This is a genomic window from Rosenbergiella epipactidis (assembly GCF_018494055.1).
GTDB classification, from domain to species: domain Bacteria; phylum Pseudomonadota; class Gammaproteobacteria; order Enterobacterales; family Enterobacteriaceae; genus Rosenbergiella; species Rosenbergiella epipactidis.
Genome location: NZ_JABBFQ010000001.1, coordinates 402,602 through 459,808, shown reverse-complemented (window position 1 = coordinate 459,808; position 57,207 = coordinate 402,602). Strand labels below are relative to the sequence as shown.

The window sequence follows — 57,207 nt, the reverse complement described above, 5'->3', positions numbered from 1 at the left end:
GTCTGCAGAGTCAAATGGCTATGCTTGTGAAAATCGCCATCGATTTGACCGAGCAAAAGAGGGTTATGTCAATCTACTGCCCGTCCAGCATAAAGGGTCTAAAGACCCTGGCGACAGCCCAGAGATGATCCAAGCACGTCGGCAATTTCTCGAGGAAGGTCATTACCAGCCTTTACGTGACCAAGTGGCTGAATTACTGGACCACTACTTACTCGTCACCTCTGCACCGAATATTGTGGATTTAGGCTGTGGTGAAGGTTATTACACCTCTGCATGGGTCAAGTCCGATCGCCAGGTGTATGGTGTGGATGTCTCCAAGTTCGCGATAAAATCAGCCGCTAAGCGCTATCCGCATATTCAGTTCAGCGTTGCATCGGGCTACCGTCTGCCATTTGCTGCGGCCTCTTTAGCGGCGATAATTCGTATTTATGCACCGAGCAAAGGTGAAGAGTTAATGAGGGCCTTATGCCCGGGCGGTATCCTTATTACAGTCACTCCCGCAGCGCGTCATCTTTATCAATTCAAAGCATTGATCTACCAAGACGTGCAATTGCATGAAGAGAAAGAAGAGGCGCTTGAAGGATTTGAGTATTTACTCGAGAAAAGATTGCATTATCCCTTAACCCTTTCGGCCTCCAGTGCAACGCAGCTTCTGCAGATGACCCCCTTTGCATGGCGAGCCAGTGAGCAGGTTTGGCAAACGCTAGCGGAATGCGACAGTTTTGCGTGCGAAACAGATTTTAAAATTACGGTGTGGCGAAGAACTGAAGGGTAAGGCGATTCGTTAAAATGTAAATGTAAGCAAACATTTTGACGAATAGATTGCACCTGATAAAGTACAGTTTATTACTACAACTAGGAGTATAGGGTTAATCCCACATTATGGATCGTCACCGAGGTCTTTTTCTATTTCCCACACCGCAGTTACTACTCTGCACTCACCCTTTATCTCATCAAGAGCTTAACACTCTTCTGGTTATTGCAAGCGAGAGGAAAGCCTAATGGAATTTTTGCTGGACCCTTCGATATTGGTTGGTTTGCTTGCCTTAATCGTTTTAGAGATTGTTTTAGGCATTGATAACCTAGTCTTTGTAGCGATTTTATCGGATAAATTGCCACCCGCTCAGCGGGACAAAGCCCGTATCATTGGGCTAAGTTTGGCATTAATTATGCGTTTATTGCTGCTCTCAGTGATGTCTTGGCTGGTCACATTGACGAAACCGCTGTTTCACGTTGCGCAATTTGCATTCTCTGCGCGTGATCTGATTATGTTGGTGGGGGGAATATTTCTACTCTTCAAAGCCACCACTGAATTGCATGAGCGGCTAGAAAGCTCGGGAGAAGTAGAGCAAGAGAGTAAGGGGTATGCAGGGTTCTGGGCGGTTGTGATCCAAATAGTCATCCTCGATGCCGTTTTTTCTCTGGATGCGGTGGTCACGGCGGTCGGGATGGTCAGCCATCTGTGGGTAATGATGACGGCTGTCGTTATTGCGATGATTTTGATGCTTATCGCTTCAAAACCTCTGACTCGTTTTGTTAATGCCCACCCAACGGTGGTAGTGCTCTGCCTCAGCTTCTTATTAATGATTGGCTTGAGCTTAGTGGCGGAAGGATTTGGTTTCCATATTCCTAAAGGCTATCTGTACGCCGCGATTGGCTTCTCGATTATTATTGAATTTTTCAACCAAATTGCGCGCCGTAATTTTCTTAAATCCGAAGCGAGACGTCCTATGCGCGAACGGACTGCCGACGCTATTTTACGGTTGATGGGAAGTCGCTATCGTACCGCCAGCCCAGAAGTCGTGGGAGAAACGACGGAAGAGAATGCGCATGCCTCACGGACGTTTAAAGACGAAGAACGCTTCATGATTAATGGGGTGCTGACACTGGCTTCCCGCTCGATTCGTAGTCTTATGACACCGCGCAATCAAATCTCATGGGTGGATGCAGAAGCATCGGTCGATGATATTCGCGTGCAGTTATTAGATACGCCTCACAGCTTGTTCCCTGTGGCGCGCGGTGAGTTAGATGAAATTGTAGGCGTCGTTAGGGCGAAAGAGCTATTGATCGCTCTAGACCATGAACTGGATGTTGCCACCTTTGCTGCCCGCACGCCTGCGATGATTGTTCCAGAAACCTTGGACCCTATCAATCTTCTGGCCGTACTCCGTCGCGCTAAAGGCAGTATCGTGATGGTCACCAATGAATTTGGTGTCGTGCAAGGCTTAGTCACCCCTCTAGACGTTCTCGAAGCTATCGCTGGAGAATTTCCGGACGAAGACGAAACCCCAGATATTGTGGCGGAAGGTGAAGCTTGGCTAGTGAAGGGCGGTACCGATCTTCACTCCCTAGAGCAGCACTTGAATGTCTATGACTTAGTTGACGAGTCGCATTCACATGCATCGCTAGCGGGACTGTTAATTGGCCAAGCTGGGCAGTTACCGGTAGAGGGTGAAGTGATCAGTATCGGTGAACTAGACTTCACCATTCTGAAAGTCAAAGATTACCGCGTGGAGCTTGTCCGGGCCAGTAAGCGGCAGGCTGGCACTGAGAGCGAAGACGTTCTCTAAAAGGGTAACAAAAAAGAGGCCGATTAAATCGGCCTCTTTTTTGTTAGTCACACTGTACTTTTATCGCGAGCCCACCCCGAGAGGTCTCTCGATATTTAGCATTCATATCCTTGCCCGTTTCGTACATCGTCTCGATAACTTTATCCAGTGAGACGCGAGCTTGGCTGGTACGACGCAGCGCCATTCTGGCAGCATTGATCGCTTTAACCGCTGCAATGGCGTTACGCTCGATACAGGGCACCTGTACCTGTCCGGCGACAGGATCACAGGTTAAGCCCAGATTATGTTCCATACCAATCTCTGCGGCCACGCAGACCTGCTCTGGACTAGCACCTAACAGTTCGGCCAGTCCGGCCGCAGCCATCGAACACGCCACGCCAACTTCGCCTTGGCAACCGACTTCCGCACCAGAAATCGAAGCATTCATCTTGTAAAGAATCCCGATTGCCCCCGAGGCTAAGAAATAGTGGCGGGCAATATCGGGTGTGACAGGTTCTACAAATTGATCGTAATACGCCAGCACCGCTGGGACGATACCGCACGCTCCATTTGTCGGTGCAGTGACCACGCGTCCGCCTGCCGCGTTTTCTTCATTGACGGCTAAGGCGAACATATTTACCCAGTCAATAACATTCATCGGATCATTATTATGGCGATGATTAGCTACCAATAGGCGGCGTAGCGGGGCGGCTCTGCGCGGTACTCTGAGCGGCCCCGGTAACACGCCTTCAGTATTGAGTCCACGATCGATGCAAGCTTGCATCGCGGCCCAGATAGCGGAAAAGTACTCATTGATTTCCTGCTTCGAATGCAGCGCTAGCTCGTTTTTCATCACCAACCCGGATAAGGAAAGCCCGGTCTGATGGCAAGCGTCTAACATCTCTAAAGCGGAGTGGAAAGGATAGGGAACGGTAACGGTGTTCAACACCGGCTGGCCGAATTGTGATTCTTCGACAATAAAACCGCCGCCAATGGAATAATAGGTCTGAGAGACCAACAGTTTGTCTTCTTGCCAAGCCGTAAAGGTTAATCCATTTTCGTGCAATGATAGCGCCGTCGAATGGAATAACAGGTCTTCCTGTTCATCAAACGCAATCTCATGTTCACCGAGCGCTAAAATAAGTCGCTGGCGCGCGCGTGCATCGGCGAGGAACGTCGGAATGGTATCGATATTAACTGTATCCGGTGATTCCCCCGCCAATCCCATAATAATGGCGGTATCGGTGTGGTGGCCTTTTCCAGTTAGGGAGAGAGAACCGTAAATATCGACAGTGACGCGGGTTGTCTGACTCAATAGCTGTTGGGCACTTAACATGTCGACAAAAAACTTTCCGGCTTTCATGGGACCGACAGTATGAGAGCTCGACGGACCAATACCGATTTTAAACATATCAAAAACACTAATCACGTGGCGTTACCTTGCATCGACGAAAGCTAAATACCCTACAACTAGGGCTAAACAGCGGTGATTATACCATTGCTAGAGTAAAAAGAGAGTGAAACGCCTCGCACTCACAAAAATATCATTAATATTTATCGTGTGGTGCACAAGGCCATTAAGGGGCGGCTTTACCCGTCAGATGAAGGAGGATATTGGCTGTCATTCCCCAAATCAGGTGTGAACCATAAGGAAGAAAATGAACTTGCCGTGGGCCGAAAGGTAAGCTGATATAATGATTTGGCTCGACCAAGTGCAGTAGAGGAACCTCGAAGACCTCTGCGACCTCATCGCGATTAAGGTTAAGACGAAAACCGGGTTGCACTAAGGCGAGAAAGGGTTTCACACAATGACCCGTGCGGCTATTTACCGTGGGGAGTTCACCCACTTTTTCGATAAACTGAGGAGCAATACCGACCTCCTCATAGGTTTCACGTAGCGCGGTCTGATACAAAGAGTGGTCTGTCTGGTCGCGTTTTCCCCCCGGAAAAGCCACTTGCCCAGGATGGTGGCGCAGCTGGCGGCTGCGTCGAGTAAAGAGTAAGGTGGGACCTTGCGGATGGTTAATGATGGGCACCAATACCGCCGCTGAATGAGATGTCTTACTCAGGGAGTCCTGTAGCATTGGCGTCAGCAGGTAATGGCTTAAAAAGCGAGACAAGCTATTATTCATTTTCATGCCCCAATGCCGAGAGAAGAGGCAATATTTTACTGACTTTGTGGAAGGTTTCCTGATATTCCTCTTGCCATTCGCTGTCAGCCACCACACCGCCGCCAGCTGAACAGTAAAGCTGTTGATTTTCTGCTACCAAGGTACGAATAGTGATACTGGTATCCATGTTTCCGCAGCGGCTGATATAGCCAATACTGCCACACCATGCATTACGCCGATGAGGCTCTAGTTCGTCTATGATCGCCATTGCCCGAATCTTTGGCGCTCCCGTTATGGAACCGCCCGGAAAACAGGCGCGTAATAAGTCTGTGGGGGAGACAGTGTTGGGAAGGGTGCCCGTTACCGTACTAACCAAGTGATGCACGGCAGGAAAAGATTCAATTGCGAAGAGTGAAGGCACCTCAACACTTCCCGGTAACGCAATACGTCCTATATCGTTGCGTAATAGATCGACAATCATAAGATTCTCGGCACGATTCTTAGTGGATTGCGCCAACCACTGTTGTTGGGCAAGATCACGCTGAGGATCAGAGTTACGCGCAACCGTCCCTTTAATCGGTTTAGTTTCAATCCGGCTTCCCTCGACGCGGATAAAGCGCTCAGGCGACAGAGAAATCAGCGTCGATTTGGGTAAACGGACGAACGCACTAAACGGAGCACGGTTAGCGTCGCTGAGCGCCTGATAAGCCTGCCATTCGCAACCTTGATAGCTAGCGCTGAAGCGTTGCGCTAAATTTACCTGATAGCAATCTCCCGCCAAGATATAGGCTTGCACCTGTTCGAATTTTTGCCGGTAAAGGGACGCATCCATATTGCTTTGCCAGTCACTGGTCAGTGTGAAGGGTGCAACTGGCGTAGCCGTCTGTGCAGTCAGCCAAGCGAGCCGTTGTTGCGCGTCAGTCAGGCTCACCAAGGTTAAGCGCTGCGCGGAATGATCGGCAATTAACGCCCAATCATAAATACCCACCGCCATATCCGGGCAATTCAGATCGGAATCGGCTTGTGAGGGTAGCGCTTCAAAGCGTCGGCCAAGATCGTAGCCCCACAGACCTAGCGCACCGCCGCAGAAAGGCAGGTTTTGTCGAGAGACTTCAGGCAAACGCATTAACGCTTGCTCAACCAGTAATAACGGATCAGCTAAAGAACTGCGTGTATGGCCATCTTCTTCAATCACTGTTTCTTGCCCCCAGGTCGAGAGTGTGACCAGAGGGTCGGCGGTGAGGATATCAAACTGAGCATCGGTGTGAGGCGATTGGGCTGAGCTAAGAAGCATCGCCCACGGTAATTGCGCGAGGTTGGAAAACCATGTCTCCGCGGCAGCTTGATGATAAGATAGCGAGATACATTCAGGTGATTTAAGCGTCATAACTCAAGAGGTTCTTAATGTTCAACGGATTACCGGCATTATCGCATCAACAACAGCAACAAGCGGTCGAGCGAATTCAGCAATTAATGTCTGAAGGTCTATCAAGTGGTCAAGCGATTTCTCAAGTTGCACAAGAAATTCGTGAAAATTACCAAGGCGAGCCGCAACTGGCCCGCTTTGAAGAAGATGATGATGAATAAGTTATCGGTTATAAAGCGGCGATAATTTTTATCTCAACTTTATAACGGGGATCGACCAGCCCAGCCAATACGGTACAGCGCACAGGGGCATTGCCAGGCGAGACCCATGCATCCCATGCTTGGTTCATCGCTGCAAAGTCAGCATGGTCAGTGAGAAAAATGGTCGCGTCGAGGACTTTTGATTTATCACTGCCCACCCGAGCCAAGATTCTGTCGATAACCGCTAATGCATTTTCAGTTTGAGCAAACGCATCAGCGTCAAGATTTTCCGGTACACTGGTGTAATAGACAGTTTGATTATAGATTACGGCTTCGGACATACGATGTTCAGGATCGAGGCGTTGAATAGTCATGAGTGTCTCCTTTTTTGGGGTCAGCCTGACATAAGCGAGTAAAAATGTCATCTCTAATCCTCAATCCCATCAGGACAGCCTCGTCGAAGGAGTTAGTTTGACCGACGATTTTTCACAAGAGGGCAATTTAGCGCAGGCTATCCCCGGATTTCGCGCGCGTCACGCGCAGCAGATTATGGCTAAGGCGATCAGTGATGCCGTACAAGATAACTCGACGTTATTAGTTGAAGCCGGTACGGGGACAGGGAAAACCTATGCTTATTTGGTTCCCGCGCTGCGCTCGGGAAAGAAGGCCATCATATCCACTGGCTCGCGAGCGCTTCAGGATCAACTTTATCATCGTGACCTGCCGACCATCGTTAATGCGCTGAAGTTTCGTGGTAAAACCGCCATCCTCAAAGGGCGCAGTAATTACCTTTGCCTAGAACGGCTCGACGCCCAAAATAGCGCGGGGGGGGATCTTCCGGTTCAACAGCTCTCTGAACTGGTCAATGTGCGAGCATGGGCCAGCATGACGCAAGAGGGCGACACCAGCCAGTGTGCGGCAGTGCCTGAAGATAGCCCATTATGGCCGCTGGTGACGAGTACTAACGATAACTGTTTAGGTAGCGACTGCCCGCAATATGAGCAGTGCTATGTGGTGAAGGCGCGTAAACGCGCGCTAGATGCGGATATTGTCGTCGTTAACCACCATCTTTTTTTAGCGGATCTTGTGGTGAAAGAGGGGGGATTTGGCGAACTGATCCCTGAGGCTGACGTTATGGTATTCGATGAAGCCCATCAGCTACCCGATATCGCCAGTCAGTATTTCGGACAGCAGCTGACGAGTCGGCAATTACAAGATTTAGCACGTGATATTACCATCGCTTACCGCACCGAAGTGCGGGAGGTCACCCAGTTACAAAAGGCGGCCGATCGATTGGCCCAAGCCACTCAAGACTTTCGGCTCGTTTTAGGGGAGCCGGGATTTAGGGGAAACCTACGTACATTACTCGCGGATCCCTCGCAACAGCGGATGCTACGCCTTCTCGATGATGCTTTGGAGTTATGTTATGACGTTAGTAAGCTTAACCTTGGACGCAGTGCACTACTTGATGCAGCCTTTGATCGTGCCGGGCAATATCGCAATCGTCTAAAGCGGCTGAATAATACCCAAGAGCCGGGTTTTAGCTATTGGTATGAATGCAGCCGTTACCACTTTACGCTAGCCTTGACCCCCTTGAGCGTGGCTGAACGGTTTCAAGAGATCATTAAGGCCCGTAAGACCAGTTGGGTATTCACTTCGGCGACACTGGCCGTTAATGGTGAGATGAATCACTTCGCTGAACGGTTAGGGGTACAACAAGCCCAACAGCTAATGTTGGAAAGCCCGTTCAATTACGCGCAGCAAACGTTATTGTGCGTACCGCGCTACTTGGCCGAAACGCGTCAGTCACGCACTGCCCAGCAATTAGTATCACGCTTAACACCGCTGATAGAAGCGAACGATGGACGATGCTTCTTTTTGTGTACCTCATACCAGATGATGCGTGAGCTGGCTGTCCTTTTTCGCGAAACTATTGAACGCCCGGTACTGCTCCAAGGAGAAACCAGCAAAGGCCAGCTACTTGAACAGTTTCTGGCCGCGGGTAATGCGTTATTGATTGCTACCAGTAGTTTTTGGGAAGGGGTGGATGTACGGGGCGAGGCGCTCTCCATGGTGATCATCGATAAGTTACCTTTTGCATCGCCTGAAGATCCCTTATTAAAGGCCCGAATGGAAGACGCACAGCTTAAAGGTAATGATCCCTTTTACCATGTGCAACTTCCCGATGCCGTCATCGCCCTAAAACAGGGGGTGGGTCGGTTGATCCGTGATGAGCAGGATCGAGGGGTACTGATTATCTGTGACAGTCGCTTAGTCACGCGGCCTTATGGTGAGGTTTTTGTGAAAAGTCTGCCGGAATGTCCCCGCACCCGTGATCTTGATGTGGTACTCGATTTTATCCAGCGGCAGTAAGCTGGCTTTCACTCTCCGCCAACTCTGTGTACACTTGCGGCCAAGAAATACGGTATATGATGAAGACAACTTTAATGACTGATTATTCTCTCGACACTCGACTTTTAGCCTTGGACACGGCCACTGAAGCCTGCTCAGTCGCTTTACTAAATCAGGGGCAGATCGAGGCCCAATTTGCGCTAACGCCTCGTGAGCATACCCAGCGTATTCTCCCCATGGTCGAACACGCACTGCGAGACCAGCAACTCACTTTGCAGCAGTTGGATGCTCTGGTCTGTTGCCTAGGACCCGGTAGCTTTACCGGCGTGCGGATTGGAATTGGTATTGCCCAAGGTTTAGCCTATGGTGCGCAACTATCGCTGATCGGTATTTCTAGCCTTGAAGCGCTAGCCGAGGGGGCTTGGCGTCGGCATCAAGCAGAGAAAGTCTTGGTTGCAATTGATGCGCGAATGGGGGAAGTCTACTGGGCTATCTACCAACGGGATGAGCAAGGGGTTTGGCAAGGTAAAGAGACTGAACAGGTGCTTTCGCCTCAGGTTGCAGTGGAGAAAATGCACAGCCTAACAGGTGAATGGATGACGGCGGGAACCGGTTGGCAGGCTTACCCTGAGTTACGCGCGGGACATACGCTGGCGTTACAGGAGAGTGAGAGCCTGCTACCTCAAGCGGAAGATATGCTACCCTTAGCTTATCGTCAGTTACAAGCGGGTCACCTTATCCATCCCGCGGAAATTGAGCCTATATATCTGCGTAATGAAGTGACGTGGAAAAAGTTACCTGGGCGTTGAGTTGTTTTGGAAACTATTTAGCCATCAATCTGTCTATTGTCTCAGTCTGATTGGGAGTGCGTTATGAAATATTATCACCGTGCTGTATTGGCTTGTCTTTTGCCCCTCGTTTTCTTAACGGGTTGCGTCTCTATTCCAAAATCGATTCAAGGTAACGCACCGTTACCGCAACAAGATTTTACACGCGTAATGAATGCACCAAGCCTTTATATGGGCCAAGAATCGCGCTTTGGCGGCAAAGTCGTTAAGGTGACCAATCATGATAATGTCACCCGTGTCGAGTTGATGGTACAACCGCTCGACGATGGCGCTCGGCCAATACTTGGGGCAGCGTCTCTGGGGCGTTTATATGCTGATATCCCCAGTTTCGTCGATCCGGCAGAGCTTTCTAATCAATACGTGACCGTTCTTGGAAACATACAGCGCGTCACTCCCGGTAAAATTGGTGATCAAAGCTATACCTTTTTGGTTATCAGCGTGTCGGGTTACCAACGATGGCACCTCACTCAGCAAGTCATGACGCCACCGATGCCGATGGATCCATGGCTGTGGTACGGTCCGCGCTATGGCCGCCGGGGGTTCATTGACCCGTGGTGGGGCTACTCAATGCAGGGGCCAATGCCTGTGCAAACTTTCCTGTCCGAATAGGATATACTGTGTCAGCCGGTCGCCGAAGGTGGCCGGTTTTTTTATGGAAGAATGGTGAGGGCTGAAGGTAACTTCACCGAGCTTAACAATAAGGAGTTTCATTTTTGATGAATAGTCAGCAGTCTCCAGCAGTAAGTCGAGGAATGGCTTCACCCCGAGGCGTTTCTCGACTTAATGCTGAAAACACTTTTACTCAGCGTTACGATTCACTCCTGGATATGTTCGAGACGGCGGTCGCGCGTTATCCCGAGCACACAGCTTTCATTAACCTTGGGGCGTCGTTAAGCTATCGCGAGCTGGATAAGCGGAGCAGGGCATTAGCTGCCTACTTTCAACATCAGGTCGGGGTTGTTGCGGGTCAACGAATCGGCCTCATGTTACCTAATTGTTTGCAATATCCTATCGCGCTATTCGCCATCATCCGTTGTGGTGCCATTGTGGTGAATATCAATCCTCTCTATACCGCGCGTGAGTTACGCCATCAACTGCACGATAGTGGCATCGATACCCTCGTTATTCTCAGTAATTTTGCACACACCGTGCAGCAAGTGATGACAGACAGCCCGGTTAAGCATGTTATTGTCAGTGAGCTGGGCGATGAGCACTCGCCACTACGGCGTAAGGTGATTCATTTTACGCTGCACTACATCAAGAAAAAGGTACCGAAGTGGCAGATCGCCCATCAATCCTATCGTGATTGTCTGACACAGGGTCAAGACCTGCCTTATCAACGCCCGGTTATCGGTTTGAACGATATCGCCCTTCTGCAATATACCGGCGGTACCACGGGTGTAGCAAAAGGCGCGATGCTGACTCATGGGAATCTACTCGCCAACATTGAGCAGATTAAATCGGTATACGGCGACTTATTGGTACCCGGCCAAGAGAAAATTGTTAGCGTTCTGCCGCTGTACCATATTTTTGCGTTGATGATTAACTGCTTATTATTTGTCGAACAGGGAGCAAGTAATCTATTAATTACCAATCCTCTTGATATGGATAGCTGGGTAGCCTCGCTGAAAAAGATAAACTTTTCGGTGCTCTCCGGGGTCAATACGCTGTATGCGCGGTTACTGAATCACTCGGGCTTTCGCCAATTGGATTTCTCTGCACTGAAGATCAGTGTGGCCGGAGGTATGCCGATTCAGAGTCATGTTGCCGAGCAGTGGCAGAGTTTGACGGGTGTCCCGATTATTGAAGGGTATGGGCTAACCGAATGCTCGCCGCTGGTGGCGGTCAACCCGCTATCAATACAGCAACACACCGGCACCATCGGATTACCTATCGCTTCGACCGAGATCGTCCTCCTTGATGAACAGGGGTCTCCGGTACCCGTGGGGCAACCGGGGGAGCTTTGTGTCAAGGGGCCGCAGGTGATGAAAGGTTATTGGCGGCATTCGCAGGAGACGTCTTCGGTTATCGATACCGAGGGATGGTTCCATACCGGTGATATCGCCCTCATTACCGAGCAAGGTCTACTGAAACTGGTGGATCGAAAGAAAGATATTATTATTGTTTCGGGATTCAACGTTTACCCCAGTGAAATCGAAGCTGTGCTTGACGAACATCCCCTTATTAGCGAAGCGGTAGCGGTGGGGGTTACTAGCGAAGTCAGTGGCGAAGCGGTGAAAGTATTTGTGGTACGTAAGGAAGTAAGTTTGACCGAGGCCCAGATTATTCGTCACTGCCGTGAGCAGCTGACAGGGTATAAAGTCCCTAAAATTATTGAATTTCGCGATACGTTACCTAAGAACCCTTTAGGTAAAGTTTTACGCCATGCGCTCACCACAGTCGTACAGCCTGAGAAATGACAGCTGGCGACGGTGGAACCCTGTAACAGAGAGAAATTATGCTAAGTTATCGTTATATAGAGACCGATCGTCAATTGAGTGACTGTTGCGAAGAGGCACGTAAAGTCGATGCGATCGCTTTGGACACTGAATTTGTCCGTACACGTACTTATTTCCCATTACTGGGATTAATTCAGCTTTATGATGGTCAGCACGTAAGTTTAATAGATCCGTTGCAGATTACTGATTGGCAACCCTTTGTAGAGGTGCTAACCGATAAAAATGTGACCAAATACCTGCATGCTGGCGGTGAAGATCTTGAGGTGTTTTTAAACCGCTTCGGGGTGGTGCCAACACCTATGCTCGACACACAAATTATGGCAGCCTTTCTGGGTAATCCTTCATCTTGGGGCTTCGCCGCAATGGTTGCACAGTATACCGGGATCCAGCTGGATAAGAGTGAATCGAGAACGGATTGGTTAGCCCGTCCGTTAACCGAAAAACAGTGTCAATATGCGGCAGCAGACGTCGAGTATTTATTGCCTATCGCCCAACAGCTCCATCAACGAGCGGTGGCAGAAGGGCAACTCGCCTATATTGAAAGCGAGTGCGCATTACAAATTCTTAGACGTCAGATTACCGTTGAGCCACGCTTAGCCTATATAGATATTTCACAAGCTTGGCAATTAACGCCTCGGCAGCTAGCCATACTGCAATATTTAGCTGAATGGCGATTAGGCTATGCGCGGCAGCATAATATGGCGGTGAACTTCGTGGTGAAAGAAGAGCTACTGTGGAAGACGGCGCGCTTTAGCCCATCATCTTTAGCAGAGCTAAGGGAGCTAGGGGCGATAGGGCCTGAAATACGTTTTCACGGCGATACTTTATTAAAGTTGGTCAAGCAAGGTGAAGCCGTTGACGAGAAAGACTTGCCTCGACCAGTAAAAAATATTATTGAAATCCCCCATTATCGCCAGCTTTTTGCACAGTTAAAAGAGGCGGTAAAGCAGGTCAGCGTAAGCAGTGGGTATAGCCAAGAGATGTTAGCTTCCCGTCGTCAGATCAATCAATTGATTAGCGCTCATTGGAAATTAAAGCCAAGCGATACGCAACCGGAATTACTTTATGGATGGCGTGGGGAGTTATTAACGACCCCCCTTAAGAAGATATTAGCGCAATATTAAGTGAGGAAGAGCGGTGAATAACCGCTCTTTCTTAACCACTATTTTTCCGCTTCTTCCGCTTCAGGTAAGGTGACATTAAGCTCGAGAATGGAGATATCTTCTCCTTTCTGATCGAGTTGTACCGTTACCATATCAGGATCGATCTTCACGTATTTACAGATAACTTCTAAAATATCGCGCTTCAACTGTGGCAGATAATGCGGTTCGCTATCTCCACGGCGACGTTCAGCAACGATGATTTGTAAGCGTTCTTTCGCGATATTCGCGGTATTTTTTTTTCGGGATAAAAAGAAATCTAACAGCGCCATGGTTTATCCCCCAAACAGGCGTTTTAGGAAACCCTTCTTCTCTTCTTCAATAAAGCGGAAGGGACGTTCTTCGCCGAGCAAGCGTTCGACCGTATCACTGTATGCACGACCCGCATCAGACTCTTCATCAAGAATCACTGGCTCACCTTGGTTAGAGGCACGCAGTACAGATTGGTCTTCCGGGATCACGCCGACCAGAGGAATATGTAAAATCTCTAATACATCTTCCATGCTTAACATGTCGCCGCGGTTAACTCGGCCCGCGTTATAACGGGTTAATAACAGATGTTCTTTGACAGGTGTTTCACCTTTCTCAGCACGGCGAGACTTGGAAGCAATGATGCCCAAGATACGGTCTGAGTCACGTACAGAGGATACTTCAGGGTTAGTCGTAATGATCGCTTCGTCAGCGAAATACAACGCCATTAAGGCCCCCGTCTCAATCCCTGCTGGCGAATCGCAGACGATAAAGTCAAAGTTCATTTTCTTTAATTCATTCAGAACTTTTTCAACGCCTTCGTAGTTTAAAGCGTCTTTATCGCGCGTTTGTGAAGCGGGGAGGATATACAATGTCTCAGTGCGCTTATCTTTGATAAGTGCTTGATTCAAGGTTGCATCACCTTGAATAACATTGACGAAATCATAGACCACACGGCGTTCACAGCCCATGATAAGGTCAAGATTACGAAGACCGATATCGAAATCGATAACGACTGTTTTTTTTCCTTTACGGGCGAGACCCGTTGCGATGGCTGCGCTTGACGTGGTTTTGCCAACGCCCCCTTTACCTGATGTAACTACAATTATGCGTGCCATATTTCTTGATTTCCTTAACTTAAGAAAAGGGGTCTAATTTAGAGATTCAATAGCCAGTGTACCTTCACGTAAGGCTAAACGAGCTGCTTTGGTAAAAAATTCACTAGGAATCTGATCCATGATCCAATATTCACCCGCGATGGATACCAGCTCCGCCGCGAGATGAGTACAAAATATTTGTGCTTGCTGATCACCACTGGCACCCGCCAGCGCACGCCCACGCATATTGCCATAGATATGAATATTGCCATCTGCCACCAGTTCAGCCCCAGCGCTAACGCTACTGGTCACGATAAGGTCGGCATTGCGGGCATAAATCTGTTGGCCTGAGCGAATAGGGGTATCGATGATACGTGTGCGAGAGGTTTTTTCGTCTTCTTGAGCTTTGACCGGTTCAATTCGCTCAGGATTAGCGGGTGGGGCTTTCTGAATAGCGGCTTTACCTTCATTGAGTAAAGGCGTTCCTATCGAAGCAATTTGAATCTTGAGTTGTTCGTCTTTGCACCCGCTAATGCCGACAATCTTTAGTCCAGATTGTGACACGGCATGATGCATACTTTTCCAATCAACAGTGCTGTTTAACGATGCAACGTTAACCACAACAGGCGCATTCGCCAAAAATGCTGGTGCTTGGGCGATTTTTTCCTGAAGGGCTTTTAACACCACGTCAGGCTGTGGATGATTTATATGGACAACAGAAAGTGTGAAGTTGCTGCCTTTGAGTTCAATGGGCGTCTGTGACATCTATACTTATTCAGTCCTGTGATTTTTTATACACCTTACCTGACTTTCCGAAAGAGTAAAGTCCTGCATAAGGCTAATATTTTGTTAACCCTAAGCATGTTATAATCCTCGTATTCATCAGGCAAGCAACCGAGTTACATTATTCGGAGAAATTTATGATTTGTGCAATATATCGTAGTTCGTTACGGGACCAGACATACTTATATTTGGGAAAGAAAGATGATTTTGGCTGTGTTCCCGAGGCATTAATGAAAGGTTTTGGTAAACCACAATTATCGATGGTCATTTCGCTAGAAGGTAGAGAGCGTCTGGCTTCAGCAGATATTAATAAAGTAAAACAACAGCTTGTAGAGCAAGGTTATTATCTGCAGATCCCACCTCCGGTTGAGAATCTGCTGACGGAACATTTAGCGACCGACTCTAAGGCTGGCTAAGATTCATCTGTAAATGCCAAATTAGGCATTAAGATGGATAATCAAAGATATAAGTAATGTGAACCTGTTATTTGGATTGATTTATGACAATGCTTCCTTTTTGGCAAACAAAAAGTCTTGAGCAAATGAGTGATAGTGAGTGGGAGTCGGTTTGTGACGGCTGTGGTCAATGTTGCTTGAATAAGTTACAAGATGCTGACACCGATGAAATCTACTTCACCAATGTCGCCTGTAACCTTCTCAATATTAAAACCTGCCAATGTCGGCATTATGACAATCGCTTCGCCTACGAGCCAGATTGCATAAAATTAACGCGCGACAACCTTCCTACTTTCTCATGGTTACCGAGGACCTGTAGTTATCGGCTGTTAGCAGAAGGCCACGATTTACCCGCTTGGCACCCTCTGAAAGTTGGATCAGCGAAAGCTATGCATGCGCAGCGTATTTCGGTCAGGCATATTGCCGTGAGAGAAAGTGAAGTTAGGAATTGGGAGGACCATATTATTCCTAACCCAGAATAAAGACACTGGCCACGCTTAACGCACGTGGCCGTGTTAAGTTATGAACGATTTTTCTTAGGGCACGGAAGCTGACACGCAAGTACGATCAAGCCTATTACAAATAATACACCGCTTATTCCCACTAACCATTGAGGCATCGTCATTGATAACCATTCCCAACCTTTATCGGTACAATTTCCTGTTGGTGTGAAAATAGTGGGGAACCATTGATTCAAGGGCAGCCATTGTGGAAATCTTGGAAAGAAATCACAGGTTGCGAACAGGGGGGGATGAAGCTGTAGCTGAGTTTGCTCCCAGGCTAAGGCGAAAGTTTTTGCCGCAGCCACTAGCCAGCCAATAATCGCGACATAACGCAAAGGCGTTTTCGGCGCAATGGCACCAAGCAAAGCCGCTAAGAGTAGCCCAGCCAACGCTGCCCGCTGATAGACACAGAGTACACAAGGCTTTTGCCCTAAGAAGAACTGAAAGCCTAACGCGGTAAGCTCTAATACTAATACACCAGCCGCGAGCAATAACCATGCGCCTCGGTGTTGGGAGAAGTGTTTTAATTTCCGTAACATAACGTTCCTGTAGTCGAAAAGGGAAATACCGCCGAAGATAGTAGCAAAGAACGTGATGGGATCCTAACGGTCATCTTTGCCGCGTGTACCCGACACTACCATTCTCCCCTCGTTGACCAAGCCTCACTGGATTTTTATTAAAAAACTAGTTATTGATGCTGATTAAATTCAAATAGTCAGAATTAAAATCCATTCTATTTTTTGGTTAAAATGCCAAATTTAATATATCCAATCGTTTATAAAATAACCAATCTACTATTTCCTCAGCATTTTTATTCGAAAAGTAAGCATAAAAAACTATGTTTTTAAATATGCGTATAAATTATTGTTTTTTTCTCTAAAAATAACGTGAAATAAACCGCTGTGATTCACCGGTCTGCGATAGGTCATTTCACTAGATGGCAGGGTGGTTTTAGGATTAATGTTCTGTGAGGGTTTTATGCGAGTACTGATTATCGGTGGTGGTGTGGTAGGGGTGACAAGTGCTTGGTATCTCGCTGCTGCGGGTCATGAGGTCACTGTGTTGGAAAAACAGTCTGGGGTAGCAATGGAGACCAGTGCAGGCAATGCGGGGCAAATTTCCCCCGGTTACGCTGCACCTTGGGCGGCACCAGGCATTCCGCTTAAAGCGATCAAGTGGATGTTTCAAAAACATGCGCCATTGGCGATTCGGCCAGACGGTAGTCGTTTCCAACTGTCATGGATGTGGTCGATGCTGCGAAACTGTACGTTAGATCATTATCAAGAAAACAAAGCGAGAATGGTAAGGATCGCCGAATACAGTCGCGATAGTTTACGGGCGTTACGTCAAGAAACGGGCATCCTGTATGAAGGTCGGCAAGGGGGCACTCTCCAGCTTTTTCGTACTGCGCAACAATTTGATAATGCCGCTAAAGATATCGCGGTTCTCCAAGAAGCAGGCGTGCCATTTAATTTACTCGAATCACACCAACTCACCTCGGTTGAACCTGGGCTGGCCAATAGCCTTGATAAATTAACGGGTGGGCTCCAACTGCCAAATGATGAAACCGGTGACTGTAAGCTCTTTACGCAACGTTTAGCGCAGCTTGCTGAACAAGCGAACGTTAAGTTTCTGTTTAACCAAAATGTTGAACGCTTAACGGTCGACAACAATCGTATTACGTCAGTGGTGGCGAATGGCCATTCACTAGACGCCGATGCAATTTTAGTAACGGCGGGGAGTTGGTCAACATCGTTACTTAAGGGATTAGTGGATATTCCTGTCTATCCGCTAAAGGGCTATTCCATTACCTTACCGATTACCGACGAAACCCGCGCACCGGTGTCAACCGTACTCGATGAAACCTATAAAGTTGCGGTCACGCGTTTCGACCAGCGTATTCGGGTGGGGGGCATGGCGGAAATTGTTGGTTTTAACAGCGAACTCCCCAGCGTAAGACGAGAAACACTGGAGATGGTCGTCAATGATCTCTATCCTAATTCAGCGTCGCTGGCCGAAGCCAACTACTGGACGGGGTTACGGCCGATGACGCCAGATGGCACGCCAATTGTGGGCAGGACACCGATAAGTAATCTTTATTTGAATACCGGCCATGGCACGCTAGGTTGGACAATGGCCTGTGGGTCTGGACGATTGATAGCGGATATTATCTCTGGCCGTACGCCGGATATCGCTGCGGATGATTTATCCGTATACCGTTATCTACCGGGTTTTGAAGCACGAACGTTACATTTACAGTCGCAAAACGGCTGAGTTGAGGAGCGAGTTAACGATGTCTAGGCCGATAAAGGCAACTGTCAATACCACCGCATTGAGCCATAACCTAGGCAGGGTGAAAGCGCTCGCACCGGCATCAAAAGTGTGGAGTGTGGTCAAAGCGAATGCCTACGGCCATGGCCTTGCGCGCTGCTATCAAGCGTTTGCTTCGACGGACGGCTATGCACTGCTCAATTATGAAGAAGCTATTCTGCTACGAGAGGCAGGGGTGACTCAGCCGATCTTGCTGTTAGAAGGCTTTTTCAAACCTGAGGATTTAGCGTTAATTGAAGCCTATCAGCTGACTACGGCGATACACAGTGATTGGCAACTGCAAGCGCTAGCCGACTACGTGGCGAAACAGCCAATTGCCGTCTACTTAAAGATCAATAACGGTATGAACCGTTTAGGCTTTTCGCCTGATCGCATTTCGGCCGTATGGCAGACGTTGAAAACACTGCCTGCGGTCGGAGAGATCACGCTTATGTCACACTTTGCACGAGCAGATGAAGGCCCGGCGTTTATCCGTGAACCCTTACAGCGTCTAGAGCAGGCAACGGGGATGCTTCAAGCACCACGTTGTTACGCCAACTCAGCAGCTAGCCTCTGGCATCCCGAGACGCATCATCAATGGATACGACCCGGGGTCGTCTTATATGGCGCATCACCGACCAGCTGCGCGCAGGATATTGCACCATTCGATCTCCGCCCAGCGATGACATTAAGCAGTGAGATTATCGCGGTACAACAGGTTGCAGCGGGTGAGGGGGTTGGCTATGGGCACCGTTACATGACGACGACATCCCAGCGCATCGGAATCGTTGCATGTGGCTATGCGGATGGCTATCCTCGGCATGCACCTTCCGGCACACCCGTCTGGATCGCGGGTAAATTGTGCAAAACGGTCGGCACCGTCTCAATGGATATGCTAATGGTCGATTTAACCGACTGTCCTGAGGCGGCCATTGGCAGCCCCGTCGAATTATGGGGCACCCAACTGCCTGTTGATACTATCGCACAAGCAGCGGGGACGGTGGGTTATGAACTATTAACCGCGGTCACTCAGCGCGTCCCCTTTACGGTAATCGCCTAACTCACTTCACTGAGGTGAGGGATCCTTTGATTTTTAAGCTGGTCAACCAAGCAATGGCGGCCAGCAACCCACCTAATAACATCATTATCGCCAGTGCAACATAGGGAGAGAGTGGAAGCAGCAATACGACTAAACTTCCTCCTGCACCCCCGGCCATCTGAATAAAACCGAGTAACGCTGACGCGACACCAGCATTCTGCTGAAAAGGCGCCAAGGCGTAACTGGTTGCGGGACCCATAATAAATGCTAATCCTGCCACGGATATTGCCACCGGGATCATGTAACTTAACCAGTGTGCAAGAATGGCTGGCGCCAGTAAGTAAGGCTCTAAAAAAAGGATGATTCCTGCCAAGGTCATCGATAACGTGCCGAGCAATAAACAGAATGGGCGACCACATTTTGGAATAATACGATTGGCCAGCGCACTCACCGCCATTATCCACAGTCCGTTGACACCGAAAATCACTGAAAAGCTAAAAGGAGATAAGGCATCGTGCTCCATTAGTACCATGGGCGCTAGAGACACGTAGGTCAAGACCATTCCTAGCGCACTGGCAATTGAAAAGGTAAAAGCCAAAAACGCAGGTTGTTTGATAATCGACAGGTAAGTGCCGGCGGGAAAGATCGCACTACGCTGGGTCGAGTGTGGACGCGTCTCGGGTAGCCACTTATAGACAATGACCATTAATACGAGGCCATAAAGAAACAGAAAGCCAAATGGCGCACGCCATCCCCAATAATGTGCGAGGATTCCGCCGAGCAGGGGCGCCAGGGCGGGAACGATATTTAACGATCCATTAAGAAAACTGTAGGCACGTGCCGCATCATCGCCCTCGAGTCGATCGCGTACGCCACTAAACGCCACCACCGCGGTGCAACATACCGCCATACCTTGAATGATACGGGCGATAAGAAATACCGGCCAATTGATGGCGAGGGCTGCGAGGGCGCTACCCAATAAGTAGAGGCCTAGCCCGACTAAGGCGATAGGTTTTCTGCCATAATTATCGACCAAAGGGCCGGAAATTAATTGCCCAATTCCCATCACTAATAAAAACAATGGGATTGTTAATTGGATATGACTGACCGGTGTCTGCAATCCTGATGCAATATATGGTAGCGTCGGCAAAAAGAGATCGATGCCTAAGGGCGAAAGTAGAACTAAACATAATAATAAAGCAATAAAATAGCGTGGGGAGACCATTACTCTTCTTCTTCTAATATACGTAAACCGACACGCGATATCGTGTCATCATCTTTTTCTGCAACAGTCAATTCAAGCTCCGACCACTGCAAGGCATCACCCACTACCGGATTACGGCCCAATTTCTCAATCATCAACTGAGATAAACTTTTTCCAACGGAGTCATCACGGGTTAATGTTAATCCATACACCGACGCAACTTGTTCCAATGAGGCTTGACCGTCCAGAATAAAATCACCGAAGAAACGTTGGTCGAGATCGACTGGCGGCGTTTGACTGAACATGTTGCCGAGGGCGGATAAATCACGTTCGCGTCCAATCACGCAGAGAATATCATTTTCACGCAGGCGAGTAGAGCCGCGAGGATGCATCAGTACATTATCTCTAAATAAAGCCGTGATCCGGGTATGTTCTGGCATTTTTAGCTCACGTAAGGGGGCATTGATACACCAATTCTCTGAGCCTAATTGGTAGACATATTGCTCCCACGGGCTGTCGGGATGGATATCTAAACTATTACGTTGGAAGGGGTATACCGTGCGTGGCACGATCACTTTTGCGAGCTTTGCCGCGAAAGAGAGGGTACTCCCTTGAAGCAGCAGGGAAACCATCACCACAAAAAAGGCGATATTGAAATAGAGTGAGGCATTATCCAGACCCGCCATCATCGGGAATACCGCGAGAATAATCGGGACGGCACCGCGTAACCCCACCCAGCTAACAAAGCACCGTTCACGTAAACTAAAACTCTTGAAAGGCAGTAAACCGGCGAATACAGAAAGTGGGCGGGCGATAAAAATTAGCCATAACGAGAGTAATAGGGCTGGCAGCGCGATTTTCCACAGATCGCTCGGGACGACCAACAGGCCCAAAACGATAAACATTCCAATCTGACTAAGCCATGCTAAACCATCAAAAATTTGGGTGATCCCTGTGCGGTTACGAATACCACTATTACCTAGCCAGCACCCGGTTAGGTAGACGGCAAGAATACCGCTTCCCCCGAGCAACGTTGTTAAGGCAAAAACCAGTATACCGCCGCTGACCGCAAGCAGGGGATAAAGGCCTGCAGGGAGGGATATCTGGTTAATCAGCCGCTGTAACGTGAATCCGCCAAGCAGGCCGATAAGAATGCCTAATCCAAACTCGCGCACTAAGTGGATAATAAAGTTGGCGTCAATACCGTGATGGTGTTGCTGAATCATCTCAATTAAGGTCACGGTTAAGAATACTGCCATCGGGTCGTTACTGCCTGATTCGATCTCAAGGGTTGAGCTAACCCGTTGGTTTAATCCTTTATCGCCGATCAAGGAAAACACCGCCGCGGCATCGGTCGAACCAATAATGGCGCCGATTAAGAAACCTTGCATCAGGTCAAGGTGAAACAGGTATGCGGCAAGTGCACCGGTTAACCCAGCGGTGATTAGCACACCGACTGTCGCTAAAGATAATGAAGGCCAAATGGCGATACGAATGGAACTGATACTGGTACGCATGCCGCCGTCTAGCAAAATAACCGCTAAGGCGAGATTTGAGACGAGATAGGCGACCGGATAGTTATTGAAGACTATTCCACCGATCCCTTGTTCGCCTGCGAGCATCCCTAATACTAAAAAGATAACGAGAATAGGAATACCTAACTTCGACGAGAAAGAACTCAGTAAAATACTGGCGGTGACGAGTACCGAGCCGATAATAAATAAACTATTAATTGTACTTGAATCCATATTGGCTCATTCCTAACACCCGCTGAAGTGATAAGAGTATTACATATTTTGTGCCATCTGTGTGGGCGTAATGTGTGGCGGCGAGAATAAGAATAACCTTATTTTATAGGACTTTTTCGTTACTTCAGAATAAAAAGCTAGTTTTAATGTTAATAAGCCCTTTATTATCAATTTTTGACAAAAATAACTCGCTAAAATCATCTTTCTTGCGCGTTATTTTAGGAAGTAAGTTAACTCAGGATGTGAACATGTTAAAAAAACAGTTTGTTTTAGCCGCCTCGTTGGTCGGCACCAGTGTTTTATTTTCACAAAATCTCTTAGCTCAACCCCTTTCAGTGGGGGTCGCTGCATTATGGTCTGAATCGCCCTACCACAATACTAAAGATCGTATTGTCCCATTCCCGTTAATCAATTATCAAGATGAGAATGTTTTTTTTCATGGGTTAGAGGCAGGGTACTATCTTTACCATGGCGAAGCCGATCAGTTCTCAATTATTGCCAATACCACCGGACAATATTTCAACCCACACCGTGCTCACCATAGCGCGATGCGTGGCCTTGATAAGCGTCATTTAACCATGATGATGGGTGGGGAGTGGACGCACGTTGCCACTTGGGGTGTTGTTAAAACCGCGTTGACTGGTGATGTACTCAACGAAAGTAACGGTTTGGTATGGGACACTAACTACCATTATCCGTTACAATTTGGCGCGCTTTCTCTGATCCCCGGCGCGGGCGTAACATGGCAGAGTGCCAACCAAACTGATTATTACTATGGCGTCTCTGGTAAGGAATCTCGTCGTACAGGGATTGATCGTTACAAGGCAGACGATAGCTGGTCACCGTATGTGGATATCAGTGCAACTTATCAGTTGACGCGTGATTGGACTGTCGTGGCAGGTGCTCGCTATACCCATTTCGACAATGAAATTAAGCATAGCTCAATGGTCGACAAGTCAGGGCAAACTACCGTTTGGACTGGGGTTAATTACCAATTCTAAACCGGTATTCTCCCAAAGGGTGCTTTGGGAGAACGTCATCACAACGGTAGCGGAGTGATCGTTACCGTTAATTCTGCTGGAGTACTTGGTGTCGAGACCAAAGGCTGTCCTATCCTTGCGGTTTCTACACAGACCATCGTTTTATAGCCTTCATCGCTCATATCGGCCATCGATTGAGATAGGGTCTCGCCTGGGTTCCACGTGACAACGTCACTATGGCCTTGGTGTCGAATATTTATCAGGCGTTTAAGCTGTGGATCCTGCAGAGTTGATTCGGCAGTGGGATGGGTGAAAATACGATCGACCTCGCCATGATAAGTCTGCTCACCCTGTTGAGAACCTAACGCATTATCTTTCACTTTATCGATGTAGTGATTACCTAAGCCACTTACCTTCACCGCTTCACTGTCACCGACGTGGAAATAGCTATGTAGGGCGGCAGTCGATTCGAAATCCCCTTCAACTTTCAGGCTAAGCTGACAAGATTCGGCGCTTAACTCAGCGTGTAAAGTCAGGCTAAATTGATGGGGCCATATCGCGCGTGTTTCAGCGGAGTCGCGTAAATTCATCGTCACGTTTACCTGCTGTGCAGACTCTTCGCAGTGATCTAGCTGCCATAGAGAGGTGCGAGCAAAACCGTGGGAGGGCTTACCCGCGGGGCCAAACCATGGCCAGCAAATCGGCACACCGCCACGAATAGCCTTACCTTGTGTGAAGGCCGTACGATCGCTCAGCCAAATAACGGCAGGTTGGTTCAGTGGTTGCCACGCGATTAATTGGCCACCTTGCAGCGAAAAAGCGGCACGGAATTCCGGATGATCAATGATCAGTAGCGTTAACTCACCTTGTTGACGAAGCGAGCAGAAGGGGCAAAGTTGCTCGGCGATAGGGAGTGAAAAAAGGGATGACTGCATAATATTCTCCAAAAAAAAAGGGCGACCGAAGTCGCCCTTATTCACACGTGGAACGATTTATTTGCCTGCAACCAGGGCAACTAAATCAAGAACTTTGTGAGAGTAACCTGTTTCATTGTCATACCATGAAACCAGTTTAACGAAATTATCGTTCAGTGCGATACCCGCTTTTGCGTCGAATACAGACGTTAACGTTTCGCCGTTGAAATCAGTCGATACTACGTCATCTTCAGTGAAGCCTAAAACGCCTTTCATTGCGCCTTCTGAAGCCGCTTTGATTGCTTGGCAGATTTCTGCGTAAGACGCTTTCTTCTCTAAACGCACGGTCAGATCGACCACAGATACGTTAGGGGTAGGGACACGGAAAGCCATACCTGTCAGTTTACCGTTTAACTCTGGTAATACTTTACCGACAGCTTTCGCCGCACCGGTAGAAGATGGAATGATGTTTTGGCTTGCACCACGTCCACCACGCCAGTCTTTGTGAGAAGGACCATCGACGGTTTTTTGCGTTGCAGTCGTTGCGTGAACAGTGGTCATCAGACCTTCGATGATACCGAAGTTGTCGTTGATCACTTTCGCTAACGGCGCTAAGCAGTTAGTGGTGCACGATGCATTAGAAACGATGTCTTGACCGGCATATTTATCGAAGTTTGCACCACGAACAAACATTGGGGTGTCATCTTTAGAAGGGCCAGTCAGTACGACTTTCTTCGCGCCTGCAGCGATGTGTTTACGTGCAGTATCGTCAGTTAAGAAGATACCCGTTGCTTCCGCAACAACATCAACACCTACTTCATTCCACTTCAGGTTAGCTGGATCTTTTTCGCTCGTTACACGGATTTTTTTACCGTTTACAATTAGCGCGCCATCTTGAACTTCAACGGTACCGTCAAAACGACCGTGGGTTGAGTCATACTTCAGCATGTAAGCCATATATTCTGCGTCTAACAGATCGTTGATCGCGACGATTTCAATGTCTGAACGTTGTTGTGCAGCACGAAACACAATGCGACCGATACGGCCAAAACCGTTGATACCTACTTTGATAGTCATATATTCCACCAGCTATTTGATAGTGAATAAAAGGTTGGCAGTAAAATTACAAAAACCGCTTCATACGTCAAGCTTAATCGTGTCAATTACTGTTGGAAATCAATTATGACGCCTTTACAAAAAAGTCCCTAGCCTAGGGTTGCTCCTAATGTTCGAAAAAAAACACTAATTTGTTATGCATTTGTTATAATGGGGTCTTGGACTGTTTAGTGGAATGTATTATGAGCAACGAGCCATCATCTTTGTCTTCTCTTAACGAAATGCAGCGCTATGTTACGCAGGAGAGAGGGACAGAACCCCCTTTTAGCGGTGCATTACTGCATAACCAGCAAGAAGGGTATTATCACTGTATTGTCTGCCACTCGCCGCTGTTTTATTCTGACACGAAATACGATTCCGGGTGCGGCTGGCCGAGCTTTTATCAGCCGGTATCGGATGACGCCATCCGTTACTTGGAGGATAATAGCCATAACATGCACCGTATCGAAATTCGTTGTGGCCAATGCGATGCGCATCTAGGTCATGTCTTTCCCGATGGGCCTCAGCCGAGCGGTGAACGTTACTGTGTTAACTCCGCATCATTAAATTTTACCGATGCAACAGGCAGCCAAACAAAAGGATAAGATCAAGATGAGTGCTGATTTACAGCGTGTCTTAGCAGAGATGACACCAGAGGTGTATCAACGTTTGGTGACGGCCACCGAGACAGGAAAATGGCCAGACGGCGTGGCACTCACACCAAGTCAAAAAGAGCACACTTTACAGCTTGTTCTACTGTGGCAAGCTCGCCATAACGATAATCCCCAGCATATGTCAGTGGCTAAAGGTGGAGAGATGGTGATGAAAAGTAAACGGCAACTTAAAGAAGAATTCGGTATTACAGACGATATCACCCGAATTAATCTCGATTAAAAAAACAGGGTGCGCTGGGCACCCTGATGCTATTACTCGCTCAGCTCACCGCGCAGATTACGCTGCATCAGCACTCGTATCTCTTCGACAGGTAATTGTTGAGAAAGCAAATAGTGCAACTTGGTCAATGCAGCTTCAACCGTTAAATCACTTCCGCTAACGACGCCGGCTTGTTCTAATGCGTTCCCCGTCGCGTAACCCCCCATATTCACTTTCCCCGACATACATTGGGTTAAATTCACCACAACGATCCCGCGTTTGTAGGCCTCGGCTAAGACCGCAATAAAGGCGGCAGACTGCGGAGCATTTCCCACACCATAGGAGCGCAGAATCAACGCTTTTACCGGTTGGCGTAAGAAGTTACTGACAACATCCGGCGAGATCCCTGGATAGATGGTGACAACACCGATCGGTTGAGGGGTGATGGGGTGAACAATCAGATCGCCTTGCTTAACCGGAGCTGGGGGCGTGTTGAGCTTTTTGATATGAATACCCGCCTCAAGCAGGGGCGATAGATTTGGTGAGGCAAAGGCGTTAAAGCCATCCGCATGGGCTTTGGTAGTCCGATTACCCCGAAATAGGGTGTTATTAAAAAAGAGCCCTACCTCATTGATTGGGTAATTTGCCGCGACGTATAACGCATTTAATAGATTTTGTTGACCGTCAGAGCGTAATTCAGCGAGAGGAATTTGTGACCCTGTCACAATAACCGGTTTACTCAGGTTCTCAAGCATAAAAGAGAGCGCCGACGCGGTAAAGGCCATGGTGTCCGTGCCATGAAGGATCACAAAACCATCGTACTCATCATAATGCTCACGAATATCTTCAGCAATGACTTGCCAATCTGCCGGCGTCATATCGGAAGAGTCCATTAATGGCGTATATTCATGGATAGTAAAAGCAGGCATTTCATGACGATGGAATTCAGGCATTAATTCCAATTGCTGTTGTAAATGTCCAGAGACCGGAATATAACCGTGGGCGGAACGCTGCATACCAATCGTTCCGCCTGTATAGGCAACATAAATATTTTTTTTCTGCATAACGGACACCGAGTAGCGGGATAAAGTAAAAAAATAATGCTGGAGTATAGAAACTTCATCGGAAGAAATACAGCCCGACGACTGCCGGGCTGCGAGGGTTAATTAATTACACCGCAGTTAACACACCAAGCATAACGATTTTGTGGGTCACCTTGCTGGTTAAAAAGCCCAGGTTGTTGTTGAGCTTGCGTCATCACTTCTGATAACGGGGCAGGCAACCAAGCTTTAACCTGGTCAGGAAGTTGCGCTGACACCGAGGCTTGCATCTGCGAGAACAGGGTATCCACCCAAGAAGGATCCTGCTGCACCCACTTCAGCGAGGCTTTTTGCAGATGCGCTAAGGATTGCGCCTTATTCACCGCATCATCAAAGTCACCTAAGGCGTCGACCAGACCGTTTTGCTTGGCGTCTTCACCGGTCCATACATGTCCCTGGCCGATGTCATTGATCTGCTCTGGCGTTTTATGACGCGATTTAGCAACCAAGTTGATGAAATGACGATAACCATTCTCGATGGTGAGTTGCATCATTTGCGTCACTTGATCAGGTAAAGCCTTCGTCATCGAGATATCGGCTAAAGGCGAGGTTGATACACCATCGGTATGGACCCCGACAGAGCCTAAGGTGTTTTCAACGGTATTGATGACGCCAAAGATACCGATAGAGCCAGTCAGTGTTGTCGGGCTAGCGATAATATAGTCGGCAGGCGTTGAAATCCAATAGCCACCCGACGCCGCAAGGCCGCCCATCGAGACCACGATAGGTTTCCCGGCTTTTTTCGCCGCCACTAGCTCTTCGCGAATTTGTTCGGACGCTGTGACGCTACCGCCTGGGCTGTTTACACGCAGAATAATGGCTTTAATCGCTGGGTCGAGACGGGCTTCTCGGATCTGCTGTGCAGTGGTTTCACCGCCGACGTTACCATCGCTCGCAGGCCCATCCATGATCGCGCCATTCGCGACAATCACCGCAACATTAGGTTTATCGTTATTCGCTTTGGCAGGAGCTGAATAATCATAAATGCTCACTTGTTTAAAAGACTTTTGCTGAGAATCCCAACCAAATGTTTTACGCAATTCTTGCTCTACCTCAGCACGGCTTTTTAACCCATCGACTAAGTGAGTTGATAATGCATACTGGGCCGTGTCGCCACCGTTCGCTTTTAATGCAGTAATGATTGCGTCTGCCCCAGGGAAGAGTTGTTGTGGGGTGAGATGGCGGTTAGCCGATACAGTGTTCAGATAGCCTTGCCATAGTTGCGTAATCCAACGTGTATCCGCATCACGCGCAGCAGGAGACATATCATCACGTAGGAAAGGTTCGACTGCAGATTTATAAGTTCCCACCCGGAATACGTGTGAAGAGACCTTAAGCTTATCTAACAGTGCTTTAAAATAGAGATTGTTGGTCGCCATACCGTGAAGATCAACAGCACCCTGCGGCGAAAGATAGAGATGGTTAGCATAGCTCGCCAGATAGTATTGGGCTTGAGTGAAATTATCGCCATAAGCATAAATTGGCTTACCCGACGCGCTAAATTCCTTTAGTGCTTTACCGATATAGTTCAAGGCAGGTTGATCGCCGCCTGCGAAGTTGTGCAGGTCGAGGACGATTCCCGTAATAGTAGGATCTGTTTTCGCTTGGCGAATACTATCGACGAGTTCGAACAATGCATTCTCTTGGCGAAGCTTGCTGTTAGTCCCTAAAAATTCTTGGCCTAGAAGTTTAGAGATTTTTTTATCTTGTGACGGCTGTTCCACTATTACGCCATCAAGGTTTAACACTAAGGCTTGGGTCGTGTTCACTGTACGGGTCGGTGTCGAGTCGTGAGAAAACAGTCCCCATAGTGCAATCCCGCATAAAATCAGGACGAGTAAGAAAAGGTTAAGGATACACTCTCTTACGAAATTGATAATACGCCATAGGCCACTCAAAACCCTGACTATAATTCGCCACGCAGTGCGCATAAATTCTCCATTTATTAATAAAATCTAATACTTAGACGGTCCAAAGAAAAACTTGTCGTCTATCCTAATTAGACCCGGGTGAAAAGTCAGCAGTTAATCATCAAATACTGTTACAAAGCCTACTGATATGTCAGACTTCAACAAACCATCACCGTTAAGGGGAATAGCATGGATTCTTTAGAGTTACTCTTACAGCGCCGTTCGGTCTCACGATTAACTACGCCTGCTCCGTCGGGTGAAGCGCTCGACGCTATATTACAAGCCGGGGCACGAGCACCGGATCATGGCGGACTAAAACCTTGGCATTTCTCGTTAATCCACGGTGAGGGTTTACAACGTTTTAGTGATTTACTCCGTCAGACCTCGATTGAGGATGCCCTCGATGATAAAGCCATCGAAAAAGCCACCCAAGCGCCATTTCGTGCGCCGCTTATTATAACAGTGGTTGCGCGCTGCCAAGAAAACCATAAAGTGCCGCTATGGGAACAAGTGGTGAGTGCAGGGTGCAGCGTGATGGCGATGCAAATGGCTGCGCAAGCACAAGGGTTTAACGGTATATGGCGTTCAGGCGCATGGACCGATCATCCCAAGGTCCGTCAGGCCTTTGATTGCCAGCCCCAAGATAAAATAGTCGGTTTCCTTTACCTCGGTACGCCGCAATTTAATGCGGTTTCGCCGGTACAACCTATCGATCTTAGTCCTTATGTCAGTGAATTCTGACAGTAAATTTGTTTAAAATCGGTAATAGTAGCCTGTTGATTGTCTGCGAAACGATCACTCTTTTCTATCGAGATTAAGGAATATCTTTTTCTATGCGAGTGTTTATTGCGGAAAAGCCCAGTCTAGCCCGCGCCATTGCCGATGTTCTTCCAAAGCCCCATCGTCGTGGGGAGGGATATATTCAGTGTGGACCTCAAGATATTGTCACCTGGTGCGTCGGTCATCTCCTCGAACAGGCACAACCGGACCACTATGATCCTCGCTACGCGCGCTGGGCGCTTGCCGATTTACCTATTATTCCTGAAAAATGGCTGTTAACGCCCCGTAACGATGTAAAAAAACAACTTACGACTATAGGGAAACTTTTAGCCGAGGCGACACAGGTTGTCCATGCCGGTGACCCCGATCGAGAAGGACAGTTATTAGTCGATGAAGTGATCGATTACCTAGGCTTGCCCACAGAAAAACGCCAACAAGTGCAACGTTGTTTAATTAATGACCTAAATCCACAGGCAGTGGAGCGTGCCATCAAGCAATTAAGAAGTAACAGTGAATTCGCGCCACTTTGTATCTCGGCGCTAGCGAGAGCGCGTGCCGATTGGCTTTATGGGATTAATATGACGCGTGCATATACCTTGTTTGGACGACAAGCTGGATTTGATGGCGTGCTCTCTGTCGGAAGGGTTCAAACCCCTGTGCTGGGGCTGGTGGTCCGCCGTGATGAAGAGATCGCGAATTTTATCGCCAAAGATTTTTATGAGGTGAAAGCGTTTGTTTTAGCCGATAACCAACCTTTTACCGCAACCTGGGTACCGAGTGAGGCTTGTGAAGGTTGGCAGGACGAAGAGGGACGATTACTGAATCAAACCCTTGCTGAACATGTCGTGGCGCGGATAACCCAACAACCGGCCAAGGTGATGCACTATCAAAATAAAACAGAGAGTGAGATCGCGCCGTTGCCTTTTTCATTGTCTAGCCTTCAAATTGAGGCGGCGAGGCGGTTTAACCTCGGCGCACAGCAAGTTTTAGATATCTGTCAGAAGCTCTATGAGACGCACAAGTTAATCACTTACCCTCGTTCAGATTGCCGTTATCTTCCTGAAGAGCACTTCGTTGGGCGTCAATCGGTCATTGATGCGCTGCAGAGCCATCTTGCTGAATATCAATCTCTGCCCGATGAGATTGATCTCAGTCGACGCAATCGTTGCTGGGACGATAAGAAGGTCGATGCACACCACGCCATCATCCCCACCGCTAAACGAAATGCCGTTAAGCTGACTGAACATGAAAAAAACGTCTATGGCCTGATTGCTCGACAATATCTGATGCAGTTTGCGGAGGATGCGCAATACCGTAAATGTGTTATAGAGCTGGAGATAGCAGGGGGGAAATTCGTGGCAAAGGCGCGCTTCCTCTCTAGCGCAGGCTGGCGCGTCCTGCTCGGGGCGAAAGAACGTGACGAAGAAAACGATGGAGCGGTCTTACCGGTGGTGGCGAAAGGCGACATCTTACAGTGTGAAGGAGGGGAGGTTATCGCGAAAAAGACTCAACCTCCCAGACACTTTACGGATGCGACATTATTGTCTGCCATGACAGGGATTGCACGTTTCGTACAAGATAAAGCACTGAAAAAAGTGTTGAGAGAAACCGATGGATTGGGGACTGAAGCGACTCGCGCGGGGATTATTGAGTTACTCTTTAAACGTGGATTCTTAGAAAAGAAAGGGCGCTATATTCATTCAACGGTTGTGGGGCGAGGACTCATTCATGCCTTACCTCAACCTTCTGCGGCACCCGATATGACCGCCCATTGGGAATCGACATTAACCCGAATCAGTGAGAAACAGTATCGATACCAAGATTTTATGCAGCCCTTAGTGGATACACTGCATCAATTGATTGGCCATGCTCGGCAAACACCCCCCACTCGCGTGTTACGTGACCTCGCCAAACATTCACCGGCAAAACCCGCCTATAAAAAGCGGGTAGCGAAGAAGGCTTAAAGATCGAACTCTGACCATACCGGCGCATGGTCAGAGGGTTTTTCCATTGAACGCAATGGGTAATCAATACCACTGGCGATCAGGCGTGCATTAAGGGGCGCACTTGCCAGTAGCAAATCGATACGCAGGCCACGATTATCATCAAAGCCTTTCGAACGATAGTCGAACCACGAAAATTGGTCGTTAACTTCAGGATTAATCTGACGCCAAGTATCGGTCAGTCCCCAGTTGATAAGCGTTGCCATCCATTCGCGTTCTTCAGGTAAAAATGAACATTTTCCCGTCTTTAACCATCGTTTACGGTTAACCTCACCGATACCAATATCTGCGTCTGTCACGCTGATATTGACATCGCCCATCACTAACACATGCTGGTCAGGGCTAAGTTGCGTTTGCAGATGCTGAGTCAGATCAGCGTAAAATTTTTGTTTAGCTGGAAATTTAGTGGGATGGTCACGGCTCTCACCTTGTGGGAAATAGCCATTGATAACCGTGATCCGCTCTCCCGATGGCGTTGGAAGCTCGGCCATAATAATACGGCGTTGAGCGTCATCATCGTCAGTGATAAAGCCTCTTTGCACAGAGATAGGTTCGGCTTTCGTCATCAATGCCACACCGTAGTGACCTTTTTGACCATGATAAAAGACGTGATAACCAAGCGCTTCAACCTCTGCACGTGGGAACATATCATCGTGAACTTTAGTTTCTTGAAGGCCGATCACATCAGGCTGATGTTGCTCAACTAAGGCAGCAAGTTGGTGAGGGCGGGCACGAAGGCCATTGATATTAAAAGAGACAAATTTCACGTCGACATCCTAATTCATTCAGTTTTCATTATGGTAACGAGAATTGAGTTGAATGTCATGGAAGAGATAAGCGGAAAAACTAAGAAGTGGTGGTGGGAGAAGGATTCGAACCTTCGAAGTCTGTGACGGCAGATTTACAGTCTGCTCCCTTTGGCCGCTCGGGAACCCCACCTAATACTAAAGCCACACCCGTTGTCGGGTGTGGCGGCATAATAGCAAACTTGATTAGCGAGTAAAGCAATAATCAACGTAATTGAACCGGTTGCTCTGTTTTTGCGCGAAAGGCGAATCAATTCTAATCAAGTGACTGACACTATAAAATGATTGTACGATTCCCATACACAAAGACACGTTGCGCTAACACTTTATCGACGGCACGGCTGAGTACATTCTTTTCAACGTCGCGCCCAGCACGGATCATCTCTTCAGCGGTATAGCTATGGTCGATATTGATCACGTCCTGCATGATGATTGGACCTTCGTCCAAGTTGTCATTAACGTAATGCGCGGTGGCCCCAATCAGTTTTACCCCACGTTCATACGCTTGATGATAAGGTCGTGCGCCAATAAAGGCTGGTAGGAATGAGTGGTGGATATTAATAATTTGATTAGGGAAACGTTTGACGAACTCAGGCGTTAAGACACGCATATATTTCGCCAACACCACGTAGTCAGGCTGGTATTGATCGATGCAGTCTGCCATTTGCGTATCGTGGGCTTCGCGCGTTAGGTTGTCATGACTAATATGGATGAACGGAATATCGAAGCGTTCTACTAACGATTTTAGGGTATCGTGGTTGCCGATCACGGCAGCGATCTCCACATCAAGCCCCCCAAATGCGCTTTTCATTAACAGATCACCTAAGCAGTGTGCCTCACGCGTGACCATAATGACTATACGACGTCGGCCGGCAGCATGCAGCTCGCGCAATGAACCGCTGGGTAATGCTCCATCGAGATCGGCTAGCAGAGTCGAGTCGTTGAAAATCCCTTCTAATTCGGTACGCATGAAAAAACGCCCGGTACGGTGATCGACGAACTCGTTATTTTGAACAATATTCAATTCGTGCTTATAACAAATATTGGTAATTTTAGCGATCAATCCCTTAGCATCGGGACAGATAGTGCGGAGTATTTTACGTTCGATGTTTTTCGCTGACATTAAAGCTGATCCTGTGTTGCATCCTATTGCTGTGACACTAACAAACCTTAGCGCGCACAGCACTTTTTGAATTTTTTTTGTGAGCCGCATGGACAAGTCTCATTACGGCCCGGTATTTTATGAACCCCGTCAATATAATACCAGTGATTATTTTCACGAACAAAACGCGCGGTTTCGTAAATCCAACCAGGCTGTTGGTCACTGGTATAGCGAGCGAAGAAGGTGACGTAAGCCTCATCGACTGCACGTCCAGCATGCGTTTCTACAATCGATAGGCCTTGCCACAGCGTTCCTACACTCTCATTTTGCAAAAGTTGTGCTAATTCTGCAGGGCGGCTTGAGGGATACCACGTTTTGGCAACATACTGAAAAGCGTGTAGCGCATAAGCGGTGTAGCGTGAGCGCATTAATTGTTCAGCAGTTGTTGCAGAAGAATCCCCCTTAATTAGCGGGTCACAACATTGTTTTAGCGGGATGGCGCTTTCACAAGGACAGAGCTCTGGCTGCACGGTATCTTCTCTTATTAAGGGGAATGATGTTTAAAAGTCTTATTTCACTATTATTGAACACCGGGTCAAGAAAGTTCAGCTATACTCATTTCAATATCCAAAGCTGAGTAAGCATTTTGTCTTTAAGGCTATTCAGTCGGTAGTATAAATGAAAGTGCAGGTAGATGAGTGTGGAAAATTTTTTAACCAATAAAATAGTGCTGATCATCGATAATGATCCCGTCTGTGACGCTGTATTGGCTGAGTTTTTAAACTATGCTGGTGCGAAAGTGATGCAAACCGATAGCGGTGAAGAGGGCTTAGATCTCGTTGATCAACATGATGTCACACTGATTATCTGCGGTCTAAATCTACTAGACGTCCCAGCCGTTCCCCTCATCAAACAACTGCACTCGGCGACGATACATACGCCAATTATCGCCTTAACAGATACGCACGATGTCAACCTTATCGCCGCGGTGATGCGAGCAGGCGTCTACGATGTTATCTTAAAACCGCTTACTGATGTTGCCGCGTTAAAAAACTTATTGGTTGAAGCTATTTATCCCGATATGTTTAGCTCTCCAGTGGATGAAAGCGACAAACTTCAGGAAGAGTGGAACCATCTTGTTTCTTATCCCGAAGAGTCCTTAGCCTTACTAAGAAACTTACAGCCCCCAGCGCATCTAAAAGTGGCGGGATGCCAAGTCGGTTACCGACAATTGAATACCAGTGAGAATAACGGACTGATCATCGATATTGCCGAGTTATCGGATCACGAATTCGGATTCTATATTTTTGATGCAGAGTGGGTCGGTGAGTACGGCGCGGTGGCTGCACTTTTATTTAGAGCCTTCTTTAATGATTTATTAAAAAAACATATTACTGCTCATCCGGATAATCTTCCCGCGCTCACCTCTGTCCTTCATGACTTACAACAATTATTAAAAAAATCCGGATTACATGGAGAGTACCCGTTAGTTATCGGCTATTTTAATCGACAACGCGGACATCTTATTGTGGTTAATAGCGGGTTGTCTTGTGTCATTCATCATGATCATCAGCATACGACGTTAATTAAAGATCTGGCATTGGGACGTTATTTTCATGATTCCGCTCAAGAGCAACGACTTTTGTTGACCAGCGCAGAGTGTGAGGTATGGAATGGACCGCGTAAGCTATGGCTACGTTTCAATTGAAAAACATTGTTAACAGTCTGAACACTTAAACTATTTTTATTTTTTTCTAGATAATTCTTACTAACAGTTATGTTAGTATTTAGACTCTTTAAAGGATGCTTTGGCAATTCGCCAACTTAACGAGGTTTGTTTGATGTCTGCTCATGTTTCTAAAATAAGAAAAGCAGTTATTCCTGTTGCGGGATTAGGTACTAGAATGTTACCTGCGACAAAAGCTATTCCGAAAGAGATGTTACCCCTAGTTGATAAACCTTTAATTCAATATGTGGTTAATGAATGTATCGCTGCGGGCATCAATGAAATAGTGTTAGTGACGCACTCTTCTAAAAACTCTATCGAAAACCACTTCGATACCAGCTTTGAATTAGAAGCGATGCTGGAAAAGCGTGTTAAGCGCCAACTTTTAGACGAAATCCAAAGCATCTGTCCTCCGCATGTCACTATCATGCAAGTTCGACAAGGTGAGGCTAAAGGACTAGGCCATGCAGTAATGTGTGCACACCCAGTTGTTGGAAATGAACCTTTCGCGGTGATTCTTCCAGACGTCATTATTGACGAATATGAATCGAATCCTAAGAAAGATAACCTTGCTGAGATGCTCTCTCGCTTCGAAGCAAGCGGTCATAGCCAAATTATGGTTGAACCTGTTGAAGATGTGACGGCATACGGTGTTGTCGACTGCCAAGGCGCTACTCTGCAACCTGGCGATAGCGCACCAATGGTGGGCGTAGTTGAAAAACCTAAAGCCTCCGAATCACCGTCGAACCTTGCAGTTGTCGGTCGTTATGTATTGTCTGCTGATATCTGGCCTTTACTGGCAAAAACGCCTGCTGGCGCTGGCGGTGAAATTCAACTGACTGACTCTATCGCGATGATGATGGAAAAAGAAACGGTTGAAGCTTACCACCTCAAGGGCGTAAGCCATGACTGTGGTAACAAGCTTGGCTATATGCAGGCTTTCGTTGAATACGGTGTACGCCATCCAGTACTTGGCGAAGATTTCAAAGCGTGGTTAGCGGAAAACGTTAAATAGTTTTTTTGATGACTAAGCTTATAAAAAAACCGCCATTTGTGGCGGTTTTTTTAACTCTTAATTAAAAATTTATCTAGAGTATCGCCCTGATTGAGGGCTTTCTGGATAACGGCAGGGGTTCGACCTTGACCAGTCCAAGTATGGGCAATACCCAATGAATCGGTATATTCATATTTAGCGGGTCTTTTTTCACGAGTTTGTTTGCTAGGTTTTGCCGGCGGAGTCTGCTGAACTAATTCACTAATATCAATTCCCTCAGACAGCATCATCTCGCGGATTTTGTCGACACGTTTTGCATGCTCAGCATCTTGCACACTTTTACTCGCCTGTTCCTCACGACGTTCTTCAACAACTGCCGTAAATTTATCTAAAATATCGGTTAGGGTTTCTAAGGAGAAATTACGAGCCTCAGTACGTAAAAAACGGTAGTTGTTCAAAGCGAGAAGCTGATCACTCATAAGAGTTCCTCATGGGGAGGGTTGTATTAGTATTTTTTATGATATTACCTAGGGTAATCAGATTGCAACTTGTTCCCGATGTGACAGCATTTATTAGCCTTGCCGATTTTGGATTTAGCTAACGTGACTCGAGTTCGGCTATGGTATGATCAGGCTTTCAATTTTCGATGAGATACTTTCTGTGGCACAGCTCTATTTTTACTATTCTGCGATGAACGCAGGGAAATCAACGTCTCTATTGCAGTCCTCTTATAATTACCAAGAGAGGGGGATGAACACTCTGATTTTTACTGCGGAAATTGACGACCGATATGGTAAGGGGCGAGTGGCATCAAGAATAGGCTTATCCAGCAGTGCTGCGCTCTTCAGTAAAGATACCGACCTCTTTCATGAGATTAAACAGTCCCATGATGCCCAACAGCTGCATTGCATTTTACTCGACGAATCACAGTTCTTAACAAGAGAACAGGTGAAACAACTCACTTATGTGACGGATCATTTTAATATCCCAGTACTGTGTTATGGCTTACGGACCGACTTCCGAGGGGAGTTATTTGAAGGCAGTTTATATTTACTTGCTTGGGCAGATAAGCTCGTGGAATTAAAAACGGTATGCCATTGCGGACGTAAGGCGAACATGGTGTTGAGATTGGATGCGCAGGGACGACCCTTCCACGATGGTGCTCAAGTGGTGATTGGCGGGAATGATAAATATATCTCCGTTTGCCGCAAACATTATTGGCAAGCGATTGAACAGGGCAGTGAGCAAGCGATTTTCGGCCAAGAGAAAGAAAACGCTTAAGGTATCTTAGAACATGGGTAAGGATGAAATAATTGTGTCACGCTTTGCCCTGAATTAGTGCTGTCCTCGTATTTAACCCCTGATTAGCACCAATTTAGTGCGTCGCTTTAAAATGACTCACCATTTTGGTGCTTGAATTCATTTTATTAATAAATTTTTATTTTATATTCACGTTCCTGATACATTCTTCCCCATTCTTCTAAACACTTAAAATAATTTTTATAGGTGTTAATCAACATCTTTCACTTCCCCTCCGACCTGCAAACCTTGGCATAAATATTGCTTCCAGATATTTATAGGGTAAAAACCCTATCATTTAGTCGATGCTTTTCTAAGCAAAAGTATTAATAGTGAACAATAAGGTGATTATCAGTGAGATATATCACATAGCGTTCATGACAGACTATCAAGTTGACCTGTTAACGCGTAAAAAATTTGTCAATTGTCTGTAAGGCTAATGCAATAAATCAGTATTTGGACAGACAGGATTCACCGTCGGGGAAAACCCTATAACAATAATGAAAGTGTGTGGAGTCGTAATATGAAATTGACTAAAAACGTGATTGCTACGGCCGTATTGTTGGCGTTATCTACGGGTCAAGCGGCAATCGCCGCACAAGTCCCAGCAGGGGTACAACTCGCCGATAACCAGACACTGGTCAAGGGCAATGGTGGCGAGGTGCAATCACTGGATCCTCATAAAATTGAAGGTGTGCCTGAAAGTAATGTCAGTCATGACCTATTCGAAGGGTTAGCCATCTCCAATAACCAAGGGCAAGTGGTGCCAGGCGTGGCAGAAAGTTGGGAACAAAAGGATAATAAAGTGTGGACCTTCCACTTGCGTAAAGATGCTAAGTGGTCGAACGGTGAACCCGTTACTGCACAGGACTTTGTTTACAGCTGGCAGCGTCTAGCCGACCCGAAAACCGCCTCGCCTTATGCGAGTTTCTTACAATATGGTCATGTCGAGAATATCGATGCGATCATTGCGGGTAAACTATCGCCGGAAAAACTGGGTGTAAAGGCCCTCGACGCACACACGCTACAGGTCACCCTTTCAGAAGCGATCCCTTACTTCTATAAATTAACCATTTATTCGGCGATGTCCCCAGTCTATGCGCCAGCAATCAAAGCTTATGGCGACCAATGGACGTCTCCCGCTCACTGGGTCAGTAATGGGGCATACACCTTAGTAAGTCATACAGTGAACGAAAGTATCGTGGTCGTGCGTAATAAGCACTATTGGGATAATGCGCATACGGTGATCAACAAGGTGACCTTCCTACCTATCTCATCAGAAGTGACGGACGTTAACCGTTATTTCTCTGATAACGGAAGCGATATGACCTATAACAACTTACCGATTGAGTTGTTTAAAAAATTACAGAAAAATAACCCTAAAGATCTTCACGTTGATCCTTATCTCTGTACTTATTACTACGAAATCAACAATAAAAAAGCGCCTTTCAATGACGTTAGAGTCAGAACCGCGCTTAAATTAGGGTTAGACCGCGACATTATCGTCAATAAAGTGTTAGCACAGGGTCAAACACCGGCGTATAGCTTTACCAATCCGGCCACCGATGGAATTCAAATCGAGAAGCCAGAGTGGTTCTCTTGGAGCCAAGAAAAACGTAATGAAGAGGCCAAAAAGCTGTTACAAGAGGCAGGGTATGGTCCTAACCATCCTCTACAGTTCTCACTGCTGTATAACACTTCCGACTTACATAAAAAACTAGCCATTGCAGCGGCGGCGATCTGGAAGAAAAATATCGGTGTTAACGTGACGCTAACGAATCAAGAGTGGAAAACCTATATCGATTCCCGTCACCAAGGTAACTTCGATGTTGCGCGTGCAGGCTGGTGTGCGGACTATAATGAACCGAGTTCGTTCCTTAATTCGATGTTATCCAATAGTTCGAATAATACCTCTTTCTTTAAAGATGCTAATTTCGATAGCGAAATTGCGAAGAGTGTTAAAGCTTCTGATGAGGCCAGCAGAAGCGCGGCGTATCGCCAAGCTGAGAAAATATTGGACCAACAATCGGCGGATATTCCAGTGTTCTATTATGCCAACACGCGTTTAGTAAAACCTTACGTTGGTGGCTATACCGGTAAAGATCCTCTCGATAACGTTTATGATAAAGACCTCTATATTATTAAGCACTAATTTTACAGGCATTACCGGCGTGAAAACGCCGGGTTAATTCGTTTACATAAGCCTGATAGGTGAAGCAATGTTGACATTTATTTTTCGTCGGTGTGTTGAAGCCATTCCGACCCTGTTTATTTTGATTACGATCTCTTTCTTTATGATGCGTTTAGCACCCGGCAGTCCCTTTACTGGTGAGCGTAGTCTATCGCCGGAAGTGATGGCTAATATTGAAGCTAAATACCATCTAAATGAGCCAATCGGCCAGCAATACTTCAATTATCTGGTTCAACTCGCCCATGGCGACTTCGGTCCTTCCTTTAAATATAAAGACTACTCCGTTAACTATTTAGTGGGCCAAGCGTTCCCTGTCTCGGCCAAACTGGGGCTGATCGCTTTTATCTTTGCCTTAGTGGTAGGGGTGAGTGCCGGAATTTTTGCCGCGTTAAAACAAAACAGTTGGCTGGATTATACCGTGATGGGGATTGCCATGACCGGGGTGGTGATACCGAGTTTTGTGGTCGCGCCCTTACTGGTGATGCTGTTTGCCATTTCCTTAAAATGGCTGCCGGGCGGGGGTTGGAACGGTGGGCAGTGGCAGTATGTGTTATTACCGATGCTGGCACTTTCACTGGCCTATATTGCCAGTATTGCCCGCATTATGCGCGGTTCGATGATTGAGGTCATGCACTCTAACTATATTCGTACCGCCAGAGCTAAAGGTCTTCCCATTTCCCGAATCGTACTACGTCATGCTTTACGTCCAGCATTATTGCCGGTTATCTCCTATATGGGACCGGCTTTTGTCGGCATCATCACCGGATCAATGGTTATTGAGTCCATCTTTGGTCTTCCGGGCATCGGACAGCTGTTTGTGAATGGTGCGTTGAATCGTGACTACTCATTAGTGATGAGCCTGACGATTTTGGTCGGGGTATTGACCATAGTGTTTAATGCGATTGTTGACGTGCTCTATGCCGTTATCGATCCTAAAATTCGTTATTAAGCTGGAGACCCGCATGTTAGCAAGTAAAAAAAATAGTCAGGCGGTCGAAGCTTTTACTGAGCAACTCGATATTGAAGGGCGTAGTTTATGGCAAGATGCCCATCGACGTTTTATTCATAACCGTGCAGCACTCTTCAGCTTAATTATCTTGCTGTTTATTGTGCTCTTTGTCATTTTCGCGCCACTGTTATCCTCTTTCGCCTACGACGACACCGATTGGTCGATGATGTCAGCCACCCCGGATATAGCCTCTAAGCACTACTTTGGTACCGACTCTTCAGGTCGTGATCTGCTGGTTCGTGTGGCGATTGGTGGCAGGATCTCATTAATGGTTGGCGTCGCTTCTGCAATTATTGCGGTCATTGTGGGGACTTTTTACGGTTCACTCGCCGGTTATCTCGGTGGAAAAGTCGATGCTGTCATGATGCGTATCTTGGAAATCCTTAACTCTTTCCCTTTTATGTTCTTCGTTATTTTGCTGGTCACCTTTTTTGGTCGCAATATTTTGTTGATCTTTGTGGCGATAGGGATGGTGTCATGGCTCGATATGGCGAGGATCGTACGGGGGCAAACGTTAGGACTGAAGCGCAAAGAGTTTATTGAAGCCGCACAAGTCGGTGGGGTGTCCACCGTGAAAATTGTGATCCGTCACATTGTGCCAAACGTATTGGGTGTCGTGGTGGTTTACGCGTCGTTATTAGTCCCCAGTATGATCTTATTCGAATCCTTTCTTAGCTTCTTAGGCCTTGGTACCCAAGAGCCGCTCAGTAGCTGGGGTGCCTTGCTCAGCGATGGGGCTAACTCAATGGAAGTTTCTCCTTGGTTGTTACTGTTCCCAGCGGGATTCTTAGTCGTCACACTGTTTTGTTTTAACTTTATCGGCGATGGCTTACGCGATGCGCTCGATCCTAAAGACCGCTAGGAGGGACGATGACTTCATTAACACAGCACCCATTACTGCTTGATGTCAAAGATTTACGCGTCACTTTTAGTACGCATGATGGTGATGTCACTGCCGTCAATGATCTCAATTTTTCATTAAAGCCGGGGGAAACTCTGGGTATCGTCGGCGAATCAGGTTCCGGAAAATCGCAAACCGCTTTCGCCCTGATGGGATTATTGGCAAAGAACGGTCGTATTGGCGGATCTGCGCGCTTTAATGGCCAGGAGATCCTCAACCTCCCTGAAGCCCAGTTAAACCGACTGCGCGCTGAAGAGATGGCAATGATATTCCAAGATCCGATGACCTCGTTGAACCCCTATATGAAAGTGGGTGACCAACTTATCGAAGTGCTTAGACTGCACAAAGGAATGAGTAAGAGGGAGGCATTTAAGCACTCTCTACAGATGTTAGACGCGGTCAAAATGCCGGAAGCACAAAAGCGAATGGCGATGTACCCGCATGAATTTTCGGGTGGGATGCGCCAACGGGTGATGATCGCCATGGCGCTACTTTGTCAGCCAAAGCTACTAATTGCGGATGAACCGACAACCGCACTGGATGTGACCGTTCAAGCGCAAATCATGACGCTATTAAACGAGCTTAAACACGAGTTCAATACCGCCATTATCATGATTACCCATGACTTAGGGGTAGTCGCCGGGATTTGTGACAAAGTCTTGGTGATGTATGCCGGCCGGACAATGGAGTACGGTAGCGCACGGGATATCTTCTATCAGCCGGTACACCCTTACTCACAAGGCTTACTCAATGCTGTGCCTCGTTTGGATAGCGATGAGGAGAGCTTACTGACCATACCGGGCAATCCCCCTAATTTATTACGCCTTCCTAGTGGTTGTCCTTTCCAACCACGATGTGCTTATGCTACCGAAAGTTGCCGTCAATCACCGCAACTTGAGGCTTTTGCAGCAGGACGTCTGCGCGCTTGTCACCACCCTCTGGAGGTCGCACGATGAATGATATCGCGCTACAAGATAGAAAAGTTTTACTCGAAATCGCTGACTTACGTGTCCACTTTGATATCAAAGACGGTAAGCAGTGGTTCTGGCAGCCTAAGAAGAGCTTAAAAGCGGTCGATGGCGTTAGCTTACGGCTTTATGAGGGAGAAACTCTGGGCGTGGTCGGTGAATCGGGCTGCGGGAAATCGACACTTGCCCGTGCGATTATTGGCCTCGTTAAAGCCAAAGGAGGACGGGTGACGTGGCTGGGACGTGATCTGTTAGGGCAAGATGATAAAGCTTGGCGGGACGCGCGTACCGATATTCAAATGATTTTCCAAGATCCACTTGCCTCATTAAATCCCCGAATGACGGTCGGTGACATCATTGCAGAACCATTGAAAACCTATTATCCGAAGATGGCGAAGCGTGAAGTCAGCGAGAAAGTCCGCGCGATGATGATGAAAGTGGGGCTATTACCTAATCTGATTAACCGTTACCCGCATGAGTTTTCTGGCGGACAATGCCAGCGTATCGGTATCGCCCGTGCGCTCATTTTAGAGCCGAAGTTAGTCATCTGCGACGAACCCGTCTCTGCCTTGGACGTATCGATCCAAGCTCAGGTGGTAAACTTACTCCAGAAACTGCAGCGGGAAATGGGGCTGTCGCTTATTTTTATCGCCCATGATTTAGCGGTGGTCAAACATATTTCTGACAGGGTATTGGTCATGTATTTAGGCCATGCCGTCGAGTTGGGAACCTACGACCAGGTGTATCACCAACCGCTGCATCCTTATACTCAAGCCTTGATGTCTGCGGTGCCAATTCCCGATCCGGATAAAGAGCTGACTAAGCAGGTTCAGTTACTCGAAGGGGAACTTCCCTCACCGATCGATCCACCTTCAGGCTGTGTCTTCCGGACGCGCTGCCCGCAAGCAGTGGCGGAGTGCGCAAAAACGAAACCGGTATTAGAAGGTAATTTCAGTCATGCAGTGTCATGTCTGAAGGTTGACCCACTTTAATGCACTACGCCCTAGCGACAGCTAGGGCGTTTAGAACTGTCTTATTCTCGCCACAAGATATGGCAGAGTTTATGGTCTTTCTCTCTACACAGTAGAATACGGGCGAAAATATCGGTAATAGGCGCGTCTTCATCTTCCCCAAGTCCAATCACCACTTCAGCGAAGAAATCAGGATTTAAATCAAAATCAACATGCTCTTCCCAATCAGCCGAAGGGTCGTGAAGTTCTGCACCGCCACGGGATTCAAATTGGAGATTAAACAGAATCGTGTCTGCAGGGTCCAAATTATCGGCGGCCAGCTCCAAGAAAATATCATAGGCTTGTTCAAGTGTTTCATCTTCGGTAAGGCGATTATTTAAATCCATAAGTAACCTAGTTATTTTCAGTTAGGGAGACAAGTTAAGGCTGTTTTACAATAATGGGCTCAAGAAGTAAAACAATCGTTCGACAATACGTTTCCAATAAGCGCGGTGTAACCACTCTTCTTTAGAGAGGAGGGATGAGCGAGCGATATAATCGCGTTGCACGCAATCCAGATCATTACCGAAATCAGCATCATCAATGACTAAGGTGATTTCAAAATTTAACCATAAACTGCGCATATCTAAATTTACTGTACCAATCAGGCTAAGCTCACCGTCGATCAAGACACTTTTGGTGTGCAGTAAATCTTCCTCAAAGAGATAGATCTTGACTCCCGCATCGAGTAATTCGGTGAAAAAAGCTCGGCTTGCCCACCCCACCAGCAGAGAATCATTCTTCCTTGGGACGATCAAACTGACGTCAACGCCACGCAGCGCGGCAGTACAGATGGCGTGGAGGAGATCATCGCTGGGGACAAAATAAGGAGTGGTCATTATCAAGCTTTCGCGTGAGGCATAAATTGCCGTCAATAAGGCTTGATGGATAAGATCTTCGGGAAATCCAGGGCCTGAAGCGATAACGTGAATAGTATGCCCAGAAGATTGCTCAAATGGCATGCTGACGCGTTCAGGCAACGGCGGAAGGACTCTTTCGCCGGTTTCAATTTCCCAGTCGCAAGAATAAACAATCCCCAATGTCGTCGCGACAGGGCCTTCCATGCGAGCCATTAAGTCAACCCACTGGCCAACACCTGCATCTTGTTTGAAAAAACGAGGATCTACCATGTTCATGCTGCCGGTATACGCGATAGCATTATCAATAAGCACGATTTTTCTGTGCTGGCGTAAGTCCAAGCGACGGAGAAAAAAACGAAAGACATTGACTGGCAGTGCTTGAACCACTTCGATACCCGCATGTCGCATTCTTTCAGGCCAAGCACTTTTAAAAAATTGTCGGCTCCCCGCACAGTCAAGCAGCACTCGGCAGGTCACACCGCGTCGGGCTGCACTGATAAGGGCATTGGCGACGTGATCGCTTTTACCACCAGGCTGCCAAATATAGAAAACCATTTCAATCCTGTGATGAGCGAGGTTGATATCGCGAATGAGTGCAGTCATAACATCTTGTGCACTGGTCAGGAGTTGTAGCTGATTTCCTTTAACACCAGGGATACCTTGGCGGTTTTCACAAAGATTAAACAGGCTGCTGGCCACATCACTGGTATGGGTCGCGAAGATATGCTGACAGCTTTTTAAGTCTTGAAGCCACTGTGCAGTCGCTGGCCACATACTGCGTGCACGTTCCGCCCGGCGCCTGCCTAGGTAAAGTTCACCGAAGGCGATATAGGCAATTACCCCTAATAGCGGTAGAAAGAAGATGATAAGCAACCAGACCATGGAAGAAGAGACTGTTCGGCGCTTTATTAGGATTCTAATCGTCACGGTAGCTATCAATAGCCAGTAACTAAAGAGGATGACACCATTTAGAACGCCATAAAAAGTCGCTGAGGTCATAGGCTGAATTGATTTCCCAAATAAAGTTGAGTGTAGTGTACGTGGTGTATAAGGAATGTAAACCAATTCCGGATTTTTACTGGTCGCGCGAATTGGTCAGGAAAGTGCTCTAAAAGACGGGTTTAGCAAAGAATTTTGCCGAGAGCACGCGCCACAGGCGAACGTTTTGAGGGGGGATAAGCGGAGAGAGGCTATAATCTTCCCCGCTAAGTCAAAAATGGTTGGATTAGAAAACGCGTTTAAAGGGACGTACGGTGACGGTTTGGTATATCCCTGCAGCGACATAGGGATCGTCATTAGCCCAGGTTTGCGCCTCGTCGAGAGAGGCAAATTCGGCAATGATTACCGAGCCAGAAAACCCAGCATGTCCGGGGTCTTCACTGTCGGCGATCGGCATAGGTCCTGCGGTCAGGAGACGGTCTTCATCTTTTAAAATCTGTAATCGGGCGAGATGAGCTGCTCGTACACTAAGACGCTTCTCTAATGAATCTTTATTATCTTCCGCGTAAATGACATAAAGCACAGGAATACCTTTGTGGGTAGGGTAAAAGATGAAAGTTACTGCAATATGACGCAGGGCGCAATGAAAAAGCAGAGGAGATGATATTTCTCTAGCTGTAATGAAAACAGCATTGAAACTGATTGCTATTTGCATTTAGAATACCGGTAATACTTTGAGCGAAAGAATACTATGAGCAGTCTAACCGAAGAGTTACCTAAACATGGATCGATTGCGACAATCGTCTCTATTGCATTGCATGGTGCAGTGATTGCAGGATTGCTGTACGCCTCGATGAATCGTGATTTTCAGTTGCCTCCTCCTCAGCAGGCAATTAATGTCTCATTGGTTGCGCCTGAAGTTCAACCTGAGCTTGCCGCGAAAAGTGCCCCCGCGACACCACAGCCAATTTCGACACCGGAACCCACGCCGACGCCCCAAGTTGAGCAGCCGCCAGTCGAACAAAAAGTCGACATACCGGTGGAAAAGCCTAAGCCTAAACCGGTGAAAAAAGTCGTTCATAAGCCGGTACAACACGAGAAACCTAAGCCAGTGGTGCATAAACCAGTGGAAAAGCCGGTCGAGCATAAAGCACCGCCTGCGCAGGATAATCCTTTTAATCAACAAAATACTCAGCCACAAACGCGAGCACAAACCGCACCACAAAAATCTACTGATCAGCAGAAAAGTGTGTCTGAGGGGAAACCGCAGCGCTTAGCAACGGTTAATCCAGCTTATCCAGCCCGAGCCTTAGCGTTGCACGTAGAAGGCCGTGTTCGCGTCAAATTTGATGTGGATGCGAGTGGGGCCGTTGATAATATAGAAATCGTTTCGGCAGAGCCTAGAGGGATGTTTGATCGCGAAGTCAGAAATGCGATTAGACGCTGGCGTTATGCCCCAGGGCATCCTGCACAAGGTCAATCCTATAACATTATCTTTAGAATCGACGGCAGTTCGTCAATCGAACAATGATAAATAGCGTGAAGGTGTCTTCACGCTTTCATCAGATTAGACAGAGTGGGGGAGACCTTGTGTCTGCGCGGGCAGTGAACGAGGTTTACCTTGTTCGTCCACCGCAACATAGATAAAGACCGCCTCAGTCGTACAATAACGTTGACCAATTGGCTCAGATGATACCTTTTTAATCCATACTTCCACGTTAATAGTGATTGAACTGTTTCCCGTCTTGATACAACTCGCATAACAGCTGACGACATCCCCCACCGCAACCGGTTTAAGGAAAGTCATCCCATCAACGCGGACTGTCACCACCCGGCCTTCAGCGATCTCCTTTGCCAGTATCGCACCGCCCATGTCCATCTGTGACATGACCCAACCGCCAAAAATATCCCCATTGGCATTGGTATCGGCTGGCATAGCAAGGGTACGTAGTACCATTTCACCTTGCGGACTGCGTATAACTTCGCTCATGACATTGCTCCACACTAAAAGTAATTATTGTTTTTGTTATTTATCAGTCTGTGGCATATGACGCCAAATAAAAAGCCCATTGACTAAGGTGAACACCACCGTCAGTATCGTTAATCCAAACATTTTAAAATTAACCCATACCGCTTCAGGCTGCCAAAATGCCACGTAGACATTTAGTGCACCACAGAAGATAAAAAAGAGTACCCAAGCATAAGTCAGTTTACGCCACAGGCTATCTGGGAGTTGAACCTCTTTTCCTAACATCGACTGGATAATCGGTTTCTTCATAAAAAACTGGCTGTACAGTAGAGCTAATGCAAAAAAGCCGTAGATTGCCGTCACTTTCCATTTAATGAATTCATTATTATGGAAAATAAGCGTTAATGAACCGAAAAGTGTGACCAAGATAAAGGTTACCCAGGTCATTTTCTCGATTTTGCGATAAATAAACCAAGTTGCGATGAGCGCGAGCGCCGAAGCGATAATCAGCGCACCGGAGGCCACGAAGATATCGTAAAGCTTGTAACAGATGTAGAAAGCGACTAAAGGTAGAAAATCGAGCAACTGTTTCATTTTAAAAGTCCTAATGCAGCCTATCACTAGGCTGCAAGGTAGTTAACGGATCTGGGCGGTAATACGATAGAGATAAATCAATAATAACGCTGACGTTAAGTGCGCTAACACATTGCTGAGAAGCAAAATAAGGCTGTTAGGCATTAGCCCAAAGCTACCAAAGATAAAGGTCAGCGCAATTCTTACCACAAACCATGCAATCACTGCAGGGGCGATAAGACGAATATTTTTCCAGACCAGTGGCACACTCTGTTTCATGGTTTTCAGCAGCCCACGATCATTTTCCAGCAGCAGTACCGGCGATAAGGAGAACAACACCATTAACACGACACCCGGTACTATTAGTATATAGAAACCGAGTTGCACGATGGTGGTCAATAAGAAGGTCTGAATAAGTAGGCGAGGCCACACTGGTGCGCTGGCACCGATAGCGCGGATGGCACTTGTCGCCTGTCCTTGCGCTGTCGCAGAGAGATATTTCAGTACCCCTCCTACCAACAAGGTATTCCCTATCAATGCAGAAAAGGTCATGACGGCCGAGATATGCATTAATACACTGCGTTGATCGTCACTCATGTCCTTAATGAGGGCAAAGAGCGAGTCGGTACTTTCGCCACTTTGCAAAAAGTCACTCAACGGGTCAGTCGACGGTAGAAATGTCTTAAGCAACAATACTGTAACAAATGCTGAGAGCAGTGAAATCAAGATCAACGGCTTGAAATGCTGCTTAAACTGCTGAGCAGCGTCACGGTAAGATTGATTGGCCGTGAGGGACATGAAAACTCCTTGATGTATAGGGAAAACTTGCGCTAATTGTACATGGATAAGTCGGTAACTGGCACAGGACTTACATAACTTTCTATTATATCGATTTATTGGCGTGATTGGGTAACTACGTAACGAAGACATTGCACCCTTAAGAAGTAAAAAACCTTACTTAATTTGATCTCGATCAAGGCTTTGTTTTATATGAAATAATTGCTTCATTATTCACATGAATTTGATCGATAAACGCGACAGAATAGGCACAATAATTATAGGTGTTTACGTTTCGTCACTTTTTATTGATAAGTTCAGGAGTTTTTATGAAAGCGCGTAAAATTGTTTTAGCCATGGCTCTTGTGTTCCCAGCAATGGCCTCAGCGCATCAAGTCGGTGATTTTTTCATTCGTGGTGGGGCCGCGCTAGTCCGCCCAACCGGGAACTCGGATAATGTGTTGGGCTTAGGTTCGTTCAATGTCAGCAATAATACCCAATTGGGACTGACGTTTACCTATATGGCAACGGATCATATTGGTGTGGAGCTTCTGGCGGCGACGCCATTCAGACATAAAGTCGGTTTACGCTCCACAGGTAATATCGCCACGGTACACCAACTGCCACCTACCTTGATGGCTCAATATTATTTTCTGGATAGCAGTGAGAAGTTCCAACCTTATGTCGGCGCGGGGATTAATTACACCACTTTCTTCGATAATAAATTCAATAATACTGGCCGCCAAGCGGGTCTATCAGACTTACGTCTTAAGGATTCTTGGGGCTATGCCGCACAAGCGGGGATGGACTACCAGTTAAACGATCATTGGATGCTGAATGCATCGGTTTGGTATATGGACATCAAAACGAAAGTTCGCTTTAAAGCGGCTGGCGAATCCCACTCAATCGATACCAAAATCAATCCTGTGGTCTTCTTCTTAGGAGCAGGGTATCGTTTCTAAGCAATAAAAAAGGCCGTTTTAACGGCCTTTAAATTTGGCTTACTTAATTTGCATACCATTCACGACGGAACGAACGCCCGGTACGGTACGCGTCACATTGACTGCTTTTTGTGCGGCTTGTGCAGAAGTGACGAAACCGCTTAATTGTACACGGCCTTTAAAGGTCTCAACGTTAATTTCCGTAGAACGTAAATCCTTCTCGCCTAATAGCTTGGCTTTAACTTTGGTTGTTACCACGGTGTCATCAATATAGCCACCAGTACCTTCGTGTTTTGGTGTTGGCGCACAACCCGCAAGCGATAAACCCAGTACCGTCGCTAATAAACCCGTTGTCACTATTTTTGCAAACTTCATTCGATGCCTCCCTGTTGAATCTTGATTGGATAGTGATCAGTCGATCAGCTCAAATTTAGCCTATTAATAAGAAATCTACTAATATTTCTCTACGAAATCTTAATCTGAATCACTGCTTCGGCGACTTTTTGGTGGCAGCTTTCAGCTCGGTAACGAACTGTTTTAATGCCTCAAGTAAACGCGCCGGATCTTCTGCATACTGTTCGATGATCTTTACGGTAGCAGAACCGGCGATAGCGCCTGCGGCACCGGAGTCGATCGCCGCACGCACTTGTTCTGGTTGTGAAATACCAAACCCTTGAATCGCAGGCGGCGCCCCGAACTGGTTAAGCTTATCAACCAAGTGACCTAGGGAAGTGGTCGCGCGATTTTCTGCCCCGGTTACCCCTGCACGAGAGAGAAGATAAGTATAACCTTGGCCCCACTGACCAATAGATTCCATTAAGGCATCGTCGGCATTTGGCGGACAGATAAAGATTGGGGCAATACCATGACGGGTTGCCGCTTGACGGAACGGCAAGGACTCTTCGATCGGCACATCAGCAATCAGCACCGAGTCCACTCCAGCTTGCGCGCAACGTTGATAGAACTCATCAATGCCTTGGCTGAAGACCAAGTTTGCATACATTAATAGGCCGATAGGAAGATCGGGGTACTTACTGCGTACAGTATGCAAAATATCGAAGCATTTTTGGGTGGTCGTTCCACCCGCAAAAGCCCGCAAAGTTGCGGTCTGGATAGTGGGTCCATCGGCAAGCGGATCAGAGAAAGGAATCCCTAGCTCTAAGGCGTCTGCGCCACCGGCAACTAAGGCATCGATGATTTGCAAAGAGAGCTCAGGGGTGGGATCACCCAAGGTAACAAATGGGACAAACGCGCCCTGGTGTTGCTCAGCTAAACGGGAAAAAAGTGTTGCGTAACGGTCCATTAAATTTCTCCCCGCTGTTGTAGAATATCGTGCACAGTAAATATGTCTTTATCGCCACGTCCGGAGAGGTTGACGACTAACAGTTGTTCTTTCTCTGGTGCTGCTTTAGCCATTTTCATGGCATGAGCCAATGCGTGTGAGGATTCCAATGCCGGGATGATACCTTCCGCTTTGCATAATGCTTTAAACGCTTCTAAGGCTTCATCGTCAGTTATCGACTCATAGTCAGCTCGCCCAATGCTATGTAAATAGGCATGCTGTGGGCCAACTGAGGGGAAATCCAGGCCAGCAGAAATGGAATAAGACTCTTCTATTTGTCCTTCCTCGGTCTGCATCATCGGCGCTTTCATACCGAAATAGATACCCGTTTTACCATGTTTTAAGGGCGCACCGTGCTCGCCACTCTCTATACCGTGGCCTGCAGGCTCTACACCAATCAATTGCACTTCAGGCGTATCAATAAAATCTGCAAACATCCCGATGGCGTTAGAACCGCCGCCGACACAGGCGATAACGGCATCAGGAAGGCGCCCCTCTTTTTCTAAAATCTGTTGGCGTGTTTCTTCACCGATCATCCGTTGGAATTCGCGAACGATGGTAGGGAAGGGATGCGGACCTGCCGCGGTTCCTAGCATATAGTGGGCCGTTTCATAACTTCCCGACCAATCACGCAACGCTTCATTACAGGCATCTTTCAACGTCGCAGAACCACTGTGGACAGGAATCACTTCTGCGCCCATTAATCGCATACGGAACACATTGGGTGACTGACGTTCAACGTCTTTCGCGCCCATGTAAATACGACACTTCATGCCCAATAACGCACAGGCGAGCGCAGAAGCCACGCCATGCTGACCAGCACCGGTTTCTGCGATAATTTTATTTTTACCCATACGTTTAGCCAGTAAGGCTTGACCCAATACCTGATTGGTTTTGTGCGCCCCGCCGTGGAGAAGATCTTCACGCTTAAGATAAAGACGGGTCTGGGTACCCGCCGTCAAGTTTTGGCATAAGGTGAGGGCGGTTGGACGGCCTGCGTAATCTTTTAGCAGTTGAGTAAATTGTTGCTGAAATTCAGGGTCACGTTGCGCACTCACAAAAGCTTCTTCTAGCTGCGCTAAGGCAGGCATTAGAATTTGTGGGACATATTGTCCGCCGTACTCACCAAAATAAGGATTTAATAATGTCATTGTCAGTATCCAATCATTGTTATTGAGCGTAAGTGTTGATTGCGTTGAAAACGGTAATCAGTTTTTGTTTATCCTTAATACCTGGCGAGGTTTCCACGCCAGAATTCAGATCAACGCCAGCACAACCCAGCGCTAAGGCGGAGGCGATATTGTCTGCATTCAGCCCACCCGCCAAGATGATGTCATCCAGTGGTTGGTCGGCGAGTAGCTGCCAATCAAAGCTCTGGCCACTGCCGCCGTGTCCGTTATCGAAGACGTAGCGATCAACGCCGATCCAACCGCGATCGGGTAGATGCCCTTCGATCTTAAAGGCTTTCCAAATTTGGCAGCTAGCGGGCAATAAGTCGCGCAGACGGCGGACGTAAGAGGGGTCTTCGCTACCATGAAGCTGTACCGCAGATAAGCCCAATGCCTCGACTTTTAAGACAATATCGCCGACTTCGACATCGCGGAAAACACCGACATAACGCAGCGGGGCGCTTTCGATGATGCGCTTAGCTTGTTCTTCATTGACGCAACGCAGAGAGCCTTCAACAAAGATTAATCCGCCATACAGCGCTCCGGCTTGATAAGCGTCTTGAGCATCTTGGCCACGGGTTAATCCACAGACTTTATTTTCGCCGGAGAGCAGACGCTTAACGGCAAAGCGTAAATCATCTTCCGCCATCAGGGATGAGCCAACCAAAAAACCTTGTGCATACTGGTTAAGATCATTGATTTGTGAATAGTGCTGAATACCGGATTCGCTAATGACCAAGGTGCCTGCAGGCAGTTGACTCGCTAACAGGCGGGTTTTATCCGTGTCCACCGAGAGGTCGCGTAAATCGCGATTATTAATCCCGACGACCTCGGCTTTCAGCGCGATAGCGCGTGCTAACTCTTGCTGATTACTGACCTCGGTGAGGATCCCCATCTGTAAAGTCTTAGCCACCTCAGCGAGCAGGCGATACTGATCATCGTCTAAGACAGACAGCATCAATAGGATAGCATCGGCTTGATAGTAACGCGCCAACAAGACTTGGTAAGGGTCAACCATAAAGTCTTTACAGAGCACTGGTTGGTGGACCGCTTGTCGCACAATCGGTAGAAACGCGAAGTCACCTTGGAAATACTTCTCGTCGGTCAAGACCGAGATAGCCGATGCGTAGTCACGGTAGACCGTGGCGATGGCTGCGGGATCAAACACATCACGAATCAAGCCCTTGGAGGGCGAAGCCTTCTTACACTCTAAGATAAAGGCCGGGTTATGCTTGCGTAATGCCTGAGTAAAGGAGCGATCGCTGGGCGTGACCTCAGCTTGGAAATCTGACAGTGGTTGCGTCGCTTTACGCGCCGCTATCCAAATTTTCTTATCATCAACGATTTTCTGAAGTACGGTACCCTGCATATTATCCTCTTGCGGCTAACGCTGTAACACATTGATAGGCAGCACCACTACGCAACACGTCGAGGGCTTTTGAGGCATTCTCGCGTAGGTTTTCTTGGCCAAACAGTTTCATTAACATTGCAACATTGATAGCGATGGCATGCTCATGGGCTTCCTGACCTTTACCCTGAAGTAATTGCGCTAAAATGTCACGGTTTTCTTCCGGAGTGCCACCCCGAAGGCTCTCAATGGGATGCATGGAGAGGCCAAAATCCTCTGGGCTGATCTGATAACGCGTGATCTCCCCGTCTCGTAGTTCTGCCACTTCCGTTGTGGTATGAATCGCAATCTCATCCATACCGCCACCGTGTACCACTGCCGCACGTTGATAGCCTAAGACGCGTAATGTCTCGGCGACAGGCTGTACCAACTCAGGGCTGTAGACGCCAATTAGCGCCAGAGGAGGACGAGCAGGGTTGATCAATGGCCCGAGCACATTAAACAGCGTTCGCGTGGCAAGCTGCTTGCGTACCGGCATCGCATGGCGAAAGCCCGTATGATAGTGCGGTGCAAATAAGAAGCAGAGATTTAACTCATCCAAGGCTGCCCGAGCTTGCGCAGGGGGCATATCTAAATTGATACCAAACGCCGCCAACAGGTCAGAAGACCCAGATTTACTCGACACGCTGCGATTACCGTGTTTTGCTACCTTAAACCCGCATGCCGCTGCCACAAAGGCACTCGCGGTAGAAATATTAATACTGTTTGAGCCATCACCGCCTGTCCCGACAATATCCGCAAAAAGAGTTTCAGGACGAGGGAAAGGGAGTGCATGGTTAAGAAAAGCGGTGGCAGCACCGGCGATCTCTTGTGGCGATTCGCCTCGTACTTTCATGGCGATCAAAAGCCCAGCCAAGCTCACTGGGTCAATTTCGCCTTTTACCACGGCAGAAAACAGTTGTTCACTCTCTTGCTGACTGATCTGTTGCCCCTGATAGAGGCGCTCAAGTAATAATTTCATGGAGATCCCTTATCGTGTTAACGCCCAAGCCAGCGTTTGTTCCAGTAATTTAGCGCCATGGGTGGTGAGGATGGATTCAGGGTGAAATTGGAATCCACACACGCGGTCTGCATCGTGTCTAACGGCCATCACCATACCGTTTAAGGTGGCATTGACCGTTAAACTTGGCGGCACGTTACTTCCGACAAGCGAGTGGTAGCGCGCCACAGGTAAAGGGCAAGGTAAATGTTGGAACATCCCGAGATTATCGTGGGTGATAGCCGAGGCCTTACCATGGAGGATTTCGCCTGCTTGGCCCACCGTACCGCCGTAGCTTTCGACGATGGCTTGGTGTCCTAAACAGATGCCGATAATGGGCACTTTACCGCGTAACTGTTTGAGTAATTCCGGCATACAGCCCGCTTCACTGGGCGCACCCGGACCTGGAGATAACAAGACGATCGGTTGCTCAAGGCTTGCCACCTTGGTGACTAACTGTTCCACTGGCACGTTATTACGGAAAATAACTACGTTATGGCCAAAGGTCCGTAACTGGTCGACCAGGTTGTAGGTAAAGGAGTCAAAATTGTCAACTAATAGAATATCAGCCATTAGAAAATCTCCTGGCAATGGTGGGCAGTGGCGATAGCTCTTAACACCGCACGCGCTTTATTTCGGCTCTCATCCGCTTCAGACTGTGGATCTGAATCAAGGACTACCCCTGCGCCTGCTTGCACGCTGGCTATTCCGTTTTCAACATAGGCGGAGCGGATAACGATACAAGTATCAAAGTCTCCCGTGCCGGTGAAATAGCCCACGGCACCGCCATAGCTGCCACGACGTGTCTTTTCATGTTTTGCAATCAACTGCATTGCGCGGACTTTTGGCGCACCACTTAAGGTTCCCATATTCATACAGGCGCGGTAGGCGTGCAGTACGTCCAGATCATCATGTAAGCGGCCGACAACACGAGAAACGAGATGCATGACGAAGGTATAGCGATCTACTTTTGTAAGGTCTGCCACATAACGACTGCCGGGTGTACAGATACGCGCTAAGTCATTACGGGCCAAATCGACTAACATAAGATGTTCGGACATCTCTTTCTCATCGTTACGCATATCCAGCTCAATGCGGCTATCGAGGTCAAGGTTGAGCGAACCGTCAGCGTGCCTGCCGCGCGGGCGGGTCCCTGCAATAGGGTAGATCTCTATTTGACGGCTCTGGGCGTCATATTTCAGCGAACTTTCTGGGGATGCGCCGAACAGACTGAAGTCTCGGTCCTGTAGGAAAAACATATAAGGACTCGGATTACTTTTCTTCAATACATCATAGGCCGCCAGTGGAGAGGGGCAAGGTAAATAAAAGCGTCGAGAAGGAACGACTTGGAAAATTTCCCCTTGGCGAATGGCCACTTGCAGCGCTTTTACGATATCGCAATAGGTCTCATCATCCTGATTACAGCTGAGTTGCATACCGGGTACCGGGGCAGCAGACACTTTGGTCGGTGTGGTGAGCATCTGCTGGTGGAGCTGATGGAGTCTTGCTTGCAGACGTTGGAATTCATCGCTGCTGTCAGTGAACAGGCTGGCTTGAAGACGGGCTTGTTGGGTTTGATGGTCAAGCACTAGCAGCGTTTCAGCCAAATAGAAGCAATAGTCTGGGCAAGCTTGATCTTGCTGCAAAGGAGGCAGGTCTTCAAATCCCGCCACTAAGTCATAAGCAAAGAGTCCACCCAAAAATAGGGCGTGGCGCTGTTGGTCGCTATCGGCGACTAAGGTAGGGATCAGACGCAGCACATCGAAGACAGAGGCGGATTTTAAACGGCTATCTTCATCTTGTAGCAAGGTTGGCTGACTAAAGGTGATAATTAACTGATCGGCGCAAAGCGAGGTATCTGCTTCAGTCGGAAGTTTGTCAGACAGTAAGGATAACAAGCTACGACCATTAGCACTCAATGCCTGGACCTTAACAACATTGCCTAGCGCACTGATACGTAACGCGCTGTCGACAATCATTAAGCTCTGTAAATCGTCCTTGCTACTCACATCTGCCGATTCGAGCAGTAGAGTAGAAGGCCTCGCGCCACAGAGTTGATTAAAGAGCGCAGTCGGGTCGGCAGAATAGGGTGTTTCAACCGTGATGAGTTTGAGTTTGCTGGATATCATGAGTGTTATCTCTATTATTCTTCCAATAAAAAGCCCGCCGAGTGGGCGGGCTTAGAAATCTGCATAGCGGTTATTTTAGCTGGATGCATGACAACGTCGCCCGATTATGGGAGAGTGACGCGCCACCACTGTGAATGCTTTACTGTTATAACCATCATGAGATTGTGTCCTGTCTGAAGTCTTGTGTACTAGTTAACTAGTTCACGGCGGAATTGTCAACACTCAAGGTTAACTAAAAGTGATTTATCAGTAGGAGAAATGTTGAACACGTCTGAGAGAGTAAATTTTGACCGATAATGTACGCGC

Annotated in this window: 57 protein-coding genes, 1 tRNA gene, 1 pseudogene and 1 other annotated feature (2 of these 60 only partly in view); of the genes and pseudogenes, 28 read left to right on the top strand and 31 right to left on the bottom strand. The window is 47.6% G+C overall.

The window, feature by feature from the left end; all coding sequences use genetic code 11:
* Window positions 1-775 carry the 3' portion of a 23S rRNA (guanine(745)-N(1))-methyltransferase gene (rlmA, locus tag HGT71_RS02290; protein ID WP_214216520.1) on the top strand. The gene continues 35 nt to the left of window position 1, outside the view, so the window shows 775 of its 810 coding nt (coding positions 36-810); the start codon falls outside the window, past its left edge; it ends in the stop codon at window positions 773-775.
* Between the two features lie 226 nt (window positions 776-1,001).
* A complete protein-coding gene (locus tag HGT71_RS02285; protein WP_214216343.1) occupies window positions 1,002-2,570 on the top strand; it encodes a TerC family protein in 1,569 nt (522 codons plus the stop codon).
* A gap of 43 nt (window positions 2,571-2,613) precedes the next feature.
* On the opposite strand, the gene HGT71_RS02280 is transcribed toward HGT71_RS02285, so the two are convergent.
* The 3 genes from HGT71_RS02280 to pabB all read right to left on the bottom strand — a co-directional run bounded on the left by HGT71_RS02280 (window position 2,614) and on the right by pabB (window position 6,047).
* Window positions 2,614-3,978, bottom strand: coding sequence for an L-serine ammonia-lyase (locus HGT71_RS02280; RefSeq protein WP_214216342.1), 1,365 nt, complete (start codon window positions 3,976-3,978; stop codon window positions 2,614-2,616).
* A gap of 148 nt (window positions 3,979-4,126) precedes the next feature.
* Window positions 4,127-4,681: a CoA pyrophosphatase gene (locus HGT71_RS02275; RefSeq protein ID WP_214216341.1), complete on the bottom strand. Its 555-nt coding sequence runs from the start codon at window positions 4,679-4,681 to the stop codon at window positions 4,127-4,129.
* Complete coding sequence (gene pabB, locus HGT71_RS02270) at window positions 4,674-6,047, bottom strand: aminodeoxychorismate synthase component 1 (protein WP_214216340.1); 1,374 nt, start codon at window positions 6,045-6,047, stop codon at window positions 4,674-4,676. The genes HGT71_RS02275 and pabB overlap by 8 nt, the downstream gene beginning before the upstream one ends.
* A gap of 17 nt (window positions 6,048-6,064) precedes the next feature.
* On the opposite strand from pabB, the gene HGT71_RS02265 reads away from it, so the two are divergent.
* On the top strand, window positions 6,065-6,247 hold the full coding sequence (locus HGT71_RS02265; RefSeq protein ID WP_048913128.1) for a YoaH family protein: 183 nt from the start codon (window positions 6,065-6,067) through the stop codon (window positions 6,245-6,247).
* 8 nt (window positions 6,248-6,255) lie between these two features.
* On the opposite strand, the gene HGT71_RS02260 is transcribed toward HGT71_RS02265, so the two are convergent.
* A complete protein-coding gene (locus HGT71_RS02260) occupies window positions 6,256-6,600 on the bottom strand; it encodes a RidA family protein (RefSeq protein ID WP_214216339.1) in 345 nt (114 codons plus the stop codon).
* A 97-nt stretch (window positions 6,601-6,697) separates the two neighbouring features.
* Here HGT71_RS02260 and yoaA point away from each other — a divergent pair, with 97 nt between their 5' ends.
* From yoaA to rnd, 5 genes are all read left to right on the top strand, one after another.
* Window positions 6,698-8,599 (top strand): DNA repair helicase YoaA, encoded by a 1,902-nt coding sequence (gene yoaA, locus HGT71_RS02255; RefSeq protein ID WP_214216338.1) that lies wholly within the window; start codon window positions 6,698-6,700, stop codon window positions 8,597-8,599.
* Window positions 8,600-8,658: 59 nt separating this feature from the next.
* Entirely contained in the window at window positions 8,659-9,387 is a 729-nt protein-coding gene (gene tsaB, locus HGT71_RS02250; protein WP_241595065.1) for a tRNA (adenosine(37)-N6)-threonylcarbamoyltransferase complex dimerization subunit type 1 TsaB, read from the top strand.
* 63 nt (window positions 9,388-9,450) lie between these two features.
* On the top strand, window positions 9,451-10,035 hold the full coding sequence (locus HGT71_RS02245) for a Slp family lipoprotein (RefSeq protein WP_214216337.1): 585 nt from the start codon (window positions 9,451-9,453) through the stop codon (window positions 10,033-10,035).
* Between the two features lie 143 nt (window positions 10,036-10,178).
* Window positions 10,179-11,846: an AMP-binding protein gene (locus HGT71_RS02240; protein WP_214216516.1), complete on the top strand. Its 1,668-nt coding sequence runs from the start codon at window positions 10,179-10,181 to the stop codon at window positions 11,844-11,846.
* Window positions 11,847-11,884: 38 nt separating this feature from the next.
* A complete protein-coding gene (gene rnd / locus HGT71_RS02235; protein WP_214216336.1) occupies window positions 11,885-13,009 on the top strand; it encodes a ribonuclease D in 1,125 nt (374 codons plus the stop codon).
* Between the two features lie 38 nt (window positions 13,010-13,047).
* Here the strand turns inward: rnd and minE are convergent, their stop codons facing one another.
* From minE to minC, 3 genes are read right to left on the bottom strand one after another with little or no spacing between them, the layout of a single operon-like run.
* The gene (gene minE, locus HGT71_RS02230; protein ID WP_062812076.1) at window positions 13,048-13,317 is read right to left on the bottom strand and encodes a cell division topological specificity factor MinE; all 270 of its coding nucleotides are present in this window, start codon (window positions 13,315-13,317) and stop codon (window positions 13,048-13,050) included.
* Window positions 13,318-13,320: 3 nt separating this feature from the next.
* On the bottom strand, window positions 13,321-14,133 hold the full coding sequence (minD, locus tag HGT71_RS02225; RefSeq protein WP_099822771.1) for a septum site-determining protein MinD: 813 nt from the start codon (window positions 14,131-14,133) through the stop codon (window positions 13,321-13,323).
* Window positions 14,134-14,166: 33 nt separating this feature from the next.
* Complete coding sequence (gene minC / locus HGT71_RS02220) at window positions 14,167-14,877, bottom strand: septum site-determining protein MinC (RefSeq protein WP_214216335.1); 711 nt, start codon at window positions 14,875-14,877, stop codon at window positions 14,167-14,169.
* Between the two features lie 155 nt (window positions 14,878-15,032).
* Here minC and HGT71_RS02215 point away from each other — a divergent pair, with 155 nt between their 5' ends.
* Together HGT71_RS02215 and HGT71_RS02210 are read left to right on the top strand one after the other, a co-directional pair.
* Window positions 15,033-15,311 carry a YcgL domain-containing protein gene (locus tag HGT71_RS02215; RefSeq protein WP_214216334.1) on the top strand — a complete coding sequence of 93 codons (279 nt, stop codon included), beginning with the start codon at window positions 15,033-15,035 and terminating at the stop codon, window positions 15,309-15,311.
* Between the two features lie 83 nt (window positions 15,312-15,394).
* A complete protein-coding gene (locus tag HGT71_RS02210; RefSeq protein WP_048913119.1) occupies window positions 15,395-15,832 on the top strand; it encodes a YcgN family cysteine cluster protein in 438 nt (145 codons plus the stop codon).
* Window positions 15,833-15,870: 38 nt separating this feature from the next.
* Here HGT71_RS02210 and dsbB read toward each other — a convergent pair whose 3' ends face one another.
* Complete coding sequence (gene dsbB / locus HGT71_RS02205; RefSeq protein WP_214216333.1) at window positions 15,871-16,392, bottom strand: disulfide bond formation protein DsbB; 522 nt, start codon at window positions 16,390-16,392, stop codon at window positions 15,871-15,873.
* Window positions 16,393-16,831: 439 nt separating this feature from the next.
* Between dsbB and HGT71_RS02200 the strand changes: the two genes are divergently transcribed.
* Together HGT71_RS02200 and alr are read left to right on the top strand one after the other, a co-directional pair.
* Window positions 16,832-18,127, top strand: coding sequence for a D-amino acid dehydrogenase (locus tag HGT71_RS02200; protein WP_214216332.1), 1,296 nt, complete (start codon window positions 16,832-16,834; stop codon window positions 18,125-18,127).
* A gap of 19 nt (window positions 18,128-18,146) precedes the next feature.
* Window positions 18,147-19,223, top strand: a complete 1,077-nt coding sequence (alr, locus tag HGT71_RS02195) for an alanine racemase (protein ID WP_214216331.1) — start codon at window positions 18,147-18,149, stop codon at window positions 19,221-19,223.
* A 1-nt stretch (window position 19,224) separates the two neighbouring features.
* Here alr and HGT71_RS02190 read toward each other — a convergent pair whose 3' ends face one another.
* The gene (locus tag HGT71_RS02190; protein ID WP_214216330.1) at window positions 19,225-20,427 is read right to left on the bottom strand and encodes a multidrug effflux MFS transporter; all 1,203 of its coding nucleotides are present in this window, start codon (window positions 20,425-20,427) and stop codon (window positions 19,225-19,227) included.
* Window positions 20,427-22,154, bottom strand: a complete 1,728-nt coding sequence (locus HGT71_RS02185; RefSeq protein ID WP_214216329.1) for a potassium/proton antiporter — start codon at window positions 22,152-22,154, stop codon at window positions 20,427-20,429. The genes HGT71_RS02190 and HGT71_RS02185 overlap by 1 nt, the downstream gene beginning before the upstream one ends.
* A 248-nt stretch (window positions 22,155-22,402) precedes the next feature.
* Here HGT71_RS02185 and HGT71_RS02180 point away from each other — a divergent pair, with 248 nt between their 5' ends.
* The gene (locus HGT71_RS02180; protein WP_214216328.1) at window positions 22,403-23,155 is read left to right on the top strand and encodes a MipA/OmpV family protein; all 753 of its coding nucleotides are present in this window, start codon (window positions 22,403-22,405) and stop codon (window positions 23,153-23,155) included.
* Between the two features lie 38 nt (window positions 23,156-23,193).
* On the opposite strand, the gene HGT71_RS02175 is transcribed toward HGT71_RS02180, so the two are convergent.
* Window positions 23,194-24,069: a D-hexose-6-phosphate mutarotase gene (locus tag HGT71_RS02175; RefSeq protein ID WP_214216327.1), complete on the bottom strand. Its 876-nt coding sequence runs from the start codon at window positions 24,067-24,069 to the stop codon at window positions 23,194-23,196.
* Between the two features lie 57 nt (window positions 24,070-24,126).
* Window positions 24,127-25,125, bottom strand: a complete 999-nt coding sequence (gene gapA, locus HGT71_RS02170) for a glyceraldehyde-3-phosphate dehydrogenase (protein WP_048913111.1) — start codon at window positions 25,123-25,125, stop codon at window positions 24,127-24,129.
* Window positions 25,126-25,346: 221 nt separating this feature from the next.
* Here gapA and msrB point away from each other — a divergent pair, with 221 nt between their 5' ends.
* Both msrB and HGT71_RS02160 read left to right on the top strand, forming a co-directional pair.
* Window positions 25,347-25,748, top strand: a complete 402-nt coding sequence (gene msrB / locus HGT71_RS02165) for a peptide-methionine (R)-S-oxide reductase MsrB (protein ID WP_099822782.1) — start codon at window positions 25,347-25,349, stop codon at window positions 25,746-25,748.
* A 7-nt stretch (window positions 25,749-25,755) separates the two neighbouring features.
* Entirely contained in the window at window positions 25,756-26,037 is a 282-nt protein-coding gene (locus HGT71_RS02160) for a YeaC family protein (protein WP_214216326.1), read from the top strand.
* Between the two features lie 32 nt (window positions 26,038-26,069).
* Here HGT71_RS02160 and ansA read toward each other — a convergent pair whose 3' ends face one another.
* Window positions 26,070-27,080 (bottom strand): asparaginase, encoded by a 1,011-nt coding sequence (gene ansA, locus HGT71_RS02155; RefSeq protein ID WP_214216325.1) that lies wholly within the window; start codon window positions 27,078-27,080, stop codon window positions 26,070-26,072.
* 98 nt (window positions 27,081-27,178) lie between these two features.
* Window positions 27,179-29,047 carry a signal peptide peptidase SppA gene (gene sppA / locus HGT71_RS02150; RefSeq protein WP_214216324.1) on the bottom strand — a complete coding sequence of 623 codons (1,869 nt, stop codon included), beginning with the start codon at window positions 29,045-29,047 and terminating at the stop codon, window positions 27,179-27,181.
* Window positions 29,048-29,215: 168 nt separating this feature from the next.
* Here sppA and HGT71_RS02145 point away from each other — a divergent pair, with 168 nt between their 5' ends.
* Both HGT71_RS02145 and HGT71_RS02140 read left to right on the top strand, forming a co-directional pair.
* Window positions 29,216-29,767, top strand: a complete 552-nt coding sequence (locus HGT71_RS02145; RefSeq protein WP_214216323.1) for an NAD(P)H nitroreductase — start codon at window positions 29,216-29,218, stop codon at window positions 29,765-29,767.
* A gap of 92 nt (window positions 29,768-29,859) precedes the next feature.
* Entirely contained in the window at window positions 29,860-31,770 is a 1,911-nt protein-coding gene (locus HGT71_RS02140; protein ID WP_214216322.1) for a DNA topoisomerase III, read from the top strand.
* Here HGT71_RS02140 and xthA read toward each other — a convergent pair.
* The 4 genes from xthA to HGT71_RS02120 all read right to left on the bottom strand — a co-directional run bounded on the left by xthA (window position 31,767) and on the right by HGT71_RS02120 (window position 34,247).
* Window positions 31,767-32,576, bottom strand: a complete 810-nt coding sequence (xthA, locus tag HGT71_RS02135; RefSeq protein ID WP_048913104.1) for an exodeoxyribonuclease III — start codon at window positions 32,574-32,576, stop codon at window positions 31,767-31,769. The two genes, HGT71_RS02140 and xthA, sit on opposite strands and share 4 nt — an antisense overlap.
* Before the next feature lie 87 nt (window positions 32,577-32,663).
* Window positions 32,664-32,748 (bottom strand) — tRNA-Tyr (locus HGT71_RS02130).
* Window positions 32,749-32,889: 141 nt separating this feature from the next.
* A complete protein-coding gene (gene purU / locus HGT71_RS02125) occupies window positions 32,890-33,738 on the bottom strand; it encodes a formyltetrahydrofolate deformylase (protein WP_214216321.1) in 849 nt (282 codons plus the stop codon).
* A 47-nt stretch (window positions 33,739-33,785) separates the two neighbouring features.
* Complete coding sequence (locus tag HGT71_RS02120; protein ID WP_214216320.1) at window positions 33,786-34,247, bottom strand: YchJ family protein; 462 nt, start codon at window positions 34,245-34,247, stop codon at window positions 33,786-33,788.
* 170 nt (window positions 34,248-34,417) lie between these two features.
* Here HGT71_RS02120 and HGT71_RS02115 point away from each other — a divergent pair, with 170 nt between their 5' ends.
* Both HGT71_RS02115 and galU read left to right on the top strand, forming a co-directional pair.
* Window positions 34,418-35,425 (top strand): response regulator, encoded by a 1,008-nt coding sequence (locus HGT71_RS02115; protein WP_214216319.1) that lies wholly within the window; start codon window positions 34,418-34,420, stop codon window positions 35,423-35,425.
* A 133-nt stretch (window positions 35,426-35,558) separates the two neighbouring features.
* Entirely contained in the window at window positions 35,559-36,458 is a 900-nt protein-coding gene (galU, locus tag HGT71_RS02110) for a UTP--glucose-1-phosphate uridylyltransferase GalU (protein ID WP_214216318.1), read from the top strand.
* A gap of 50 nt (window positions 36,459-36,508) precedes the next feature.
* Here the strand turns inward: galU and HGT71_RS02105 are convergent, their stop codons facing one another.
* On the bottom strand, window positions 36,509-36,916 hold the full coding sequence (locus HGT71_RS02105) for an H-NS family histone-like protein (protein WP_214216317.1): 408 nt from the start codon (window positions 36,914-36,916) through the stop codon (window positions 36,509-36,511).
* A 181-nt stretch (window positions 36,917-37,097) separates the two neighbouring features.
* Here HGT71_RS02105 and HGT71_RS02100 point away from each other — a divergent pair, with 181 nt between their 5' ends.
* The 6 genes from HGT71_RS02100 to oppF all read left to right on the top strand — a co-directional run bounded on the left by HGT71_RS02100 (window position 37,098) and on the right by oppF (window position 43,797).
* On the top strand, window positions 37,098-37,718 hold the full coding sequence (locus HGT71_RS02100; protein WP_214216316.1) for a thymidine kinase: 621 nt from the start codon (window positions 37,098-37,100) through the stop codon (window positions 37,716-37,718).
* Window positions 37,719-38,259: 541 nt separating this feature from the next.
* On the top strand, window positions 38,260-39,888 hold the full coding sequence (gene oppA / locus HGT71_RS02095) for an oligopeptide ABC transporter substrate-binding protein OppA (protein WP_214216315.1): 1,629 nt from the start codon (window positions 38,260-38,262) through the stop codon (window positions 39,886-39,888).
* A 67-nt stretch (window positions 39,889-39,955) separates the two neighbouring features.
* Window positions 39,956-40,876 carry an oligopeptide ABC transporter permease OppB gene (gene oppB, locus HGT71_RS02090; RefSeq protein ID WP_062812362.1) on the top strand — a complete coding sequence of 307 codons (921 nt, stop codon included), beginning with the start codon at window positions 39,956-39,958 and terminating at the stop codon, window positions 40,874-40,876.
* Window positions 40,877-40,889: 13 nt separating this feature from the next.
* A complete protein-coding gene (gene oppC / locus HGT71_RS02085; protein ID WP_214216314.1) occupies window positions 40,890-41,798 on the top strand; it encodes an oligopeptide ABC transporter permease OppC in 909 nt (302 codons plus the stop codon).
* Window positions 41,799-41,806: 8 nt separating this feature from the next.
* On the top strand, window positions 41,807-42,793 hold the full coding sequence (oppD, locus tag HGT71_RS02080; RefSeq protein WP_214216313.1) for an ABC transporter ATP-binding protein: 987 nt from the start codon (window positions 41,807-41,809) through the stop codon (window positions 42,791-42,793).
* Entirely contained in the window at window positions 42,790-43,797 is a 1,008-nt protein-coding gene (gene oppF / locus HGT71_RS02075) for a murein tripeptide/oligopeptide ABC transporter ATP binding protein OppF (protein ID WP_214216312.1), read from the top strand. The genes oppD and oppF overlap by 4 nt, the downstream gene beginning before the upstream one ends.
* Window positions 43,798-43,838: 41 nt before the next feature.
* Here the strand turns inward: oppF and HGT71_RS02070 are convergent, their stop codons facing one another.
* The 3 genes from HGT71_RS02070 to HGT71_RS02060 all read right to left on the bottom strand — a co-directional run bounded on the left by HGT71_RS02070 (window position 43,839) and on the right by HGT71_RS02060 (window position 46,197).
* Window positions 43,839-44,162 (bottom strand): HI1450 family dsDNA-mimic protein, encoded by a 324-nt coding sequence (locus HGT71_RS02070; protein ID WP_099822798.1) that lies wholly within the window; start codon window positions 44,160-44,162, stop codon window positions 43,839-43,841.
* Between the two features lie 45 nt (window positions 44,163-44,207).
* A complete protein-coding gene (cls, locus tag HGT71_RS02065; RefSeq protein WP_214216311.1) occupies window positions 44,208-45,674 on the bottom strand; it encodes a cardiolipin synthase in 1,467 nt (488 codons plus the stop codon).
* A 226-nt stretch (window positions 45,675-45,900) separates the two neighbouring features.
* A complete protein-coding gene (locus tag HGT71_RS02060) occupies window positions 45,901-46,197 on the bottom strand; it encodes a YciI family protein (protein WP_048912202.1) in 297 nt (98 codons plus the stop codon).
* Between the two features lie 168 nt (window positions 46,198-46,365).
* On the opposite strand from HGT71_RS02060, the gene HGT71_RS02055 reads away from it, so the two are divergent.
* On the top strand, window positions 46,366-47,145 hold the full coding sequence (locus HGT71_RS02055) for an energy transducer TonB (protein WP_214216310.1): 780 nt from the start codon (window positions 46,366-46,368) through the stop codon (window positions 47,143-47,145).
* A gap of 36 nt (window positions 47,146-47,181) precedes the next feature.
* On the opposite strand, the gene yciA is transcribed toward HGT71_RS02055, so the two are convergent.
* Genes yciA through HGT71_RS02040 form a run of 3 tightly spaced genes read right to left on the bottom strand, consistent with a single transcriptional unit; the run spans window position 47,182 to window position 48,954 of the window.
* On the bottom strand, window positions 47,182-47,604 hold the full coding sequence (gene yciA, locus HGT71_RS02050; protein ID WP_214216309.1) for an acyl-CoA thioester hydrolase YciA: 423 nt from the start codon (window positions 47,602-47,604) through the stop codon (window positions 47,182-47,184).
* A 36-nt stretch (window positions 47,605-47,640) separates the two neighbouring features.
* Window positions 47,641-48,177: a septation protein A gene (locus HGT71_RS02045; RefSeq protein ID WP_099822802.1), complete on the bottom strand. Its 537-nt coding sequence runs from the start codon at window positions 48,175-48,177 to the stop codon at window positions 47,641-47,643.
* Window positions 48,178-48,219: 42 nt separating this feature from the next.
* Window positions 48,220-48,954, bottom strand: coding sequence for a YciC family protein (locus tag HGT71_RS02040; RefSeq protein WP_214216308.1), 735 nt, complete (start codon window positions 48,952-48,954; stop codon window positions 48,220-48,222).
* 308 nt (window positions 48,955-49,262) lie between these two features.
* Here HGT71_RS02040 and ompW point away from each other — a divergent pair, with 308 nt between their 5' ends.
* Window positions 49,263-49,895 carry an outer membrane protein OmpW gene (gene ompW, locus HGT71_RS02035; protein WP_214216307.1) on the top strand — a complete coding sequence of 211 codons (633 nt, stop codon included), beginning with the start codon at window positions 49,263-49,265 and terminating at the stop codon, window positions 49,893-49,895.
* 39 nt (window positions 49,896-49,934) lie between these two features.
* Here the strand turns inward: ompW and HGT71_RS02030 are convergent, their stop codons facing one another.
* The 6 genes and pseudogenes from HGT71_RS02030 to HGT71_RS02000 form a co-directional block, all read right to left on the bottom strand.
* Window positions 49,935-50,249, bottom strand: coding sequence for a BON domain-containing protein (locus HGT71_RS02030; RefSeq protein WP_048913951.1), 315 nt, complete (start codon window positions 50,247-50,249; stop codon window positions 49,935-49,937).
* A gap of 109 nt (window positions 50,250-50,358) precedes the next feature.
* The gene (trpA, locus tag HGT71_RS02025) at window positions 50,359-51,177 is read right to left on the bottom strand and encodes a tryptophan synthase subunit alpha (protein WP_214216306.1); all 819 of its coding nucleotides are present in this window, start codon (window positions 51,175-51,177) and stop codon (window positions 50,359-50,361) included.
* Complete coding sequence (gene trpB, locus HGT71_RS02020) at window positions 51,177-52,367, bottom strand: tryptophan synthase subunit beta (RefSeq protein WP_214216305.1); 1,191 nt, start codon at window positions 52,365-52,367, stop codon at window positions 51,177-51,179. Before trpB ends, trpA begins: the two co-directional genes overlap by 1 nt.
* Window positions 52,368-52,386: 19 nt before the next feature.
* Complete coding sequence (gene trpCF / locus HGT71_RS02015) at window positions 52,387-53,754, bottom strand: bifunctional indole-3-glycerol-phosphate synthase TrpC/phosphoribosylanthranilate isomerase TrpF (RefSeq protein ID WP_214216304.1); 1,368 nt, start codon at window positions 53,752-53,754, stop codon at window positions 52,387-52,389.
* A 1-nt stretch (window position 53,755) separates the two neighbouring features.
* Window positions 53,756-55,345 (bottom strand): annotated as a pseudogene (gene trpD / locus HGT71_RS15735) (bifunctional anthranilate synthase glutamate amidotransferase component TrpG/anthranilate phosphoribosyltransferase TrpD).
* Window positions 55,345-56,901: an anthranilate synthase component 1 gene (locus HGT71_RS02000; protein WP_214216301.1), complete on the bottom strand. Its 1,557-nt coding sequence runs from the start codon at window positions 56,899-56,901 to the stop codon at window positions 55,345-55,347. Before HGT71_RS02000 ends, trpD begins: the two are co-directional and overlap by 1 nt.
* Before the next feature lie 24 nt (window positions 56,902-56,925).
* Window positions 56,926-57,034 (bottom strand) — a sequence feature (Trp leader region).
* 153 nt (window positions 57,035-57,187) lie between these two features.
* Here HGT71_RS02000 and rnm point away from each other — a divergent pair.
* Window positions 57,188-57,207: the beginning of an RNase RNM gene (gene rnm, locus HGT71_RS01995; RefSeq protein WP_214216300.1), read on the top strand. 856 nt of this gene lie beyond the right edge of the window; the window shows 20 of its 876 coding nt (coding positions 1-20); its start codon is at window positions 57,188-57,190; its stop codon lies off the right edge, out of view.

Bases quoted from the DNA above. Each gene is read 5' to 3' on its own strand.
- HGT71_RS02285 (WP_214216343.1), top strand. From the start codon at position 1,002: ATGGAATTTTTGCTGGACCCTTCGATATTGGTTGGTTTGCTTGCCTTA.
- HGT71_RS02275 (WP_214216341.1), bottom strand. From the start codon at position 4,681: ATGAATAATAGCTTGTCTCGCTTTTTAAGCCATTACCTGCTGACGCCA.
- pabB (WP_214216340.1), bottom strand. From the start codon at position 6,047: ATGACGCTTAAATCACCTGAATGTATCTCGCTATCTTATCATCAAGCT.
- HGT71_RS02265 (WP_048913128.1), top strand. From the start codon at position 6,065: ATGTTCAACGGATTACCGGCATTATCGCATCAACAACAGCAACAAGCG.
- HGT71_RS02260 (WP_214216339.1), bottom strand. From the start codon at position 6,600: ATGACTATTCAACGCCTCGATCCTGAACATCGTATGTCCGAAGCCGTA.
- tsaB (WP_241595065.1), top strand. From the start codon at position 8,659: ATGAAGACAACTTTAATGACTGATTATTCTCTCGACACTCGACTTTTA.
- HGT71_RS02245 (WP_214216337.1), top strand. From the start codon at position 9,451: ATGAAATATTATCACCGTGCTGTATTGGCTTGTCTTTTGCCCCTCGTT.
- HGT71_RS02240 (WP_214216516.1), top strand. From the start codon at position 10,179: ATGGCTTCACCCCGAGGCGTTTCTCGACTTAATGCTGAAAACACTTTT.
- rnd (WP_214216336.1), top strand. From the start codon at position 11,885: ATGCTAAGTTATCGTTATATAGAGACCGATCGTCAATTGAGTGACTGT.
- minE (WP_062812076.1), bottom strand. From the start codon at position 13,317: ATGGCGCTGTTAGATTTCTTTTTATCCCGAAAAAAAAATACCGCGAAT.
- minD (WP_099822771.1), bottom strand. From the start codon at position 14,133: ATGGCACGCATAATTGTAGTTACATCAGGTAAAGGGGGCGTTGGCAAA.
- minC (WP_214216335.1), bottom strand. From the start codon at position 14,877: ATGTCACAGACGCCCATTGAACTCAAAGGCAGCAACTTCACACTTTCT.
- HGT71_RS02215 (WP_214216334.1), top strand. From the start codon at position 15,033: ATGATTTGTGCAATATATCGTAGTTCGTTACGGGACCAGACATACTTA.
- HGT71_RS02210 (WP_048913119.1), top strand. From the start codon at position 15,395: ATGACAATGCTTCCTTTTTGGCAAACAAAAAGTCTTGAGCAAATGAGT.
- dsbB (WP_214216333.1), bottom strand. From the start codon at position 16,392: ATGTTACGGAAATTAAAACACTTCTCCCAACACCGAGGCGCATGGTTA.
- HGT71_RS02200 (WP_214216332.1), top strand. From the start codon at position 16,832: ATGCGAGTACTGATTATCGGTGGTGGTGTGGTAGGGGTGACAAGTGCT.
- alr (WP_214216331.1), top strand. From the start codon at position 18,147: ATGTCTAGGCCGATAAAGGCAACTGTCAATACCACCGCATTGAGCCAT.
- HGT71_RS02190 (WP_214216330.1), bottom strand. From the start codon at position 20,427: ATGGTCTCCCCACGCTATTTTATTGCTTTATTATTATGTTTAGTTCTA.
- HGT71_RS02185 (WP_214216329.1), bottom strand. From the start codon at position 22,154: ATGGATTCAAGTACAATTAATAGTTTATTTATTATCGGCTCGGTACTC.
- HGT71_RS02180 (WP_214216328.1), top strand. From the start codon at position 22,403: ATGTTAAAAAAACAGTTTGTTTTAGCCGCCTCGTTGGTCGGCACCAGT.
- HGT71_RS02175 (WP_214216327.1), bottom strand. From the start codon at position 24,069: ATGCAGTCATCCCTTTTTTCACTCCCTATCGCCGAGCAACTTTGCCCC.
- gapA (WP_048913111.1), bottom strand. From the start codon at position 25,125: ATGACTATCAAAGTAGGTATCAACGGTTTTGGCCGTATCGGTCGCATT.
- msrB (WP_099822782.1), top strand. From the start codon at position 25,347: ATGAGCAACGAGCCATCATCTTTGTCTTCTCTTAACGAAATGCAGCGC.
- HGT71_RS02160 (WP_214216326.1), top strand. From the start codon at position 25,756: ATGAGTGCTGATTTACAGCGTGTCTTAGCAGAGATGACACCAGAGGTG.
- ansA (WP_214216325.1), bottom strand. From the start codon at position 27,080: ATGCAGAAAAAAAATATTTATGTTGCCTATACAGGCGGAACGATTGGT.
- sppA (WP_214216324.1), bottom strand. From the start codon at position 29,047: ATGCGCACTGCGTGGCGAATTATAGTCAGGGTTTTGAGTGGCCTATGG.
- HGT71_RS02145 (WP_214216323.1), top strand. From the start codon at position 29,216: ATGGATTCTTTAGAGTTACTCTTACAGCGCCGTTCGGTCTCACGATTA.
- HGT71_RS02140 (WP_214216322.1), top strand. From the start codon at position 29,860: ATGCGAGTGTTTATTGCGGAAAAGCCCAGTCTAGCCCGCGCCATTGCC.
- purU (WP_214216321.1), bottom strand. From the start codon at position 33,738: ATGTCAGCGAAAAACATCGAACGTAAAATACTCCGCACTATCTGTCCC.
- galU (WP_214216318.1), top strand. From the start codon at position 35,559: ATGTCTGCTCATGTTTCTAAAATAAGAAAAGCAGTTATTCCTGTTGCG.
- HGT71_RS02105 (WP_214216317.1), bottom strand. From the start codon at position 36,916: ATGAGTGATCAGCTTCTCGCTTTGAACAACTACCGTTTTTTACGTACT.
- oppA (WP_214216315.1), top strand. From the start codon at position 38,260: ATGAAATTGACTAAAAACGTGATTGCTACGGCCGTATTGTTGGCGTTA.
- oppB (WP_062812362.1), top strand. From the start codon at position 39,956: ATGTTGACATTTATTTTTCGTCGGTGTGTTGAAGCCATTCCGACCCTG.
- oppC (WP_214216314.1), top strand. From the start codon at position 40,890: ATGTTAGCAAGTAAAAAAAATAGTCAGGCGGTCGAAGCTTTTACTGAG.
- oppD (WP_214216313.1), top strand. From the start codon at position 41,807: ATGACTTCATTAACACAGCACCCATTACTGCTTGATGTCAAAGATTTA.
- oppF (WP_214216312.1), top strand. From the start codon at position 42,790: ATGAATGATATCGCGCTACAAGATAGAAAAGTTTTACTCGAAATCGCT.
- HGT71_RS02070 (WP_099822798.1), bottom strand. From the start codon at position 44,162: ATGGATTTAAATAATCGCCTTACCGAAGATGAAACACTTGAACAAGCC.
- cls (WP_214216311.1), bottom strand. From the start codon at position 45,674: ATGACCTCAGCGACTTTTTATGGCGTTCTAAATGGTGTCATCCTCTTT.
- HGT71_RS02055 (WP_214216310.1), top strand. From the start codon at position 46,366: ATGAGCAGTCTAACCGAAGAGTTACCTAAACATGGATCGATTGCGACA.
- yciA (WP_214216309.1), bottom strand. From the start codon at position 47,604: ATGAGCGAAGTTATACGCAGTCCGCAAGGTGAAATGGTACTACGTACC.
- HGT71_RS02045 (WP_099822802.1), bottom strand. From the start codon at position 48,177: ATGAAACAGTTGCTCGATTTTCTACCTTTAGTCGCTTTCTACATCTGT.
- HGT71_RS02040 (WP_214216308.1), bottom strand. From the start codon at position 48,954: ATGTCCCTCACGGCCAATCAATCTTACCGTGACGCTGCTCAGCAGTTT.
- ompW (WP_214216307.1), top strand. From the start codon at position 49,263: ATGAAAGCGCGTAAAATTGTTTTAGCCATGGCTCTTGTGTTCCCAGCA.
- HGT71_RS02030 (WP_048913951.1), bottom strand. From the start codon at position 50,249: ATGAAGTTTGCAAAAATAGTGACAACGGGTTTATTAGCGACGGTACTG.
- trpA (WP_214216306.1), bottom strand. From the start codon at position 51,177: ATGGACCGTTACGCAACACTTTTTTCCCGTTTAGCTGAGCAACACCAG.
- trpB (WP_214216305.1), bottom strand. From the start codon at position 52,367: ATGACATTATTAAATCCTTATTTTGGTGAGTACGGCGGACAATATGTC.
- trpCF (WP_214216304.1), bottom strand. From the start codon at position 53,754: ATGCAGGGTACCGTACTTCAGAAAATCGTTGATGATAAGAAAATTTGG.
- HGT71_RS02000 (WP_214216301.1), bottom strand. From the start codon at position 56,901: ATGATATCCAGCAAACTCAAACTCATCACGGTTGAAACACCCTATTCT.